This window comes from Flavobacterium sp. WG21 (assembly GCF_000335775.1).
GTDB lineage: Bacteria > Bacteroidota > Bacteroidia > Flavobacteriales > Flavobacteriaceae > Flavobacterium > Flavobacterium tructae.
Map to the genome: position 1 here is coordinate 1 of NZ_AMYW01000036.1, position 47,698 is coordinate 47,698.

Annotated in this window: 49 protein-coding genes; 27 read left to right on the forward strand and 22 right to left on the reverse strand. The window is 35.2% G+C overall.

All coding sequences use genetic code 11. The features are described 5' to 3' along the window. Positions 1 to 262 precede the first annotated feature (262 nt). From C245_RS0119500 to rlmD, 3 genes are read right to left on the reverse strand one after another with little or no spacing between them, the layout of a single operon-like run. On the reverse strand, positions 263 to 1,078 hold the full coding sequence (locus tag C245_RS0119500; protein WP_017498298.1) for a DUF6048 family protein: 816 nt from the start codon (positions 1,076 to 1,078) through the stop codon (positions 263 to 265). Further along, on the reverse strand, positions 1,050 to 1,595 hold the full coding sequence (locus C245_RS0119505; RefSeq protein ID WP_017498299.1) for a DUF6452 family protein: 546 nt from the start codon (positions 1,593 to 1,595) through the stop codon (positions 1,050 to 1,052). Before C245_RS0119505 ends, C245_RS0119500 begins: the two co-directional genes overlap by 29 nt. Positions 1,596 to 1,607: 12 nt before the next feature. Beyond that, positions 1,608 to 3,020 (reverse strand): 23S rRNA (uracil(1939)-C(5))-methyltransferase RlmD, encoded by a 1,413-nt coding sequence (rlmD, locus tag C245_RS0119510; protein WP_017498300.1) that lies wholly within the window; start codon positions 3,018 to 3,020, stop codon positions 1,608 to 1,610. A gap of 339 nt (positions 3,021 to 3,359) precedes the next feature. Here rlmD and C245_RS0119515 point away from each other — a divergent pair, with 339 nt between their 5' ends. Further along, entirely contained in the window at positions 3,360 to 4,235 is an 876-nt protein-coding gene (locus C245_RS0119515) for a sensor histidine kinase KdpD (protein ID WP_232424389.1), read from the forward strand. A 305-nt stretch (positions 4,236 to 4,540) separates the two neighbouring features. Here the strand turns inward: C245_RS0119515 and cysM are convergent, their stop codons facing one another. Beyond that, positions 4,541 to 5,428, reverse strand: a complete 888-nt coding sequence (cysM, locus tag C245_RS0119520; RefSeq protein ID WP_017498302.1) for a cysteine synthase CysM — start codon at positions 5,426 to 5,428, stop codon at positions 4,541 to 4,543. A 1-nt stretch (position 5,429) separates the two neighbouring features. Next, complete coding sequence (locus tag C245_RS0119525) at positions 5,430 to 6,221, reverse strand: serine O-acetyltransferase (protein WP_017498303.1); 792 nt, start codon at positions 6,219 to 6,221, stop codon at positions 5,430 to 5,432. A 190-nt stretch (positions 6,222 to 6,411) separates the two neighbouring features. Here C245_RS0119525 and C245_RS0119530 point away from each other — a divergent pair, with 190 nt between their 5' ends. From C245_RS0119530 to C245_RS0119540, 3 genes are all read left to right on the forward strand, one after another. Further along, positions 6,412 to 7,113, forward strand: coding sequence for a DUF1003 domain-containing protein (locus C245_RS0119530; RefSeq protein ID WP_017498304.1), 702 nt, complete (start codon positions 6,412 to 6,414; stop codon positions 7,111 to 7,113). Positions 7,114 to 7,505: 392 nt separating this feature from the next. After that, complete coding sequence (locus tag C245_RS0119535) at positions 7,506 to 7,691, forward strand: hypothetical protein (RefSeq protein ID WP_017498305.1); 186 nt, start codon at positions 7,506 to 7,508, stop codon at positions 7,689 to 7,691. Beyond that, positions 7,681 to 8,232 carry a Smr/MutS family protein gene (locus C245_RS0119540; RefSeq protein WP_017498306.1) on the forward strand — a complete coding sequence of 184 codons (552 nt, stop codon included), beginning with the start codon at positions 7,681 to 7,683 and terminating at the stop codon, positions 8,230 to 8,232. Before C245_RS0119535 ends, C245_RS0119540 begins: the two co-directional genes overlap by 11 nt. A 146-nt stretch (positions 8,233 to 8,378) precedes the next feature. On the opposite strand, the gene C245_RS0119545 is transcribed toward C245_RS0119540, so the two are convergent. Continuing rightward, the gene (locus tag C245_RS0119545) at positions 8,379 to 9,359 is read right to left on the reverse strand and encodes a hypothetical protein (protein WP_017498307.1); all 981 of its coding nucleotides are present in this window, start codon (positions 9,357 to 9,359) and stop codon (positions 8,379 to 8,381) included. 87 nt (positions 9,360 to 9,446) lie between these two features. Here C245_RS0119545 and C245_RS0119550 point away from each other — a divergent pair, with 87 nt between their 5' ends. Next, positions 9,447 to 10,571 carry a cysteine desulfurase family protein gene (locus C245_RS0119550; RefSeq protein WP_017498308.1) on the forward strand — a complete coding sequence of 375 codons (1,125 nt, stop codon included), beginning with the start codon at positions 9,447 to 9,449 and terminating at the stop codon, positions 10,569 to 10,571. Between the two features lie 50 nt (positions 10,572 to 10,621). Here C245_RS0119550 and C245_RS0119555 read toward each other — a convergent pair whose 3' ends face one another. From C245_RS0119555 to glf, 3 genes are read right to left on the reverse strand one after another with little or no spacing between them, the layout of a single operon-like run. Beyond that, positions 10,622 to 11,182: an L-threonylcarbamoyladenylate synthase gene (locus C245_RS0119555; RefSeq protein ID WP_017498309.1), complete on the reverse strand. Its 561-nt coding sequence runs from the start codon at positions 11,180 to 11,182 to the stop codon at positions 10,622 to 10,624. A gap of 1 nt (position 11,183) precedes the next feature. Then, positions 11,184 to 11,948 (reverse strand): DUF4422 domain-containing protein, encoded by a 765-nt coding sequence (locus C245_RS23325; RefSeq protein WP_017498310.1) that lies wholly within the window; start codon positions 11,946 to 11,948, stop codon positions 11,184 to 11,186. After that, the gene (glf, locus tag C245_RS0119565) at positions 11,941 to 13,053 is read right to left on the reverse strand and encodes a UDP-galactopyranose mutase (RefSeq protein ID WP_017498311.1); all 1,113 of its coding nucleotides are present in this window, start codon (positions 13,051 to 13,053) and stop codon (positions 11,941 to 11,943) included. Before glf ends, C245_RS23325 begins: the two co-directional genes overlap by 8 nt. 52 nt (positions 13,054 to 13,105) lie before the next feature. Here glf and C245_RS0119570 point away from each other — a divergent pair, with 52 nt between their 5' ends. Together C245_RS0119570 and C245_RS0119575 are read left to right on the forward strand one after the other, a co-directional pair. After that, the gene (locus tag C245_RS0119570; protein ID WP_035746998.1) at positions 13,106 to 13,984 is read left to right on the forward strand and encodes a hypothetical protein; all 879 of its coding nucleotides are present in this window, start codon (positions 13,106 to 13,108) and stop codon (positions 13,982 to 13,984) included. Between the two features lie 185 nt (positions 13,985 to 14,169). Then, a complete protein-coding gene (locus C245_RS0119575; RefSeq protein WP_017498313.1) occupies positions 14,170 to 14,940 on the forward strand; it encodes a hypothetical protein in 771 nt (256 codons plus the stop codon). On the opposite strand, the gene C245_RS0119580 is transcribed toward C245_RS0119575, so the two are convergent. Together C245_RS0119580 and C245_RS0119585 are read right to left on the reverse strand one after the other, a co-directional pair. Further along, positions 14,921 to 15,709, reverse strand: coding sequence for a glycosyltransferase family 2 protein (locus tag C245_RS0119580; RefSeq protein WP_017498314.1), 789 nt, complete (start codon positions 15,707 to 15,709; stop codon positions 14,921 to 14,923). The genes C245_RS0119575 and C245_RS0119580 overlap by 20 nt on opposite strands. A gap of 2 nt (positions 15,710 to 15,711) precedes the next feature. Continuing rightward, entirely contained in the window at positions 15,712 to 16,776 is a 1,065-nt protein-coding gene (locus C245_RS0119585; RefSeq protein ID WP_017498315.1) for a glycosyltransferase family 9 protein, read from the reverse strand. A gap of 126 nt (positions 16,777 to 16,902) precedes the next feature. Here C245_RS0119585 and C245_RS0119590 point away from each other — a divergent pair, with 126 nt between their 5' ends. From C245_RS0119590 to C245_RS0119600, 3 genes are all read left to right on the forward strand, one after another. Beyond that, complete coding sequence (locus C245_RS0119590; RefSeq protein ID WP_017498316.1) at positions 16,903 to 17,652, forward strand: glycosyltransferase family 2 protein; 750 nt, start codon at positions 16,903 to 16,905, stop codon at positions 17,650 to 17,652. A 314-nt stretch (positions 17,653 to 17,966) separates the two neighbouring features. Then, the gene (locus C245_RS0119595) at positions 17,967 to 18,680 is read left to right on the forward strand and encodes a polysaccharide deacetylase family protein (RefSeq protein WP_026110173.1); all 714 of its coding nucleotides are present in this window, start codon (positions 17,967 to 17,969) and stop codon (positions 18,678 to 18,680) included. Positions 18,681 to 18,688: 8 nt separating this feature from the next. Further along, entirely contained in the window at positions 18,689 to 19,438 is a 750-nt protein-coding gene (locus C245_RS0119600) for a glycosyltransferase family 2 protein (protein ID WP_017498318.1), read from the forward strand. A gap of 68 nt (positions 19,439 to 19,506) precedes the next feature. Here the strand turns inward: C245_RS0119600 and C245_RS0119605 are convergent, their stop codons facing one another. After that, positions 19,507 to 20,322: a 2,3,4,5-tetrahydropyridine-2,6-dicarboxylate N-succinyltransferase gene (locus tag C245_RS0119605; protein ID WP_017498319.1), complete on the reverse strand. Its 816-nt coding sequence runs from the start codon at positions 20,320 to 20,322 to the stop codon at positions 19,507 to 19,509. Between the two features lie 289 nt (positions 20,323 to 20,611). Here C245_RS0119605 and C245_RS0119610 point away from each other — a divergent pair, with 289 nt between their 5' ends. The 5 genes from C245_RS0119610 to C245_RS0119630 all read left to right on the forward strand — a co-directional run bounded on the left by C245_RS0119610 (position 20,612) and on the right by C245_RS0119630 (position 24,005). Continuing rightward, positions 20,612 to 21,241, forward strand: a complete 630-nt coding sequence (locus C245_RS0119610) for a PAS domain-containing protein (protein WP_017498320.1) — start codon at positions 20,612 to 20,614, stop codon at positions 21,239 to 21,241. A 155-nt stretch (positions 21,242 to 21,396) separates the two neighbouring features. Beyond that, the gene (locus tag C245_RS0119615) at positions 21,397 to 21,678 is read left to right on the forward strand and encodes a hypothetical protein (protein ID WP_017498321.1); all 282 of its coding nucleotides are present in this window, start codon (positions 21,397 to 21,399) and stop codon (positions 21,676 to 21,678) included. After that, a complete protein-coding gene (locus tag C245_RS0119620; protein WP_017498322.1) occupies positions 21,668 to 21,949 on the forward strand; it encodes a type II toxin-antitoxin system RelE/ParE family toxin in 282 nt (93 codons plus the stop codon). Before C245_RS0119615 ends, C245_RS0119620 begins: the two co-directional genes overlap by 11 nt. A 27-nt stretch (positions 21,950 to 21,976) precedes the next feature. Beyond that, positions 21,977 to 22,393 carry a Holliday junction resolvase RuvX gene (gene ruvX / locus C245_RS0119625; RefSeq protein WP_017498323.1) on the forward strand — a complete coding sequence of 139 codons (417 nt, stop codon included), beginning with the start codon at positions 21,977 to 21,979 and terminating at the stop codon, positions 22,391 to 22,393. Between the two features lie 112 nt (positions 22,394 to 22,505). Next, positions 22,506 to 24,005: a malate:quinone oxidoreductase gene (locus C245_RS0119630; protein WP_017498324.1), complete on the forward strand. Its 1,500-nt coding sequence runs from the start codon at positions 22,506 to 22,508 to the stop codon at positions 24,003 to 24,005. 36 nt (positions 24,006 to 24,041) lie between these two features. Here the strand turns inward: C245_RS0119630 and C245_RS0119635 are convergent, their stop codons facing one another. After that, the gene (locus C245_RS0119635; RefSeq protein WP_017498325.1) at positions 24,042 to 26,264 is read right to left on the reverse strand and encodes an FUSC family membrane protein; all 2,223 of its coding nucleotides are present in this window, start codon (positions 26,262 to 26,264) and stop codon (positions 24,042 to 24,044) included. A gap of 201 nt (positions 26,265 to 26,465) precedes the next feature. Here C245_RS0119635 and def point away from each other — a divergent pair, with 201 nt between their 5' ends. The 3 genes from def to mazG all read left to right on the forward strand — a co-directional run bounded on the left by def (position 26,466) and on the right by mazG (position 28,579). Beyond that, complete coding sequence (gene def, locus C245_RS0119640; protein ID WP_017498326.1) at positions 26,466 to 27,056, forward strand: peptide deformylase; 591 nt, start codon at positions 26,466 to 26,468, stop codon at positions 27,054 to 27,056. A gap of 70 nt (positions 27,057 to 27,126) precedes the next feature. Continuing rightward, complete coding sequence (locus C245_RS0119645) at positions 27,127 to 27,585, forward strand: DUF5606 domain-containing protein (protein ID WP_017498327.1); 459 nt, start codon at positions 27,127 to 27,129, stop codon at positions 27,583 to 27,585. 223 nt (positions 27,586 to 27,808) lie between these two features. Then, the gene (gene mazG, locus C245_RS0119650; protein WP_017498328.1) at positions 27,809 to 28,579 is read left to right on the forward strand and encodes a nucleoside triphosphate pyrophosphohydrolase; all 771 of its coding nucleotides are present in this window, start codon (positions 27,809 to 27,811) and stop codon (positions 28,577 to 28,579) included. Here mazG and C245_RS0119655 read toward each other — a convergent pair whose 3' ends face one another. Then, positions 28,580 to 29,260, reverse strand: coding sequence for a Crp/Fnr family transcriptional regulator (locus C245_RS0119655; RefSeq protein ID WP_017498329.1), 681 nt, complete (start codon positions 29,258 to 29,260; stop codon positions 28,580 to 28,582). A 202-nt stretch (positions 29,261 to 29,462) separates the two neighbouring features. On the opposite strand from C245_RS0119655, the gene C245_RS0119660 reads away from it, so the two are divergent. The 8 genes from C245_RS0119660 to C245_RS0119695 all read left to right on the forward strand — a co-directional run bounded on the left by C245_RS0119660 (position 29,463) and on the right by C245_RS0119695 (position 38,190). Beyond that, the gene (locus C245_RS0119660; RefSeq protein ID WP_017498330.1) at positions 29,463 to 31,856 is read left to right on the forward strand and encodes a heavy metal translocating P-type ATPase metal-binding domain-containing protein; all 2,394 of its coding nucleotides are present in this window, start codon (positions 29,463 to 29,465) and stop codon (positions 31,854 to 31,856) included. Positions 31,857 to 31,965: 109 nt separating this feature from the next. Then, complete coding sequence (gene ccoS, locus C245_RS0119665) at positions 31,966 to 32,157, forward strand: cbb3-type cytochrome oxidase assembly protein CcoS (RefSeq protein WP_017498331.1); 192 nt, start codon at positions 31,966 to 31,968, stop codon at positions 32,155 to 32,157. Between the two features lie 2 nt (positions 32,158 to 32,159). Further along, positions 32,160 to 34,346, forward strand: coding sequence for a cytochrome-c oxidase, cbb3-type subunit I (ccoN, locus tag C245_RS0119670; RefSeq protein WP_017498332.1), 2,187 nt, complete (start codon positions 32,160 to 32,162; stop codon positions 34,344 to 34,346). A gap of 7 nt (positions 34,347 to 34,353) precedes the next feature. Continuing rightward, complete coding sequence (locus C245_RS0119675) at positions 34,354 to 34,548, forward strand: CcoQ/FixQ family Cbb3-type cytochrome c oxidase assembly chaperone (RefSeq protein ID WP_026110175.1); 195 nt, start codon at positions 34,354 to 34,356, stop codon at positions 34,546 to 34,548. Between the two features lie 2 nt (positions 34,549 to 34,550). Beyond that, positions 34,551 to 35,492, forward strand: coding sequence for a cbb3-type cytochrome c oxidase N-terminal domain-containing protein (locus C245_RS0119680; RefSeq protein ID WP_026110176.1), 942 nt, complete (start codon positions 34,551 to 34,553; stop codon positions 35,490 to 35,492). Between the two features lie 4 nt (positions 35,493 to 35,496). Continuing rightward, positions 35,497 to 36,915 carry a cytochrome c oxidase accessory protein CcoG gene (ccoG, locus tag C245_RS0119685; protein ID WP_017498335.1) on the forward strand — a complete coding sequence of 473 codons (1,419 nt, stop codon included), beginning with the start codon at positions 35,497 to 35,499 and terminating at the stop codon, positions 36,913 to 36,915. An 11-nt stretch (positions 36,916 to 36,926) separates the two neighbouring features. Further along, the gene (locus C245_RS0119690) at positions 36,927 to 37,376 is read left to right on the forward strand and encodes a FixH family protein (protein WP_017498336.1); all 450 of its coding nucleotides are present in this window, start codon (positions 36,927 to 36,929) and stop codon (positions 37,374 to 37,376) included. 112 nt (positions 37,377 to 37,488) lie between these two features. Next, positions 37,489 to 38,190: a sulfite exporter TauE/SafE family protein gene (locus tag C245_RS0119695; RefSeq protein ID WP_026110177.1), complete on the forward strand. Its 702-nt coding sequence runs from the start codon at positions 37,489 to 37,491 to the stop codon at positions 38,188 to 38,190. 382 nt (positions 38,191 to 38,572) lie between these two features. Here C245_RS0119695 and hemN read toward each other — a convergent pair whose 3' ends face one another. The 8 genes from hemN to prfB form a co-directional block, all read right to left on the reverse strand. Then, the gene (gene hemN, locus C245_RS0119705; RefSeq protein WP_017498339.1) at positions 38,573 to 39,937 is read right to left on the reverse strand and encodes an oxygen-independent coproporphyrinogen III oxidase; all 1,365 of its coding nucleotides are present in this window, start codon (positions 39,935 to 39,937) and stop codon (positions 38,573 to 38,575) included. Positions 39,938 to 40,055: 118 nt separating this feature from the next. After that, positions 40,056 to 40,526, reverse strand: a complete 471-nt coding sequence (locus C245_RS0119710; protein WP_017498340.1) for a hypothetical protein — start codon at positions 40,524 to 40,526, stop codon at positions 40,056 to 40,058. A 111-nt stretch (positions 40,527 to 40,637) separates the two neighbouring features. Further along, complete coding sequence (locus C245_RS0119715; protein WP_017498341.1) at positions 40,638 to 40,985, reverse strand: hypothetical protein; 348 nt, start codon at positions 40,983 to 40,985, stop codon at positions 40,638 to 40,640. A gap of 121 nt (positions 40,986 to 41,106) precedes the next feature. Beyond that, complete coding sequence (locus C245_RS0119720; RefSeq protein ID WP_017498342.1) at positions 41,107 to 41,529, reverse strand: DoxX family protein; 423 nt, start codon at positions 41,527 to 41,529, stop codon at positions 41,107 to 41,109. Positions 41,530 to 41,652: 123 nt separating this feature from the next. Continuing rightward, positions 41,653 to 43,281: an acyl-CoA carboxylase subunit beta gene (locus C245_RS0119725; RefSeq protein WP_017498343.1), complete on the reverse strand. Its 1,629-nt coding sequence runs from the start codon at positions 43,279 to 43,281 to the stop codon at positions 41,653 to 41,655. A gap of 205 nt (positions 43,282 to 43,486) precedes the next feature. Further along, positions 43,487 to 44,485: a UDP-3-O-(3-hydroxymyristoyl)glucosamine N-acyltransferase gene (lpxD, locus tag C245_RS0119730; RefSeq protein ID WP_017498344.1), complete on the reverse strand. Its 999-nt coding sequence runs from the start codon at positions 44,483 to 44,485 to the stop codon at positions 43,487 to 43,489. 348 nt (positions 44,486 to 44,833) lie between these two features. Next, positions 44,834 to 45,277, reverse strand: coding sequence for a peptide-methionine (R)-S-oxide reductase MsrB (gene msrB / locus C245_RS0119735; RefSeq protein WP_017498345.1), 444 nt, complete (start codon positions 45,275 to 45,277; stop codon positions 44,834 to 44,836). A 104-nt stretch (positions 45,278 to 45,381) separates the two neighbouring features. Continuing rightward, positions 45,382 to 46,480, reverse strand: a protein-coding gene (prfB, locus tag C245_RS0119740) for a peptide chain release factor 2 (RefSeq protein WP_123923490.1) whose coding sequence is annotated in 2 segments (ribosomal slippage) — positions 45,382 to 46,416 and positions 46,418 to 46,480 — 1,098 coding nt in all. Because the reading frame shifts where the segments join, the coding sequence is not laid out codon by codon here. 151 nt (positions 46,481 to 46,631) lie between these two features. On the opposite strand from prfB, the gene C245_RS0119745 reads away from it, so the two are divergent. Next, positions 46,632 to 47,651 (forward strand): low specificity L-threonine aldolase, encoded by a 1,020-nt coding sequence (locus C245_RS0119745; RefSeq protein ID WP_017498347.1) that lies wholly within the window; start codon positions 46,632 to 46,634, stop codon positions 47,649 to 47,651. Positions 47,652 to 47,698: the final 47 nt, after the last annotated feature.

Below are 47,698 nucleotides of genomic sequence, written 5' to 3' on the forward strand. Positions count from 1 at the left end.
AAATAGTATTAGTATTTGGAGTTTTTCTTTTTTAGTACTTTTTGTCTTTTAATCCTGTAGTGCCAGTTTGGCCGAAGTCGAAGGTGTTTGCCTGAGTAGAGTTGAAGGTACCAATTTTAACAGAGTCGAAGCTGTCTGCCTGAGCGAAGTCGAAGCTGTCTGTCTGAGCGAAGTCGAAGACAGGTTTTAGGTATAAAAAACAAATTCCAAACAGTACCTATTGCACGGTTTGGAATTTGGAATTTTTAAAATTTGGAATTTATTATTTTCTAATAGTTTCCTTTTTTATGGTTTCAGGAATGATTGTCTTTTTCTTGTAAAGCGGAATGAAATAAGAAACGGTATAGTTAAAACCAATCCCGAAGCTGCCATCATACGTTCTGTTGAAACCCGGAATGTAAAGATTATCAAATCCCGAAGGTTTTTGGTTGGCCGCTAAAAGCTTCAGCTGAACGCCAAAACCAACAAATACATTATTGAAAACTTTTGCTTTTATTCCCAGTGCAACTTCAACCCAGCCGGCTGTAAGACCATTGTATTTCTGACCGGAAACAATTGCAGGCTGCTCTCCCCAGTACGGATTTGGGTTGTAAATTTTATAGGTATTCAATTGCTGGCTAAAAGTACTGAAACCGCCTCGAAGTCCAATGGTGATTAAATTTTCCATATCCAGCCAGTTTTGGTACAAATTGTAATCAAAACCTCCTTTGATGTAAGTTCCGGTAGTGGTAGTATTTAATCGGTCATCGTCAGTAGTTTTGTCTTCAAAACCAAGTTCGGCAGCCAGATAGTATTTTTTGGTCAGACGAAAATCACCTGTAACCTCAATACCTTTATAATTCTTGTCGTAAAATCCACGGGTTAATTTGTACAAATCTACCCCCACACGAAGCCCGTAACGATCCGTTTTGATGCTATCCTGCTTAGTTTCCTTAACAGCAGGTTTAGCCGTCTGGGTTTTCGGTTTTGTTTTAACGATCTCCTTGGGTGCAGCTGTATCCGATGTTTCCTGAGCCTGACCCAGAAATATTGAAAACAGCAGACAAAAACTATAGATATATTTCAATGTGTGTTTCATTTTCAAGTTCGATATTAAACTTTTTTACAAAAATTTGTTTTATCCATAATCCATCACCTCCTGAATCAGTTCGCACAAAAGGACCTATTTCAGGAAGGGTAAAAATGGTTTTGAAACCACAAGCTCTTGATACATAAACATCCTGATGCGTATAATTAAAAGTTATTCTGTCTGTGTTTATTGCAGCAGGATTGGTACTCAAAGAGTTATAAATAAAATCATATGTGGTGGTATTCTGGTCTGTTTTCAAGGGTATCGAGATCGTATTGGAATTGGTTACATATCGTAAAGGATTATCCACGTCTGTTATAGTTTTGTTGAAAACAATTCCTTTAGCTTCCTTCTCTCCAATTACTCTCAGATTTATTACATTTTCTTTTACGGTAGGTTCGGCATCTTTATAAAATGTAATTACCAGTCTCGGAGTTGTTGGTGTACTGGCATCACAAATGTCATCTTTTTCACAACTGGACAAACCAAAGGTGAAAATTAGTAAAAGAGAGATTATTTTTTTCATTTAAATATTTTGTTATCGAAGTTCTAAAAGTACAACATTTTCGACATGGTGCGTTTGCGGAAACATATCGACCGGTCTCACACGGGTTACTTTGTATTTTTCGTCCATTAAAGCCAAATCACGTGCCTGAGTTGCTGAATTACAGCTCACATAAACGACTTTTTTAGGAGCAATCTTCAAAATTTGGTCAACAACCGCAGCATGCATACCGTCTCTTGGCGGATCTGTAATGATCACATCCGGTTTTCCGTGCTGAGCGATAAAGGCTTCGTTGAAAACAACTTTCATGTCACCAACAAAAAACTCACAATTGGTAATATTATTGCGCTCTGCATTTGCTTTAGCGTCTAAAATAGCTTCAGGAACACTTTCAACACCAATTACTTTTTTCGCCTTTTTTGAGACAAATTGCGCAATAGTTCCCGTTCCGGTATACAAGTCATAAACCGTTTCGTTTCCTGTAAGCCCTGCGAAATCACGTGTTATTTTATACAACTCGTAGGCCTGATCTGAATTAGTCTGGTAGAAAGATTTAGCGTTGATACTAAATTTCAAACCTTCCATTTCTTCCAGTATATAGTCTCTTCCTTTGTACAGTTTGATATCCTGATCGTAAATAGTATCGTTTTGCTTAGCATTTATCACGTATTGTAACGAGGTAATCTGCGGAAACTTCTCGTAAAGGTGATCTAAAATCAGTTCACGGTTTTTTTGATCATCCTCAAAAAACTGGATCAAAACCATAATTTCACCAGTAGATACCGTACGAATCATTACCGTTCTCAATAAACCGGAATGCTCTCTTGGATTGAAGAAAGCCATGTTGTGTTCGTTGGCAAAAGCTCTGATCTCATTTCTGATAGCATTTGAAGGATCTTCCTGTAAATGACATTTTTGAATGTCCAGAATTTTGTCCCACATTTTCGGGATATGAAATCCTAAAGCATTTCGGTTTCCTAAATCCTCAGTACTTCCAATTTCTTTCTCGGTTAACCAACGGCTGTTAGAAAATGAAAATTCCATTTTGTTTCTGTAGAAAAACTGTTTTTCAGAACCTAAAATGGTTTCAAATTCAGGAAGTTCTACTTTTCCGATACGTTGTAAGTGATTTTTTACTTCATTTTGTTTGTAATACAGCTGTTGGCTGTATTTCATATTTTGCCATTTGCATCCTCCACAAACACCAAAATGATCGCAGATTGGCTCAATACGATGCTCTGATAATTCGTGAAATTTTACGGCTTTGCCTTCATAATAGGCTTTTCTTTTCTTAAAGGTTTGTACGTCTACTACATCGCCAGGAACGACATTCGGAATAAAGATTACTTTTCCGTCAGGAGCCTTTGCTACTGATACTCCTTTTGCTCCTGCATCAAGAACCTGAATTTGATGAAAGACAATTTTGTCTGTATTTTTTCTTCCCATAGCGCAAAAATAAGAGTTTGTAAACTTTTATAAATTTAATTTTTAAAATATTTTATCAAATTGCCTAATTTAGTGGTTTAATCAAGTTTAAAAGTTAACTTTGTTTATAACAATCGCCCCGAATACTGCATTTTTTATAACCTATTAGTATTGTTGTCCTTTATGAAGTTGTATCATAATCTGTCTCAAATTGGCTTTTTAAAGAAAAGCTATGCTTTCAAATTTTTGTTTGTTGCTTTTATAGGTATACATATCCCTCTGATAGGAATTTTATTTTTTGTGCTATATTATAATAATCACAGTGTTTCGGCTACCTCAATTTTGATTTTTTCTTTGGTTATGACATTATTGGCGACATTAGTGACGCTTTTGGTTTTAAATCATTTAATAAAACCCATTTCAATAGCCTCAAAAGCCTTAGACGATTACAGACACAATAGAAGATTGTCTATTTTGCCTACAGAATATAGTGATGAAGCAGGTTTGCTTTTGTGCAACATTCAGGAATCAATCTATGAATCAGAAAGTTTTATCAATGAAAAACAGGATTTGATTTATATGCTTTCACATGATTTGAAAAACTTTGCAGGAAATCCTCAGGGACTGGCGCGATTGATTATAAGTGAAAATCCATCAGAATCAGTTCGACAATTGGCAGAATTGATTTGTGAATCTACCAATCTACAGTTTCGATATATTGAAAACTTCATTAAATTATTGCAAGAACAAGATCGGGTAGTGAAAGGAAATTTAGAGATCAGAATGATAACTTTTCCTAATATTTTGCCTTTTATCAATGAACAGGTTGAACAACGCCTGATTGATAAGAATATTAAATTAAGTCTGAATTTAGAACTTGTGGAGGCAAAACTGAGAATTGACGAAGGTTTATTGGTTCAGGTTTTAGTGAATTTGATTAGTAATGCGGTTAAATTCTCTTATTTTGACAGTGAGGTTAAAGTGAGAATTTACACCGAAGATTCAAAATTCATTGTAACCGTTACGGATAATGGAATTGGTTTTGATAAAAATCAGATTGATGAGCTCTTTAAAAAATTCACAAAAATGAGCCGATTGGGTACCGCTAATGAATCTTCGACCGGAATTGGTCTGTATCTCTGTAAAAAAATAATTGAGAAGAATAAAGGCAAATTAACCGCAACCAGTGAGGGCAGAAATAAAGGTGCTGAATTTAGAATTGAGTTTGAATTGTAGTTTTTGGTTTGTTGTTTATTGTTAAGATTCTATGATACGGATTGATATGTAACGCTACTCCGGAGCTGTTTTGTCACAGGGGAAAATTGTCTATAGTTATTTCGTTCCTTCTGAGCTCAATTTTAAAAACTTCTTTATAAAATTCATAAAAAATAAATCCGTGTCAATTTGCGTTTTCACTTTAGCGAATTCGTTTTATCCGCGTGAAAATTTGAGACGTTGTTATGCCGAATTTATAATTTATGGTTCTGAACGAATCTTATTTTCGAATAAAAGTATTTCAATTCAGAACCATAAAGTTGTTTTTAGTCAAATAAATCAGAAGACAAATAACGATCACCACGATCACAAATCACGGCAACAATAACTCCCGATTCCAGTTGCTCGGCAATTTTTAAAGCAACAGCTACAGATCCTCCGCTACTCATTCCGGCAAAGACACCTTCTTCAAGAGCAAGTCTTTTAGTCATCTTTCTGGCTTCTTCTTCGCTTACATCGATAACAGTATCTACTTTCGAGGCATCAAAAATTTTCGGTAAATATTCCTGCGGCCATTTTCTAATTCCCGGAATTTGAGATCCGTCACTAGGTTGGGCCCCGATGATTTGAATGTTGGTGTTTTTCTCTTTTAAATAGGTCGAAGTCCCAATAATAGTTCCCGTAGTTCCCATTGCTGAAACAAAATGGGTTACCGTTCCTTCTGTATCGTTCCAGATTTCCGGACCTGTGGTTTTGTAATGTGCTTTCCAGTTGTCATCATTTGCAAACTGATTTAGCATCAAATAACCGCCCTGAGCGACCTTTTTGTCGGCATAGTCCCTCGAACCAATAATTCCTTCACTAGCGGGCGTTAAAATAACTGTGGCGCCATAAGCACGCATGGTTTGAGTTCGTTCTTTTGTAGAATCTTCAGGTAAAACCAATTCGATTTCAATTTGAAACAATTGTGCAATCATTGCCAAAGCAATTCCTGTATTTCCGCTGGTAGCTTCAATTAGTTTGTCGCCTTTTTTAATATCACCTCTTTCAATAGCCGAAGCAATCATGTTGTATGCCGCTCTGTCTTTTACACTTCCTCCGGGATTATTACCTTCAAGTTTCAGTAAAAGTTTTACGTTTTTATTTTTAACCAAATTGACGGTTTCCATTAACGGAGTGTTTCCAATTAGGTTAAGCAATTTCTGTGGACCCATTTTATTTTTTTTCTTTTATTTTAACTTCGGTTGTAGTGGTGTTTAAAACGATTGAATCTTCAGGGATAGATTTGGTGATCCATGCATTTCCGCCTACAATACTGTTTTTTCCAATAATGGTTTCGCCTCCCAAAATAGTAGCATTGGCATAAATGCAAACGTTTGCTTCTACAGTTGGGTGTCTTTTGGCGTTTTTCATTTCTTTACTAACGCTCAGAGCTCCTAAAGTAACACCCTGATAAATTTTTACATGTTTTTTAATTACAGTAGTTTCTCCAATTACAATTCCCGTAGCATGATCGATAAAAAAGGGAGAAGCAATCTCAGCTCCAGCATGAATGTCGGTTCCTGTAATTCGATGGGCATACTCACTCATCAATCTCGAGAAAAGTAATAGATCTAGGCGATACAATTCGTGACTTAGTCGGTAAATGGCGATCGCGTAAAATCCGGGATATCCCAAATAAACTTCATCAATGCTGTTCGATGCCGGATCATTTTCAAGGATGTATTCGGCATCCTGATTTAGTTTTTCCAGAACTCCGGGTAATTTTTCCAAAAAACGATCCCACATTGCATCACACGAATTTTCAGATTTTTTACAGGCCAGAACAGCAATTTCTTTAAAACGAATTTCCAGTTCTTGGATGCTTTTGTCTAAAGCTGCATTGGAATCAAAAAGAGTATAAAAAAGCTTCTCGGTAAAATCTTCTGTTTTGGTTTTGATGCCGTAATTTATGCTTGAATGACTTTTTAAAGCTTTTATGTTTTGTATGATAGAATCTTTTGTCAAAATGGTAAAATTGAATGAATACTAAGAAACGCTAAAAGTAAGGTGTTTTTTGTAAATAAAGGCATGAATTCTACAAAGAAATTTTCTTTTGAAAGCGCTATTTGTGATAAATAAAAGAAATGTAAACCGCTGTTTTTTATGTAATTCTTAAGCAGTTAAATGTGTAAATTAGCAGTTAAAAATTGTAAAAATGAAAAACAACTCCACTTTTAAAAGCGCTATTTCTGATATTTCCTTTCCTGAAAGCGATAAAATTTATGGAAAATCGATACACGACCCTATTTTAGGATTGATTATTAAAGATCATCCTTCTTTTAGCGATGAGGATTGTATTGCTGTGAAAGAATTAAATGAATACCGTCAGAGGTATATTTCGAACTATTTGTCAACTGAAATTGGAGTGCTTTCGGATCTTGAACAAAGTGTTCTTTCTTCGTTAAAAGAAGATAAGTCGATTGTTAGTATTGCTGAAGATGAGCCGGAAACCAGAAATTTAGGTCAGAGAGTCGCAGATCAGGTGGCAGATTTTGGCGGAAGCTGGACGTTTATCATTTCTTTCCTGATCTTTATTGTAGTTTGGATTGGAGCGAATGTTTTTATTTTGGTCAACAAAGGTTTTGATCCCTATCCGTTTATTTTACTCAATTTGATTCTGTCCTGTATAGCTGCACTGCAGGCACCGGTAATCATGATGAGTCAGAATCGTCAGGAGGAGAAGGATCGAAATCGTGCTAAGAAAGATTATATGATCAATCTTAAATCGGAATTAGAGATCAGAATGATTCATGATAAAATCGATCATTTGATCATGCATCAGCAACAGGAGTTGATCGAAATTCAAAAAGTTCAAATCGAAATGATGAACGATATTTTGGATAAGATTAAGAAATGATTCTTACAAAAATAATCTATTGAAGAGATTCTAAAAAGTTAAAAAGAGTGTTTTTCTTGTGGAAAGAATTTAGGGTTTTCAGAGTAGTTGAATTTTAATTTTTTGATGCAAAGAGGAAAATAGTTTTAGAAAAAAGGGACGACTTCTGAATTGAATTGTGTTTTGAATTTACTGAAAATATAGTGCTGAAAAAGTAAGAATAGAAAAGAGCGAAAATCTTTTGAATCTCATTACAAAAGAAGCAAGATTTAATACATGGCAGCAATACTGTTTTTTCAAATTAGGAGATTTCTTTTTTCTATAATCATACAAGAATTAATAAGGACAGTTGGTGAGGGGTAGTGTTACTATTTTAAAGTTTCCTATTTTTGAACTTTCAATACTTATAAAAAATGAAAGCGTTTAAAATTTTAATAATGATTCTTGCCATTTCGGTTGCGTTATACGAGCAGGTTTCAGCAGAAAAAAACATCTATATTATGGTAATTGCCATTGCGGTTTTCATGTATGGAATGATGCAGTTGAGTGCAAAAACACCGAGTAAAAACCAAGATAAAGAAGAGCAGGATGTTGACTAAAGGAGATAAGGTTTCAGTCTTAGATGAAGCCATAAACGGAACGGTAGTTTCGGTGAAAAACAAGGAGGTTTTGATCGAAACTGAGGATGGATTTATGATGACATTTTTTGTCAATGAATTACTTAAAATTCAGGATTCCAGTAATTTAATGAATTCTATTAAAAGAATTGATTTAGATGAGATTTCAAAAGAAAAAACAGAGCCAAAACCGCGAAGTTTTGTGAAAGAAAAGAAAGATAAACGTGAAATTTCGGCTCCTGAGTTTGATCTGCATATCGAAAAACTGGTTCCTAATAAACGCGGAATGTCTAACTACGATATTTTGACTTTACAGACTGAAACAGCAAAAAGACATATTGAATTTGCGATCAGAAATCGTATCCCTAAAATTGTTTTTATTCATGGTGTTGGTGAAGGAATTCTAAAAGCGGAACTTGATTTTTTATTGGGTCGTTACGACGGAATAGATTTTCAGGATGCTAATTATCAAAAATACGGCTTAGGAGCAACTGAAGTTTATTTTAGACAAAATCAGAAATAAGAGCTTATTTCGATCGTAAAATATTGGATTTAGGGCATAAAAAAAACGTCCGTTTTTCTTTCTGGATTTCTAGTGAAACCGGTTTAGAAAAACGGACGTTTTTTGTAGGAAATAAAACAGCTGTGAACTTGTTTTGAAATTACCTTTTATGGTGTAGTCGATACCTCAAGAATTCCGTAATTGTAAATAGTTGGTAATTTAAAACTACTGTTGGCTCTTGTAAATCTTACGCCTTTAAGAACAATCTTATGGAAATAAGTACTTCCCACAAGTGAAGTAGTAACTTCGATAGTTCCACTTACATTTTGTTCACCATTGTCTGCAATCCATATTTCGTTTACAGTTGGTTTAGTAGGTAAGGGCGAAGCACAAAAATAGTCTTGAGTTAGGGAGCCGTCGTTATAAGTACGCAGTAAAACTTTGTTTAATGTAGTACCAATTAAACCTGTTTTAGGCTGGTTGGAGGGGGTAACTACGTTTTCGAGTAGTTTAGGATCGATACTGTCAATTGTGATGGCAGTTGAGGCGCTAAAATTGTACAGTTGTTTTGAGGTTGAACATTGTCTGACAACTCCCAGAAAAGTAGCATTTGGAGAGTTGTAAGTAGTTTTGAAAGTACCAAAAGGGTATTCTGCTTCTACTTGTGGTCCTGCGGGTTTTAAAAAAGTAATGTTCTGAAAAACGAGATTGTGATTATATCCTGTAATTGTAGAACTTCCATCAGGATTATCTGTGATAGCTGCCGTACTGATATCGACAATTTTTCCGGCAGTAGCCTGCCATTCTTCTGTTACAGCAGGTGTCGTTGGCGGTATTGCGCCACAAATATTGTCAATAGCTACCTGGCCATTATAAGCTCTGTATACTACACGTGTTGTAGTGTTGTTAATGTCGTAAGTCAATGGTTTGCCAGGTACCGTTGCGTCGTTCGTAAGGGTATTAGGCGGTAATTGAATTAACAGCGATTCCTGTTTTTTAAGTTTGTATATAAGACTGTTGGTTGTAGTATTGCAGGTTGCTGCTGTAATACTAGGATCACTAAAGTCAATTGTATCAACCACTAAATCTCCATCATCGCATCCGTTTAATAAAAGCGCAAAGAAGAGAAGGCTTGCATATTTTTTCATCGTAATTTTATTTGAGGTCAAAAATAGTGAAAAATTTGGCAAATGATATTCAAGATTTGACAATTGATATTTCTTAACTTTGCAGGGATGAAAAAAGTATACCTCGATAACGCCTCTACAACCGCTATGCGTCCTGAAGTGATTCAGGAAATGTTGAAAGTAATGACTGAAGATTTTGGAAATCCCTCTTCTACACACAGTTTCGGAAGGAACGGAAAGACCATTTTAGAGCTTTCCAGAAAAAGTATTGCGAAACATTTAAATTGTGCGGCACAGGAGATTATTTTCACCTCAGGAGGAACTGAGGCTGATAATTGGATTCTTCGTTCGGCGGTGGAAGATCTTAAAGTAGAACGCATTATTACAACCAGAATCGAGCATCATGCTGTATTGCATACGGCATTGGTTTTAGAATCTGAATATAATGTTCAGGTGGATTACGTAAATGTAAATCCCGATGGAAGTATTGATTTAACCCATTTGTCCAATTTATTAGCAGAAGACAAAAAGACAATTGTCAGTTTGATGCATGTAAACAACGAAACCGGAGCTATTTTGGATCTGGAAAGAGTTGGTGTAATTTGTAAGCAGTATCATGCTTTGTTTCATTCGGATACTGTTCAGTCTGTTGGAAAAACGGAGATCGATCTGCAAAAAATCCCTGTTGATTTTATCGTAGCAAGTGCGCATAAATTTCACGGTCCAAAAGGAGTTGGGTTTGCATTTGTTCGAAAAAACTCAGGATTACAGCCTTTGATTTTTGGAGGAGAGCAGGAAAAAGGCTTGCGTGCTGGTACAGAAGCCGTGCATCAGATTGCCGGAATGGCGAAAGCATTGTCTCTTTCCTATGAGAATTTAGGTGTTGAAAGAAATTATATTTTAAGCTTGAAAACCTATCTTATTGAGCAATTTGAAGCTCATTTTCCGGGTTTCAGAATCAATGGAAAGAAGGATGATTTTTACAACATCATCAATGTTATTCTGCCTTTCTCAGCAGATAAGACTTCGATGCTTTTGTTTAGTTTAGATATGAAAGGAATAGCTGTTTCCAGAGGCAGTGCCTGTCAGTCGGGGAGTGTGAAACCGTCGCATGTTTTGAAAGAAATGCTTTCGGAAGCTGATTTAAAATTACCAAATCTCCGAATTTCATTTAGTCATTTTAATACCAAAGAAGATATTGACTGGTTGATTGAGAGTTTAAAAGGTGTTTAAAGTTTCAAGTTTCAGGTTTCGTGTAGAATTTGAAACCTGAAACAAAAAGATTATTTACGAATCACTTTTACCTGTGAATCATTAGTGAGCTTTATAATGGTTGATGGTTTTCCGGCAATTCTGTCGTGATACAGATTTACTACATAATCAACGCCTTTTACAATTTCCGGATTGATGTCTTTGAAGCCAATAGGAGTAGGTTGTCCCGAAATATTAGCTGAAGTTGAAACCAGCGGTTTTTTCATTCGTTCCAATAATTTAAAACAGAACGGTTCCTTTACCAGACGAACAGCAAGCGAATTATCGGCAGCTATGATATTTGGAGCGACATTACGGGGCTCATCCAGAATTAAAGTGGTTGGTTTTTCAGATAAATCTAAAATTTGCCAGGCTACTTCAGGGATGTTTTTAAATACATTGTACATCATTTTTTCGCCATTCATCAATACAATCATGCTTTGTGTTTCAGCACGTTGTTTGAGTTTGTATATTTTGGCAACAGCCTCAGGATTTGTTGCGTCACAGCCAATTCCCCATACGGTATCAGTAGGGTAGAGAATGATTCCTCCTTCTTTTATGACTTCGTACGCTTTGATTATTTCTTCGTTCATATTACAAGTCAATTATTTTGTATGATGGAACTCCTTTAATTTTAAACTTATGGTGATACATATAAAGATTGATTAGTCTTTCTGAAATAAAACCAAAAATTCGGGCCTGATAAGCATCTTCCGGGATTGTAACTCTGGATTCAAGTTCAAATAAAATCGAGAAAAGCCAGGCGTAATAGTTGTCGAATTTCTCTTTTGAGCTAACCATCATATTTCCCATGTGAAAAAGGGTTCCTTCGTCCAGAAATGAGGTAATACTGTCTTTATATTCCGGATATTTTTCCAAAATGATTTGTTTGGTTAGGTCCCAATCCTCTTTTCGGTGTTCCTCACAGTAGTTATCGGTCAAAGATCCTTTTTTGAACTTATAAGGTCGGCATAGAATTACATCATATTCCGAAAGAATTGAAGCTATTTTTTTCTCTAGTTTTTTAGAAGAGGCATTGAATAGCTTAGTATTTTTGAAATTTTCAGTTGTGATTTTTTTCTGTGCAGAAGGTTTTAAGTTGTACCAGTCGTTGTAAAAGTTAAGGTATCTTCTGTAATGGCAAATACCCACGTAATCAGCCTTTTTTTCGTTTTTCCAAATCCAGTAAGCAGCTGTCAATTCACAATAGTTGCTGTTTTTGTTTCCGATATTGTCCTGAGTATTGTCTCTTAAGATAGTATCAGTGATTGATGGATTTGTTCCCACCTGAATCGGAACCAGAATATCATTGGATAATACAGGGTTTTCTTTATGAGTTACGATAAAAATCTTAATCATTATTCAGTTCTGTTTTAGATCTTTTTAAAGCTATGGCAATTATCTGATGCATGTCATAATATCTGTATTCGGATAATCTTCCTCCAAATATTACATTCTTTTCTTCTAAAGACAGTTTTTTGTACTCTTCAAACAAGGCTTGATTTTTAGCATCGTTTATAGGGTAAAACGCTTCGTTAGACGGGTTCCATTCGCATGGATATTCTTTTGTAATAACCGTTTTGCTTTGTTTGCCAAATTCAAAATGTTTGTGCTCAATTATTCGGGTAAAAGGATAGCTGGCGTCGTTGTAATTAACAACAGCATTTCCTTGAAAATTATCAGTATCAAGAACTTCGTTGTCAAATTGTAGAGATCTGTATTCCAGAACTCCTAATTTGTAATCGAAATACTCGTCAATCTTTCCGGAATACACAATTTTATCAGCAAGTCCGTCAAATTTTGTTCGGTCTGAAAAGTAATTGGTATTGGTTACCACTTCAATTCCGTCTAATAATTTGTTAATTAATTTATTGTAACCGCCAATAGGGATTCCCTGATAAGTATCATTAAAATAGTTATTGTCAAAAGTGAATCTAACCGGAAGTCTTTTTATGATAAAAGCGGGTAATTCAGTGGCTTTTCTTCCCCACTGTTTTTCAGTATATTCTTTTATAAAATAATCGTAGATGTCTTTACCAACAAGGCTTAGTGCTTGTTCTTCCAGATTTTTAGGGTCTTTTACTCCATAAGCAGCTACTTGCTCCTCTATTTTTGCTTTGGCTTCCTGAGGTGTTTTAGTTCCCCAAAGCTGGTAGAAAGTATTCATGTTAAAAGGTAAATTGTACATCTTACCTTTAGAAAGTGACATTGGAGAATTGGTAAAGTTGTTGAATTCAACAAATTGATTCACATAATCCCATATTGCTTTATCGTTGGTATGAAATATATGTGCACCATATTTATGAACATTAATTCCTTCGATATTTTCGCAATATACATTTCCTCCTATATGGTCTCTTTTGTCAATTACCAGGCATTTTTTACCTGCTTTTTTTGCTTCGTGAGCGAACACGCTGCCATAGAGACCTGATCCAATTATTAAATAGTCATATTGCTTTTTCATGATGCAAAAGTAGAGATTAATTAGTAAATTGCAACAAATTACAAAAGTAAAAATGGCAGGAAAAATACAAGTAGGGTATCTGGTTTCGTATGATTATGAGTTGTTAAAAACATCACTTCCAACAGTGTATAATGATGCAGATGCGGTTTTTGTCGCCATTGATAAAAATAGAAATACCTGGAATGGCGGAAGCTTTACGATCGATGATTCTTTTTTTGAGTGGATTAAGAATTTTGACGTTGATAAAAAGGTGGTGATTTATGAAGATGATTTTTATGTTCCAACCTTAACTACAATGGAATGTGAAATCAGAGAGCGAAAAATGCTCGCTGAAAAAATGGGAATTGGGAACTGGATTGTTCAGGTAGATTGCGACGAGTATTTTGTTGATTTTAAAAAGTTCGTTTCAGATTTAAGACGATACGATTCCTATCTTATCAATCCCGAAAAACATCCTATTCAAATATGTGCTTTCTGGGTTATGCTTTATAAATATACAGATCAGGGTATTTTATATGTAGATAAACCGCTGAAAGCAATTTTTGCGACAAACTATCCTAATTATAAAAGCGGACGCAGAATCAAAGAACGTCAAATTTATACCAATAATATTGTCTTGCATGAATCCTTGTCAAGAACTGAAGCCGATTTACGTTTTAAGCTGGACAATTGGGGGCATAATGTTGATGTAGATAAGGGATTTTTGGATAAATGGCTTGTTGTAAATGAAAACAATTATAAAGAGTACAAAGATTTTTATTATTTACAGCCTAAAAGATGGAAGAAATTGGGATTCTTCTCGACTAAAAGCATCCCTCAGATAAAGGAGATTATTGAGAAAGAAAAAAGACTGAATGTACCTAAGTTCAATCTCTATTTTAAAAATTTCGGACAGTGGCTGAAATATTCACTGAAGAAAAAAAAGGCATAAGGTAATTTTTATTTCGTTTTTGCTCTCATAATCCATTTTTCTTAATTATTAAGGTTATTTTTGCTTCCTTCCATTTACCTCTTAGAATTGCAGACTATTGAACTGCTTTTTGATGCTTTGGTTTGAATAAAATAAACAATTGAGCATTGGAAATGGGTAATAAATTAATATCAAAGTTATAGTTAATGATCTCAAAATTTAGATTTTCAACAGCAGTAAAAAGTTCCAGAGATATTCTGACTTGTATTAAAAATTTTAATACTTCAGGTGAGTTGTTTGGGAATGGAGACCGAAATGTTATTAAGTTGTTTGATCTTGAGGAGAAAAAAATCAACATTAAATCCTTTAAAATTCCGAATTTAATCAACAAAGTTGCTTACCGCTATTTTAGAAAATCAAAGGCAAGACGTTCTTACGAATATGCTACAATTTTGTTAGAAAGAGGTATTGGAACTCCACAACCCATAGCATTTTTAGAGAACTTTAATTTTTTAGGTCTGAGAGACAGTTATTATGCGAGTGAGCATCTGACAACTGATTTAACCTATAGAGAGCTTGTAGAAATTCCGGATTACCCGGATCATGACAATATCTTAAGACAATTTACAAGGTTTAGTTTTGGTCTTCATGAGAAAGGAATTGAATTTTTAGATCACTCCCCGGGAAATACGCTTATTAAGAAGAAACAGGACGGAAATTATGAGTTCTTTTTGGTCGATTTAAACCGAATGGAATTTCATGAATCAATGAGTTTTGAAATGCGTATGAAGAATCTGTGTCGCCTAACCCCTTTAAAAGAGATGGTAGCGGTTATGAGTAACGAGTATGCAAAGTTTTATAAAGAAGAATCGGAACAAAGAATATTTGAAACTTTATGGAAATATACTGCTGATTTTCAGGAGAAGTTTTACAGAAAAAAGCGTTTGAAAAAGAAACTTAAATTCTGGAAGAAGTAATTCGGGCCAGTTCTTTATAGCGGATAAAAACGCTGTAAGCATTTAGATAGCATATCGTGATTCCTTTGGCTCCGTCTAAAAAGCCCAAACGAACTAAAAACTGATACAGAAAAGTATAAACAGGATGGAAAATCATCAGTAAACGAGATGATTTCTGTCCTTTTTTTTGTTTTTCATTGGCCTTTAAAACTCCGTAACTGTACATTTTTGCTTTGTAGTCAGTATAAGAAGTATAAGAGAAATGAATGATTTTGTTTTTTAATGTTGAAATCGGTCCGTTCACGATCAGTTTTTCATGTACCATTCTGTCCTGATTGTATCGACAGTTTGTTTTATTAAAAAGTCTGAAAATTTTATCCGTTTGCCAGCCGCTAAAATGAAGCTTGCGGCTTTTGAACATAAAAGTTCGATAAATGAAATAGGCACTTGCCGCATCTTTTTGATTGATGGTGGCTGCGATTTCCAGTTTTAGTTCCGGAGTTAATCTTTCATCGGCATCGATGAATAAGATCCAGGAGTTTTTTGCCTGATCAATCGCAAAATTACGTTGTGAAGTGTAATTAACGAACGGATTCTGGATTACTTTTACGTTTTTAAAAGATTCAATTATGCTCAGCGTCCGATCGGTACTGTACGAGTCTACTACAATGATTTCATCGGCAAAATCGATATCTCCCAGTAATGATTTTATATGCTGTTCTTCATTAAGCGTAATAATCAAAACGGACAATTTTTCCCTGTCAGCAGTATTCATAAGTTCTTCACTCATTTTCAATTTTTATACTCCTGAAAATAAGTATCCAGTTTTTCAAGCATTAAAGTTAAAGGGTACTCATCGTAATACTCAAAAGTATGATCTTTTATGTATTGTTCGGTGTGTTGCTTGTATATTTCCGGTTTTAAATCTTTTAGGTGAATAGAGAAGTTTTTGGCTTCATTTTCAAATATTTGCCAGGTCTCTTTTCTAACAGATGGTGTAAATATAGAGAAGGTTGGAATTTCAAGTGCTTTGGCCATATTCACGGCTCCTCCTTCATTTCCGATTAACATTTCGCATTGTGAAAGTAAAGCTAGAAAAGGCCTTAGTTCAGTGCAGTACAAATCAAAAACGATGTGCTTTTTAGTTTCGGCACTACAATGGTTGTATACTTCGAGAGCCTGTTCTTTTTGGTCCGGGATATAATTAAAAATGATAGTCGCGTTGGTTTTGGTAACTGTAAAATCGATAATTTTAGCCATTCCTTCTAAAGGATATGTCTTGTAAACTTCGCTTCCTAAAATTCCAAACATGATTAATGGCTTTTCCATATCGACCTGGTAGCTTTTCAGAAGTTTTTTGGCATCATCAATTTCAGATTCTTTCAAAAAGATTTTTGGTTTTACATCTGTAATCTTTTCAGAAATGAACGGCTTTAGAAGCATCAAACGATTTTCAATGGCCAATCCGTGTTCTGATTCTACAGCATCTAAGCGTTCATAAGTGTAATTATAGCATATTTTGGTGTACCATTTACGATATGAAACCTTATATTTTGCACCTGAAAACAACGTAATTAAATTAGTTTCCAACTTAGAATAAACGTCAATAACAGCATCGTATTTATTGCGTCGGATTTGAAAAATAAATTTAAACAGAGAAGGAGTTGATTTTCTAACCTTGTTGGATAAAGGAATAATGTTATCAATATTCTTGTTCTCTTTTAGTACATCGACAGAATTTGGGTAACACATATAATCGATAATCGAATCCGGGTATTTGGTTTTTAGATTATTACAGATTATGGTGCTCGTTAATACATCTCCAATTCTTTTTTGCTGAATGACTAATATTCTCATTTATTTAAAATTCAATTTGTGGGCTAAATTAGTAATAATTTTGTAAAATGTGCAAACGTACGATTAAGATAAGGTAACTAGAATAAAAAGCCGTATTTTTGCAAAAAACAAATTCCCCCCAAGAAAATGCAGATTAGTGGTCTAGTTATTACTTTCAATGAAGAGAAAAATATTGGTAAATGTATAGATGCTTTACTAAAAGTGTGTGATGAAGTAATTGTAGTAGATTCGTTTAGTAAAGATCGTACCGTTGAAATTGCCAAAGAAAAAGGCGCGATAGTTATTGAACAGGCCTTTTTGGGCGACGGCCCGCAACGTACACATGGATTGCCATATTGTAAAAACGACTGGATTTTAAATCTTGATGCCGATGAGTTTCTGGATAAAGATGCTGAAAAATTTATATTAGATAAAAAATATCTTGAAGGAAACTATGATGCTTTTAGTTTTAGAGTAAAAAACTTTCTTGGCGATAAACTTATCGATTTTTCAGGCTGGTATCCGGATCAAAAAGTTCGCTTTTTTAATAAACAAACAGCACATCCTTCTGATTCTAAGGTGCATCAGAAGATAATTACTCAAAACGAGAAAAAAGTTTCCGTACATATCTTGCACTACGGCTGGGACTCTTTAGATCAGATTATTGCAAAGAAAAATCAATATTCCGGTTGGCATGCACAACAATTGTTCGATCAGGGGAAAAGAATAACCGCAATTAAGCCAGTTATTAATGGGGCTGTTGCGTTTATCAGATGCTACTTTTTTAAGAAGGGTATTTTTAATGGTGTAGACGGGTTGTCGATAGCTATGATTCAGAGTTTCTTTTCTTATATGAAATATGCTAAGCTTTTAAAACTTCAAAAGAGGCTAAAATAAAATTTGATAAAAACGGAAGTACAATTTCAATTACAGTACCGTTTTTTAAGATACTAGCACAGTCCTTCACGCTGTGTTGTTGCTTGGTTTTTCGATTGTTGCATGTGTCAGATATATTTTTTGCAATATATCTAGGGGTAAATTTGCTTTAAAAATTGTAATAAGTAGTTTTTTTCTTATATTTACAAGCGGGTAAGATCAGGTTTTATTTAACAATAATAAGGTTTTTTGTTTCATTTCTTTTTTTTTGCTTAAAAGTGTTTTTTTTGTGAAAAATAATACTATTAATGATAGATTTGCTAAAAAAAGAGAGAATGTCAAAGCTACCAATTTTAATGTATCATAATGTTGTAGAAGACGAAGCCAAGTCTGTGGATTTAAGTGTTTCTGTAGCAAAATTAGAATCACAATTTAAATTTTTACACGATAACAATTACACGACATTTCATTTTAAAGATTTAGAAAATTTAAAAGAACTTCCTTCAAAAAGCATTATAATCACTTTTGATGATGTTACCGAGTGCCAGTTGTTGTATGCGGTGCCTTTGCTTGAAAAATACCACTTAAAAGCTTCTTTTTTTATACCATTTTCTTACGTTGGTAATTTTGATTATTGGATCGAAGGAAAAGAAAAAATTATGAGTGTCGAACAGCTAAAAGGGTTGAATCCTGATTGTATTGAGCTGGGATATCACTCTTTTGAACATAAAAGATACAGTTCGTTGTCTAAAGAAGAGTTAGAAGCTGATTTTGCGAAATCTAATGCGTTTATTTTGGACAATCAATTAGATATAAAACCTGTTCTGGCATATCCTTTTGGGAATTATGCCAAGAAACATTCTGAGTTTGCTGTTTTTGAAAATATGATGCGGGATAACGGTATAAAATACGGTTTGAGAATAGGCAACAGAGTAAATAATTTTCCCTTTAAAAATAACTATTTGGTAAAGAGAATAGACATAAAAGGCGAAGATAGTTTGTTTAGATTTAAATTAAAATTGAAAATAGGTAAGCTTAAATTATTTTAAAAAATGCTATGGAAATTAGTGGATTAGTAATAACGTATAATGAAGAAAAAAACATTGGCAAATGTATTGATGCGCTGTTCAGAGTTTGTAACGAAGTAATTGTTGTTGATTCGTTAAGTACAGATAATACAGTAAAAATTGCCGAAGAAAAAGGGGCTAAGGTTGTTTCGCAGAGCTTTTTAGGAGACGGACCTCAGAGAATTCACGGTCTTCCTTATTGTAAAAATGACTGGATTTTAAATTTAGATGCTGATGAGATCTTGGCCGACGATGCCGAAAAATTTATATTATCAGGTCAATATGAAAAACAGAATTTTGATGTGTATGCCTTTTCTCTGTATAATTATATGGGCTGTAAGCTCATTAATTTTGCAGGTTGGTACCCTGATAAAACTTCACGATTTTTTAACAAACAAACGGCTTCTCCTTCAAAAGATAGCGTACATCAAAAAGTTTGTGGTACTAATAAGACCCACTTAAAAGTTCATATACACCATTATGCCTGGGACTGTTTTGGACAATTTATCAGTAAGAAAAATTTATATTCAACCTGGCATGCCCAGCAGCTTTACGATCAGAACAAAAGGGTAAGCAGTTTTAAGCCTATATTAAACGGGACAGTTTCTTTTGTTAGATGTTATTTTTTTAAAAAAGGCTTTTTACATGGATTAGACGGTTTCACATTTTCAATGACTCAGGCTTTCTTCTCTTATATGAAATATGCTAAGCTTTTGAAACTTCAAAAACAGAATAAGTAAAAAAAGTATATAAAATAATAAAGCGGAATGAGTAATCATTCCGCTTTATTATTTATAGAGATTATATGTTAAACAGCAACATCGTACTCACGAAGTGCGTTGTTTAATGAGGTTTTTAAATCTGTTGATGGTTTACGAGTACCAATGATTAATGCACATGGTACTTGAAATTCACCTGCAGCGAATTTTTTAGTGTAACTTCCCGGAATCACAACAGAGCGAGCAGGAACAAAACCTTTCATTTCAACAGGTTCATCACCAGTTACATCGATAATTTTTGTGGAAGCAGTCAAACAAACATTAGCGCCAAGAACAGCTTCTTTTCCTACGTGAACTCCTTCTACTACAATACAACGAGAGCCAATAAAAGCACCATCTTCAATAATAACCGGAGCAGCTTGCAATGGCTCTAAAACACCACCAATACCAACACCACCGCTTAAGTGAACATTTTTACCAATTTGAGCACAGCTTCCAACAGTTGCCCAGGTATCAACCATAGTACCTTCGTCAACATAAGCACCAATGTTTACATAACTTGGCATCAAAATTACACCGCTTGAAATATAAGCTCCGTAACGGGCTACAGCATTAGGTACTACACGAATTCCTTTTTCAGCATAACCTTTTTTTAGCAACATTTTGTCGTGGTATTCGAAAATACCGGATTCCCATGTTTCCATTTTTTGAATCGGGAAATACATTACAACAGCTTTCTTGACCCATTCGTTTACCTGCCACTTGTCACCAACAGGTTCAGCGCAACGTAATTTTCCTGCATCAATCAATTCAATAACCTCTCTGATAGCATCAGTAGTAGCGGTTTCTTGTAATAAAGCTCTGTTTTCCCAAGCTTGTTCTATTATAGTCTGTAAAGAATTCATAAGTTTTAATTTTTGGCAAAGATAAGGTATTTGCGGAAAAGCAGAAAAGTAAAGCTATTGTAAAATGTTACAAGTGTAACTTTTTGTTTGTATTTTGATAAATAAAACAAGGCTTATAGAAAATGCAAAAATGGGATTAATCTATAAACGTTTTTTTTTGATGGTAAAACATGATAAAAATCAGATTTTGCGTTTTTACTTCTCATTAATTTCGCGGTATAATTCCCAAAAGATATAGAGAGGAATTGCAAAATACCATTCCAAAACAAAAATATTTAATCAGTAAGAAATGAATCAAGAAAATCAACTCCGAACGCCTGTTACAGTAATCGATAAAGAAGTCACGTGGGATAAAACGCAAGTGATTATGAGTAAAACAAATGCTTTTGGTATTATTGAGTATGCCAACGAAGTATTTGTGGATGTATGCGGTTATGAAGATTATGAGTTAATGGGGCAGCCACACAATATTATACGTCATCCGGATATGCCAAAGGTTATTTTTAAAGTGCTTTGGGAAAATCTTAAAAACGGAAAGAACTTTCATGCTATTGTTAAGAATTTAGCAAAGTCAGGACGTTACTATTGGGTTATTACCGATTTTGAGATTGCAAAAGACGAGAATGGAGTTATTGTGAATTATTTTGGAAGACGACAGGCAGTCCCGCAAGAGGTAATTGCCTTGCATATTGAGCCGCTATACAAAAAACTGTTACAAATTGAGGCAGCGAGCGGCATGGAGTTTAGCGAGAAATATCTTGTTGGATTTCTGGAGGAAAAGAAGAGGACTTATGTTGAATATATTAAGGAGTTAATTTATGAACATGAGAAATCGCAGGCAAAGTTTGCTCAGTATGAAGTGCAGGAAAATGATGAAGAGGAGGAAAGAGGTTTTTTTAGAAGACTGTTTAACAGATAGAAGTTATTTTTTTTAGATTTTGAATATTTGGAAAAAATCCGTTTTGAACAAAAGCTCAGAACGGATTTTTTATGAGGTAAAATGTATCTTGATTGTTTTAAGAATCTTAAACTAGTTGTTTTGTTTGTTAGGTTTTACAGAAAGTTAAATAGGAAATGATCAGAATAAAAAAAGTTTATCTTTGTATTGTAAATGAAAGCATTATGGAAGCAATTAGATTAGAGTTTCAACCGGAAATAAAAGAAAAAATATTAAAATTGTTAAGTTCGTTTTCTTCAGAGGAACTTAAAATAATTCCGGAAGATTCAGGATTTGAAGAGGATAAGAGGAAATTGAGAGAGAGAGCTGAAAAAATTGCAAACGGAACAGCACAATACAGCACGTTTGAAGAATTAGATGTTTTACTTGAAGAGACTATTAAAAAATATGAAAATTAATTTAACGATTGAGTTTAATTATGATTTGAATGATATCGTGCATTTTATTTCAAAAGATAAACCAATTGCAGCAAGAAATTTTAAAAATGAATTAGTAAAAAAGCTGAAGAAGGATTTGGTGGATCCTTTTCATTTTAAAAAATCTATATATTTTGATGATGAAAATTTTAGAGATTATGTTTTTAAAGGATACACTACAATCGTAAAAATTGACTCTAAGAATGAAATTGTTCATGTTATTGGTATTTTAAAGCATCGAGCACTATTTTAAATTAAGTTTGCAAAAAAATAAAATAAAATGCCAAGAATTCTTTCTATAGACTACGGACAAAAACGTACCGGAATTGCTGTTACGGATGAAATGCAGATCATTGCTTCAGGTTTAACAACAATACCAACCAATACCCTTATTGATTTTCTGAAAGATTATTTTACAAAAGAAAAGGTTGAAGCCGTTTTAATCGGCGAGCCCAAACAAATGAATGGTCAGCCATCAGAGAGTGCTTCAGTTATTAAAGGATTTGTAACTCATTTTACCAATATTTTTCCTGATATGAAAGTAGTTCGTGTCGACGAACGTTTTACGTCTAAAATGGCTTTTCAAACGATGATCGATAGCGGACTCAGTAAAAAACAGCGTCAGAACAAAGGTTTGATCGATGAAATTTCGGCTACAATTATGCTTCAGGACTATCTTTCGTCAAAACGTTTTTAACACCCAATCTTTTAGCTTTTTATTTTTTAGAAAAACATAACTTTTATCATGCAATTTTAGTTTTTTTTTGCAATTATAAAAAGTACCTTTGCACTTTAAAAATAATACTGTTATGTCTGACAAAACAATACGTTCTAATAGTGAAGTAGTGCTTATTGGAGCGGGAATTATGAGTGCCACTCTTGGAGTAATTTTGAAAGAATTACAACCTGATATAAAAATTGAAATTTACGAAAGATTAGATGTTGCTGCCGCAGAAAGTTCAGATGCATGGAATAATGCAGGAACAGGGCACTCTGCCTTTTGCGAATTAAATTACACTCCTGAAAAGGCTGACGGAAGTATTGATCCGAAAAAAGCGATAAGTATTGCGGAATCTTTTGAGATTTCACGCCAGTTCTGGTCCTATTTAGTAGAACAGAAAAAGGTACCATCTCCTGATAATTTTATTAAAAGTGTTCCTCACATGAGTTTTGTTTGGGGAGAAAAAAATGTAGCGTATCTTAAAAAGAGATTTGAAGCATTACAAAACAACCCTATTTTTTCTCAAATGGAATTTAGTTCCGATTTTGAGCAGTTAAATAAATGGATGCCGCTTGTTATGGAAGGCAGAGATGCTAACGAGAAACTGGCAGCTACACATATGGAAATAGGTACCGATGTGAATTTTGGGGCTTTAACCAGAAGCATGTTCAATTATTTAGCGACACTTGATGGTGTTTCTTTGCACTTTAATCATGAAGTTAAAAAACTAAAACAACGTGAAGATAAATCATGGCGTATCAAAATCACCGATCTTGCTACCGGCGATGTAAGAAAAGCTTATACTAAGTTTGTATTTATCGGAGCGGGTGGAGGCTCATTGCCTTTATTAGAGAAAGCAAATGTACCGGAAGGAGATGGCTACGGAGGTTTTCCGGTAAGCGGACAATGGTTAAAATGTACCAATCCGGAGGTAATTGCAAAGCATCAGGCAAAAGTTTATGGAAAAGCAAGCGTTGGAGCGCCTCCAATGTCTGTACCACATATCGACACCCGTGTAATTGATGGCGAAAAAGCATTGCTTTTTGGTCCGTTTGCAGGATTTTCAACACGCTTTTTGAAAAATGGTTCTTACTTAGATTTACCATTATCTATAAAACCGAACAACTTAATTCCAATGTTGTCAGCAGGATATCATAATATTCCTTTGACTAAATATTTGATTGAGCAGGTACGTCAGTCTCCTAAAGACAGAATGAAAGCATTACGTGAGTATTTGCCAACAGCACGTTCTAAAGACTGGAAACTGGAAAGAGCCGGACAACGTGTTCAGGTAATTAAAAAAGATGAAAACGGTGGCGGAGTTTTAGAGTTTGGTACCGAAGTCATTAGTACACATGACGGAAGCCTGGCGGTATTATTAGGAGCTTCTCCGGGAGCGTCAACTGCAGTAGGTATTATGGTTGATTTGATCAGCAGATGTTTTACCAATCAGGTGAAAACACCAGAATGGCAGTCAAAAATGAAAACGATGATTCCGTCCTATGGTCAGACTTTAAATGATAAACCGGAACTTTTAGCCGAGCTTAGAAAACATACTTCTGAAGTTTTAAAACTAAAAAATAGTTAAACTCAGATCCTAGAATAAATAACAAATCCAGATGAATTAATCTGGATTTGTTGCTTTAAATTCCTTTGTAATTTTTAAAATCTTCTCAGCCAGATTGCTCATCCAGATCAATTGTTCTATTACCATTTGAGCTTCTTGCATTTTGGCTTGTCGTGTTTCCTTGTCCAGATCGTCATCTGCGGCAAGACGTTTGAAGTTAACACGTTTGAGTTCTTCAAATTGTAAAGTCACATCTTCCTTATCAAAATAAGTATCATTGATGATCTTTTCATTTCTTAAAGCAGCAATTGCGTGATCCAGATTGGAAAGAATTGTTTTTATGATGTAGTTAAAAGATTCTGAAGCAGAAGTAGTCTGGTGTGACTGGATATAAGTTGATAGCGAAGCCAACGCTGATAATATAGAATGGTTAAGCACCACCAGTTTATTAACCAATGGAAGTGTTTTTTGTTTCGATTTAGGCTCCTGCATCATGCGCTGAAAGGAAGTCATTAGATTCCCAACCTCAACAAAAGCATTTTTTCTGGATAATCGGTATGAAGTAGGAACTTCTCCTTTTTTATTGTAGAAATCGGCAATCTCTTTTAGGTAATTTCGATTAGCGCGAATCGAATTTTCAATATGTATAGGAGTATTGATAAATTCCCAGGCCGGCCATAGAAACTGATTGGCTAAAAAAGCTAAAATGGCTCCCGCGAGTGAATCGAGAATTCTAAACTGAATCACTTCAACCACATTTGGAGCTAAAATTCCATAAATAAAAACCACGTACATCGTAACAAATGTTGCGCTTATTTTGTAGTTAATTTGTGTAAACGAGATACCAAGAAGCATACAAACAATAGAGAAGATACTCAATACAACGTGATTTTGTACCAAAGAAACAATTCCGAATGCTAATAATCCTCCTAAAATAGTACCGAAAATTCGGTTATAGGAGCGCTCTTTCGTTAAGCCGTAACCCGGACGCATGATTACTACAATGGTCAGTAAAATCCAATACACGTTTTGAAACGGAAGAAATTTTCCAATCACAAAACCAATTAAAATAGTGGTTGTCAGTCGTATGGAATGTCTGAAAATAGAAGAAGAGTAGGATAAATTCTCAAGCAAAGTACGCAATGGGTAATATTGAGGCGTTAGGAATTTCTCTAGTTCCTTATCCTTGTCTTTTAATTTATAAGATTGCATCGCAAGTGAAAAAGCACGTTGGATGGTTTTGATTTTTCCCACCTGATTTTTAGCGTACTTCAGCATATTGGTCAACATGAGTACACCTTCGGCAGCTTCTTCTTTCCCTAAAGTTTTTTCATAGTCAAAAATGGCAAACTCCAAAGCATCAAGTTCATTCTTTAAATCATTCTTGTCAACATATACACTAATGTTGTGTACATTTTTAGACAGTTTTTTTAAGGTAGAGGCTAATTTATAAGCTACATTCTGATAGGTTCGAAGCACTTCGGGATGTGCGGCAAATTTTTCATGCAGTTTATCGTGGTCAAAAGAAGTGTATAAGGCCAGTTCCTGAATCTCAACCAGAGTGATAAAAACAAGTAGCATCTTTCGATTCTGACTGGTTGCTCCCGAGGTATTTTGATTGCCAATAAGCATCTTTCTTAAATCCTCATGAATCAGATTGAGTTCTACCTGAACGCTTAATTGTTTCTCAATAATGGCTTTTCTGTTGGCTTCGGGATTCCATAAATCCCCTCTGAGTTTTAAATATTTGGCCGTTAGTTTTATGCCTTCGGCAATTTGAAGTTCAACATATTTGTACGGCTGTACAAAGTGAAAGACCAATGATACAATCAGATATAAAATTCCACCTATAAAAATAAAACCCGAATATTCAAAAGCTTCCCAGCCTTCATGCAAATGGCCAAACGATAAGGAAATTGACAACAAAGCAGAGAACGAAACCAGAGTAGCACGCTGACCATATACTGAAATCATTGAACATAAAAACAGTAGAAAGCCTAAAAAAGGATAAAACAAAAAGGGATACGGATAAGCAAGATTTACCAGCAAGTTTACTCCCGAAACGATAAAGGAAGCCACTATAAGTCCTTTTATTTTATGGCTTAAAGAACTCGGAATATCACTGGGATACGTATAAAAAGCCCCCAAAGCGATAGTAAAACCGATTTCGAAGTGTCCGAGAAAGTTCAGAATTAAGACAGGAACAACCGAAGCAATAGTTACTTTTGAGGCATTTAAAAAAGAAGTACTGTTGGTAAATTTCGAGATACGGTCAAACATATATGGAGGTTTACAAACAAAGGTAAGAATTGTACGAATTAATTTGGCATAATTATGGATGAGTTTTTGGCGAGATTGCAAAAAATGACATATAATAGCCCTTTCGAATTATTCATTGACTATTTTTTACTATTTTTGCCAGCTGAATTAAGAGAATTAAATTCAGTGTTTTTCAGTAGATAATGCATTAAAATATTACAAATGATTTTACCAATTGTAGGATATGGTGATCCTGTTTTAAGAAAAGTGGGTGAGGCAATTACGCCAGATTATCCAAACCTAAAAGAAACAATAGCTAACATGTATGAAACCATGTACAACGCTTTAGGGGTTGGACTTGCTGCGCCTCAGGTAGGTGTTCCTATTCGTTTGTTTGTTATTGATACAACTCCTTTTAGTGATGATGAGGATCTTTCTTCAAGTGAGCAGGAAGATTTAAAAGGTTTCAAAAAAACTTTTATCAATGCTAAGATTTTGAAAGAAGAAGGAGAGGAGTGGAGTTTTAATGAAGGTTGTTTGAGTATTCCGGATGTTCGCGAAGATGTTTACAGAAAACCTACCGTTACAATTGAATATTGTGAAGAAGATTTCGTAATGAAAACCGAAGTTTTTGACGGGTTGGTAGCCAGAGTAATTCAGCACGAATACGATCATATTGAAGGAGTTTTGTTTACAGATAAAATCTCTTCTCTAAAGAAACGTCTGATCCAGAAAAAACTAAAAAACATTACCGAAGGCAAGACATTTCAAGAGTACAGAATGAAATTTTTTGCTGCAAAAAAAGGAAGATAGTATTCTAAAGTATGAATTTAGAATCAAAGAAATATAATAAATCAAATTCTTAATACTAATTTTAATAAACATGAATTTAGAGAAAATTTTAGCCATTTCTGGGAAACCAGGTTTATATGTATTGAAAGTGCAAACTCGTACAGGTTTTGTGGCAGAATCATTAGCAGATGGAAAAAAAATCACAGTAAACTTAAAAAGTAATGTAAGTTTATTATCAGAGATTTCAATTTATACTTACGAAGGCGAAAAACCATTAACAGAAGTAATGCAACGTATTGCTACTAAAGAAAATAAAGGTCAAGCCATTTCTCATAAAGAAGATAATGCTACATTATCCGCTTATTTTAAAGAAATTTTACCTGAATACGACGAAGAGAGAGTTTATCCTTCAGATATTAAAAAAGTATTAAACTGGTACAATACCCTTCAGGCGAAAGGTTTGGTAACAGATTTAGCTCCTGCTGCTGTTGAAGCTGTTGAAGAAGCTCCGGTTGCTGAAGAAAAACCAAAAAAAAGCTCCTGCTGCTAAAAAGGCAAAAGCGAAAAAAGAAGAATAGTAGTTCATAGTATTCTTTTAAGGTACTAAGTTTCTGAGTGACTAAGTTTTTTAGATTGTTAAGAATAGATTAGGCTCAGCATTTTGGAACCTCAGAACCTAAATACTTCAAAATATATTAATCCTGTTGAGATGTTTTCTTGACAGGATTTTTTACTTTTACACCAATCGTTACAACCCGGATAAAACTTCAAAAATGAGCAAAGAACTTCAACTTAAGGCCTTCGAAAGATTATTAATTATTATGGATGAACTTCGTGAGCAATGCCCGTGGGATAAAAAACAAACTTTGCAAACCCTTAGACATCTTACTATCGAAGAAACCTATGAGTTGGGTGATGCTATTTTAGACAATGACTTAAATGAAGTAAAAAAAGAACTGGGTGATTTGCTGTTGCATATTGTTTTTTATGCGAAAATAGGCTCTGAAACCAACGATTTTGACATGGCAGATGTGTGTAACGAAATCTGTGATAAACTCATTCACCGTCATCCTCATATCTACAGTGATACCAAAGTCAAAGACGAAGAAGAAGTAAAACAAAACTGGGAAAAGTTAAAGCTGAAAGAAGGTAAAAAATCAGTTTTAGAAGGAGTTCCGAGAAGTTTGCCGGCATTAGTAAAAGCCAGTCGAATTCAGGACAAAGTAAAAGGAGTTGGTTTTGATTGGGAAGAATCGCATCAGGTTTGGGACAAAGTTCAGGAAGAACTGGAAGAATTGCAAGTGGAAGTAAAAGCAGGGGATCAGGACAAAATAGAGGCCGAATTTGGAGATGTTTTATTCTCTATGATCAATTACGCCCGTTTTTTAAATGTAAATCCCGAAGATGCTTTGGAACGTACTAATAAAAAATTCATTAAGCGTTTTCAGTATTTGGAAAGCAAAGCAGCAGAGATGGGAAAACCTTTGATGGATATGACGTTGGCCGAAATGGATGTTTTTTGGAACGAAGCTAAAAAGCAGTAATTATTCTGCCAGCTTTTTTAAGGCTTTGATGTCCTGAAGTTTGATTTTTTTGCCGACTAATTCAATTAAATTCAGTTTGTTAAAATCCGATAACAATCGAATACAGCTTTCTGTGGCCGTACCTATGATACCCGCCAGCTCTTCTCTTGTAAGCTGAACTTTCAGAGTATTATCCGCATTCTCACCAAAATCGTCATGCAACTGCAGTAAAGTTTCAGCTAAACGCTGTTTCACCGTTTTTTGTACCAATGCAATTTTATCGTTTTCAGATTCTTTTAAATCCTCACAAACTGATTGCATCAAATTCATAGAGAACTGATTGTTGTTATTGAAAAAGTGAAGAATTTCGGCTTTCGGAATAAAACATACTTCCATATCAGCAACGGCTTTGGCAGTTAAGTTAGCAGGTTCATTGCTAATCATAGAACGCTGACCTAAAAGTTCTCCTGATTTTACCAGTTTTACAATTTGATCTTTTCCGTTGGCACTTAATTTAGAAAGTTTTCCAACACCGTCTTTTACACAATAAACTCCATTCGTAACTTCACCTTCTTCAAAAAGCGCATCCCCTTTTTTAATCGTGTAAGTTGTTTTGCTATTCGCCAGTTTCACAACCTCGTCTTTATTGAGTGCTTTTAGAGAAGAAAGCTGTCTTACGATACATTGGTCACATTTATTCATAGCAAAAATATTTATTACAAAATTAACCAATATTCGCTTTCGCAGCTAGTGTTTGGGCTGAAAAAAAACAAAAAAATCTGACATCACTGTTTGAAGGATTTATTTCATTAAATTAGAAACGGATTTCGTTGTAGTATGATAAATGTCATATTTAAAGTCGCCTCTTATTTTGAATATTTGTGGTATCAAAAAAAAACAAATTATGAGTGAACAAAGTTGTTTTCATTGCGGACTTACGATTCCTAAAAATGAAGTAATCAATTTTGATGAAAAGAAATTTTGCTGTGCCGGATGTAAAACGGTTTACGAAATTTTTAGTCTTCATGATTTAACCGGTTATTATGATTTTGAAAATGCACCCGGCGCTACTCCACAGGATATCACAGGTAAATATGACTTTTTAGACAATGAGGCTATTCTTTCGAAAGTATTAGAATTTCAGGAAGGAAATACGGCTATTGTTTCTTTAAATATTCCCTATATTCATTGCAGTTCTTGTATTTGGATTTTGGAGAATTTAAACAAAATGCAGCCCGGGATAAGCCTCTCTCAGGTGAACTTTCCGGAGAAAAGGGTTCGGATTACTTTTAATTCAGATACCGTTTCTTTGAAAACTATCGTTTATATGCTTAGTTCTATAGGCTATGAACCTTATATCAGTCTGGAAAATTATGAAACGGGTAAAAATAATGTCGATAGAAGCTTAACGTATAAATTAGGTGTTGCCTTTTTTTGCTTCGGAAACATTATGTTATTGTCGTTTCCGGAATATTTTGAAATAAAAGAATTCTGGCTGGACAATTACAAACCCTTTTTCAGAATCCTGATTTTTATTTTGGCTTTGCCCAGCTTTTTGTATTCGGCAAGTGGTTATTATGTTTCTGCTTACAAAAGTATCAAATCGGGAATGCTGAATATCGATATTCCAATTGCGTTGGGAATTATTGTAATGTTTGTTCGAAGTACTTTTGATATCGTCATGAATTACGGATCAGGTTTCTTTGATAGCTTGACAGGGCTGGTTTTTTTCATGTTGTTAGGAAAGATGTTTCAGATTAAAACCTATAGCTTTTTAAGTTTCGAAAGAGACTTCAAATCCTATTTTCCAATTGCTGTGACCAGAATTAATTCAGATACTTCAGAAGAAAGTATTCCTGTTTATGATGTTTTAAAAGGAAACAGATTGCTCATTCGAAATCAGGAGCTTATTCCTGTTGATGGAATTCTGATTAGTGAAAAGGCAGAGATCGATTATAGTTTTGTAACGGGAGAAGCGGTTCCGATCACTAAGAAATCAGGAGATAAAGTTTTTGCGGGAGGGAAACATATTGGTAAAGTGATCGAAATGGAAGTGTTGCATTCGGTGTCACAAAGTTATCTGACACAATTATGGAGTAATGAAATCTTCCAGAAAAAAGTGTTTCAAAAGCATAAGACAATAACCGATGCAATTAGTAGGTATTTTACACCATTGTTATTATTAATTGCTTTTGCAGGCTTTGGTTATTGGATTTTTATGGATGCCAATACCGCTTTTAACGTCTTTACTGCGGTCTTGATTGTCGCCTGTCCATGTGCATTGGCACTTACTGCACCTTTTACGTTTGGTAATATACTGCGAATCATGGGCAAACAAAAAATGTATCTCAAAAATGCGTTAGTAATTGAGCAGCTGGCAAAAGTGGATACGATTGTTTTTGACAAAACCGGAACGATCACCACGAATAAGAAATCGAATATTGTGTATGAGGGAAATTCTCTCTCTGAAGAAAATTATATACTTATTAAAAATGTGCTTCGTGCTTCTAATCACCCTTTGAGCCGAATGTTGTATGATTTCCTGCCGGATTCAGATAGAATAAAAATTAATGATTTTCAGGAAATTACCGGAAAAGGAATTCAGGCTTCTACAGAGAATGTTACAATCAAAATTGGATCTGCAGCCTTTGTTGATAGTCCTGTAACGGAACTGTCTGAAATCGAAAAAACAGGTCTTCATATTAGAATCGATGGTACTTATTATGGAAAATTTACATTCCAGAATAAATATAGGGATGGATTAGAAACACTTTTTTCAACATTGAGTCGTGAGTATCAAATAAAGGTGCTTTCGGGAGATAATGATGGAGAACGCGCTACTTTGCAAGCCATTTTGCCTAAAAACACAGAACTGATTTTTAATCAGAAGCCGGAGCAAAAGTTAGAATTTATCAAAAAATTGCAGGACGAAGGTTGTAATGTGATGATGGTTGGAGATGGTTTAAACGATGCAGGTGCTTTGGCGCAAAGTAATGTTGGAATTTCGATCTCTGAAAATGTCAATGTTTTCTCTCCTGCCTGCGATGCTATACTGGATGCAAGTGAATTCTCGAGACTAAATTATTTTTTAAAATTATCACACAAGTCGATTACAATTATTAAAATGAGTTTTGTCTTGTCACTGCTGTATAACGTTGTTGGGCTTTCCTTCGCAATTACAGGAAATCTGTTGCCATTGGTTGCGGCTATTATCATGCCTTTAAGTACGATTACGATTGTAAGTTTTGTTACGATCATGTCTAACTATTTCAGTAACAGAAATTTAAAATCGTTATAAATAATTCTGAAGTTATTTTTTATATTTTTAACATAAGACTTCGCCTATGATAATTATCATATTTTACCAGTCAATAACCAAGTAATTTTGTTAGTATAAAACGTAAGGTATGAGTGTTATTTATCTATTAATTTCAGTAAGTATTTTCGTGGCAATTGGATTCTTTGTTGCTTTTATCGTAGCTGTCAAATCAGGACAATACGATGACGATTATACACCCTCAGTCAGAATGCTTTTTGATGATGAGACCAAAATTACCAGCCAAAAGAACAATTCATCAATAAAAGAAAAACAAGTATAATTATGGAAATGGAACAGTTTTATTACGACAACAAAATTGTTAAAAAGTTCATTTACGCTACTATCTTATTTGGAGTAGTGGGGATGTTAGTCGGGCTTACCCTTGCGGTGATGTACCTTTTTCCCAACATAACAGATGGGATCTCCTGGCTTAGTTATGGTCGACTACGGCCTTTGCACACCAATGCGGTGATTTTTGCCTTCGTTGGAAATGCTTTTTTTGCAGGGATGTATTATTCGCTACAGCGTTTGCTAAAAGCCAGAATGTTCAGCGACTTTTTAAGTAATCTGCATTTTTGGGGCTGGCAGCTTATCATTGTCGCCGCAGCAATCACCTTGCCTTTAGGGTATACTTCTTCAAAAGAATATGCTGAATTAGAATGGCCAATAGATATTGCGATTGCACTTATTTGGGTAGTAATGGGGATTAATATGATTGGTACCATGCTGCGTCGTAGAGAACGCCATTTATATGTAGCCATTTGGTTTTATCTGGCCACATTTGTTACAGTAGCAGTGTTGCACATTTTCAATAATATTGAGATTCCGGTTTCGGCTTTCAAAAGCTACTCCGTTTACGCAGGGGTTCAGGATGCTTTAGTTCAGTGGTGGTATGGTCACAATGCGGTTGCATTTTTCCTTACAACGCCGTTTTTAGGACTGATGTACTACTTTGTTCCAAAAGTAGCCAATCGTCCGGTATATTCTTATAGATTATCAATTATCCATTTCTGGTCGCTGATTTTTATTTATATCTGGGCAGGTCCACACCACTTATTGTATTCGGCTTTGCCAAACTGGGCACAAAATTTAGGAGTTGCATTTTCAGTGATGCTTATTGCACCGTCTTGGGGTGGTATGATCAACGGACTTCTAACATTAAGAGGAGCGTGGGATAAAGTTCGTGAAGAACCGGTTTTAAAATTCTTTGTAGTAGCAATTACCGGTTACGGAATGGCAACATTTGAAGGACCAATGCTTTCTTTAAAAAATGTAAATGCTATCGCGCACTATACAGACTGGATCGTTGCACACGTACACGTAGGGGCTTTAGCCTGGAATGGTTTCATGTCATTTGGTATTATTTATTGGTTGATTCCGAGAATGACCAAATCGGATTTGTTTTCTAAAAAATTGGCCAACTTTCACTTTTGGATAGGAACTTTAGGAATCATTATTTACACAATTCCATTGTATGTAGCAGGTTTTCAACAAGCTTCAATGTGGAAACAATTTAACCCGGATGGAACTTTAGTTTACGGTAATTTCCTTGAAACGGTTACCGCTATTATGCCAATGTATTGGATGAGAGCCATTGGAGGTAGTTTGTATTTAATTGGAATGTTGACATTGGTGTACAATATTATCATGACCGTAAAAGCAGGTCAGACGATTGAAGACGAATTGGCACAAGCTCCGGCTTTACAAAGAATTAGTAGTGGAAGACTTAATGGAGAGAAATTCCATACCTGGTTGGAGAGAAAACCAATTCAGTTAACCATTTTGGCTACAATCGCTATTTTAATCGGAGGTGTTATTCAGATTGTACCCACTATTATGGTCAAATCTAATATTCCGACCATCTCAAGTGTGAAACCATATACACCTTTAGAACTTGAAGGACGTGATTTGTATATCAGAGAAGGTTGTGTGGGATGTCACTCTCAATCTGTTCGTCCTTTCAGAAGTGAAGTAGAGCGTTACGGACCACAATCAAAAGCAGGAGAGTTTGTATACGATCATCCATTTTTATGGGGATCAAAACGTACGGGTCCCGATTTGTTGAGAGTAGGTGGAAAATATAATGACAACTGGCATTTCAACCATATGTGGAATCCGCAAAGTACTTCAGCAGGTTCAATTATGCCGGGTTACAAATGGCTTTTTGATAACGAAGCGATGGATGTTTCCCTGACTCAGAAGAAAATGAAGGCAATGGTTTCACTGGGTGTTCCTTATACCGAAGAAGAAATCGCAAATGCTACTAAAACATTAAGAGCGCAGGCAATGACAATTGAAAAAAGTCTGGAGAACGATCCTGACTACGTAAAAAGTTATGAGGACAGTAAGAAAAAAGCAATTGCTAAAGGTGAAAAATTCATTCCGATGAATGAGAGAGAAATTGTCGCTTTAATTGCTTACATACAAAGACTTGGAACCGATATCAAAGTAAAGCAACCATCTAAATAACAGCATCATGTTTGAGCAAATAAAACACAATATGGAGAACATTTCGGGTATAGAGATTTACCCGATACTTTCCCTACTGATATTCTTTTTCTTCTTTGTAGGCCTGGGTTTTTGGGTGTTCTCCTATAAGAAAGAAAAAATAGAGGAGATGAGTGCGATACCTTTGGATGAAGGGCTTATTATAATTTCAAAAGATAAATAAAAATGAAAAGATTTTTCCCAGTATATGTAAGAGTGCCATTGATTTTTTTCATTGTCTTTGCTCTCATGGAATATTTTATAGATTCCGGTGACAGGCCGGCTTTTATCAAGTATCCAATGGTTTCCATTTTTCTCTTTGTTTTTCTGTTTATTCTGATTGCAATCGAAATAACGTTGAGTGCTGTTAATAGGGTAATGTACCAATTAATGTCACCGGAAGAAAAAGCAAAAGCTGATCATGAAAAGAGTTTAAGTCTGACCGAAAGTACCTGGTACAAAGAGTTGATGCATAAACTAACACAAACAGAACCCATTGAAAGAGAAGGCGATTTGTTGATGGATCATGATTATGATGGTATCAAAGAGTTAGATAACAATTTACCGCCTTGGTGGGTATATCTATTCTACATCTGTATCATATTTGGTGTGATCTATGTAGCTCGTTACGATATTTTTGGAGGAGACGATCAGGAAACTGAGTTGAGAAAAGAAATGGCTCAGGCCAAAATAGATGTTGAGGAATATCTTAAAACAGCTCCTGATTTGATGGATGAAAAAACAGTTGTCTTATTAACCGATGACGCAAGTTTAGCAGCCGGTAAGGAGATCTTCATGACCAATTGTGCAGCCTGTCACAGAGCAGACGGTGGTGGTCAAATTGGACCAAACCTGACCGATGATCACTGGATTTTAGGAGGCGGAATTAAAGAAATTTTCCATACGATTACCAATGGAGGACGTGACGGAAAAGGAATGGTTTCCTGGAAAACCAATGGGATGAAGCCAAAGGAAATTCAAAAAGTAGCGAGTTACATTTTGTCTTTACAAGGCAGTAACCCAAAAGATCCAAAAGAACCGGAAGGAGAAGTTTGGGTAGATAAGAGCGTCCCTAAAAAAGGCGACACAGCAGATAAAACAAAAGATAGTACAGAAGTTAAAAAATAATACCATGTCAAATTTACCAGACGAAGCTTTTAGAGATACCATTGGAACCATTGATGAAGGCGGTAAGAGAAAGTTTATTTTTCCTAAAAAACCGTCTGGTAAGTTTTATGAATACCGGAAAATAGTCAGCTATATTTTGTTGGCGATTTTAATTGCGAATCCGTTTATAAAAATAAATGGAAACCAGTTTATGATGTTCAACATTATGGAACGACGCTTCAATATATTCGGGTTTCCATTCTGGCCACAGGATTTTTATCTCTTCGTGATCTCAATGTTGGTCGGTGTTGTATTTATCATCTTATTTACAGTCGTTTTTGGAAGGATTTTTTGCGGATGGATTTGTCCGCAGACTATTTTTCTTGAGATGGTCTTCAGGCGAATTGAATATTGGATCGATGGAGATCGCGGTGCACAAATACGACTTGCAAAACAGGAATGGAACGCAGAGAAAATCCGAAAAAGAGGTATTAAATGGACGCTCTTTTTCCTAATCTCTTTCGGAATTGCCAATGTGTTTTTAGCCTATTTGGTAGGAAGTGACGAACTTTTTCTGATGGTAGAGCAAGGACCAATTCAGCAAGCCAGTAATTTTATCGCGTTGCTTATTTTTACGGGAGTCTTCTATTTTGTGTTTGTCTGGTTCCGTGAGCAGGTATGTATCATTGCTTGTCCTTACGGGCGTTTGCAGGGAGTACTGCTGGACAATAAGTCAATCAATGTGGCGTATGATTTTGTACGTGGAGAAAAGGAAGAAGGCCGAGCCAAATTCAGTAAAAAAGAAGACAGAGCCTTAACCGGAAAAGGAGATTGTATCGATTGTCATCAATGCGTACACGTTTGTCCGATGGGTATCGACATTAGAAACGGAACACAGCTGGAATGTACAAACTGTACAGCCTGTATTGATGAATGTGACTCCATCATGGAAAATGTTGGTTTACCTAAAGGACTTATTCGTTACGCGTCTGAAGACGAGATCGAGAAAAAAGCTCCTTTTAAGTTCACCACAAGAATGAAAGGATATACAGCCGTTTTGTTTATTCTGTTGAGTGTATTTGTGGGAATGTTGTTTTTAAGAACCGATGTTCAGGCTATTGTTCTGCGTTTACCAGGACAGCTTTTTCAGCACAAAGGAGATAAAATAAGTAATGTGTATACCTACAAAATTGTCAATAAGACAATGAAAGATTATAATGATATTCATTTTGAGCTAATCGATCAAAAAGGTGAAATTAAAAATGTGGGAAAAACGCATTTTAAAATAGTTAAAGAAGGTATTTCGCAAGGAACATTGTTCATAGAAATTGATGAAGTACTTCTGGAGAGCGATAAAACGAAAGTTAAAATAGGGGTTTATAACGGAAAAGAGCTGCTGGAAACCACTACGACTAACTTTTTAGGTCCGCGAAGTTTTAATTAAAAAATACAATTATGAAAATAAATTGGGGTACCGGAATTGTCATTGCATTTGCATTGTTTATGAGTTTTATTTTATATTTTGTTTTTGAAGTACAATCGAATAGTAAATACGACAATGATTTGGTTGTTGAAGAATACTATAAGCATGATTCACATTTTCAGGAAGAAATGGCACGTATTCAAAACGCTCAGGATTTACAGCAAAAACCTTCAATTGCCTATCATAAAGATGGACTTGAAATTGTTTTTCCTGCCGTTTTTGAAAACGATAAAGTAAAAGGTAACATACTGTTGTACCGTCCGTCAAATAAGAAATTTGATTTTAATACCCAAATTGCTTTAACAAACTCAGCGTTGTTAATTCCGAAAAACAAATTAGTGAAAGGACGTTGGGATGTCAATATGGAATGGCAGTATGGAGGAAAAAAATACCTGTCTAAAGAGGTAATCTATGTAAATTAATATTTTAAGGCCGATCAATTGAAAAGATTCCTTTTCAGTTGATTTTGTCTTTATTCGCACAGCATTTTTACTTAGCAATAGTAAAGCAAGCTGTATCAAAAAAACTAAAAAGATGTTGTATTCCGCTTTTATATTTGGATTAATCAGCAGTTTACATTGTATCGGAATGTGCGGTCCAATTGCTATGATGTTGCCTGTGGACCGACAAAATGAAGCTAAAAAGGTAATTCAAATTATTACTTATCATTTAGGCCGATTGACTGCGTACGCAACCATTGGACTTATTTTTGGGTTATTAGGAAGAGGATTCTTTTTGGCCGGACTTCAACAAAAAATGTCCATTTTTATTGGTTTGGCGATGATAGTCGTTGTTCTAATTCCAGAAAAGGCCTTTTCTAAATACAACTTTTCCAAACCAGTCTATAAAATTATCTCCCGGGTAAAGTCAAGCTTAGGGAATCAATTTAAAGACAGGAGCTACAAATCTCTCTTTACCATCGGACTGTTGAATGGCTTTTTGCCTTGCGGAATGGTTTATGTAGCCTTATTTGGAGCTATAGCCATGCAAAGCGCTAGTTTAGGAGTGCTGTATATGCTATTGTTCGGTTTAGGAACGATACCGTTAATGACGGTTGTAGTGTATGTCAATTCATTAATTAAACTCCCATTCCGAAATAAGATTCAGAAAGCAATTCCCTATGTTGCTGTTATTATCGGAGTATTATTTATCCTGAGAGGACTAGGTCTCGGAATTCCTTACATTTCTCCATCCAATATGAGTTTGTTTGTTCAGTCGACTCCTAATTGTCATTAAAAGGGGATCATGCGAAAAATTGTGTAGCATTGAAGGAAATCAGGGATCAGTTGCAAAAGTTAAGAATTAAGCAAAAAGATTGCATAATCTGAATAGAAGAAATCTAGTTGGATTTGCTTTTAAAGAGCTCTGATAATAGCATGGTGTGCAGCGTTATGAATGAGGATGGCAATTATTGGTTACACCTGAAAGGACAAAAGCCTCCTGAGATCATGCTGATTCGAATAAAAACCATACAATTTCTTAGAGGGCTTCATAGAAAAGGGGGATAAATGCTTTTTTGTTAAGATCTATCTTTTATCCTTTTTAAGGGCGCAAACAATTATCCCGATCTTTCGCAGTACTCCGCATGTTTCTATTGTTAACGCTCTTTCAGAGCAATCTAAACCGTCATAGAAAAGAGGTTTGTTTCCGGAGATTTTCTTTTTAAATGTAGATCGAAGGCCATACAAATGTTACGTACAAAAGGTCTTCCTGCATCGGTAATCTTAATTTTATTTTCTTCAATTACAATTAAATGATCGTTTTCCATTTCTTTTAAATCGGATATAACCGCTGGAATTTCTTTGAAATATAAAGATTCATTACCCCAGGAAGTTTCAAATTCACAGGTTAAGTTTAAAATATGTTTTCGGATGATCAGATCTTCATCATCGAGAATATGGCCTTTCACGATTGGTAGTTTGTCTGATTCTAACAACTGGTAATATTCTTCGAGAGTTTTGGTATTTTGAGCAAAACTATACCAACTGTCGCTAATAGAGGAAACCCCTAAGCCTATCATAAGCTGTGTTTTTGAGGCGCTATAGCCCATAAAGTTTCGGTGTAGTTCTTTATTTTGAGTTGCCTTGTATAAACTGTCAGAAGGGAAGGCAAAATGATCCATTCCAATTTCATGATAACCATTTTGTGCCAGTAATTGTTTACCGACTTCATATAGTTTTCTTTTCTCGGCATCTTTCGGAATGTTTTCGTCATTAAATCCACGTTGGCCATTGCCTTTGATCCAGGGCACATGAGCATAACTGTAAAATGCCAGACGATCCGGTTTTAAGGAGTTCGTTTTTTCAACAGTATCAATAACATTTTCTACCGTTTGAAAAGGTAGACCAAATATAATATCATGACCAATTGAAGTATATCCTATTTCTTTGGCCCAAAAGGTCACTTTTGCCACATTGTGAAAAGGCTGAATTCTATGAATCGCTTTTTGAACTTTTTCTGCATAATCCTGAACACCAAAACTTACCCTTCGAAAACCTAAATGATACAACTTTTTAAGCTGTTCGTAAGTGGTATTGTTCGGATGGCCTTCAAAACTAAACTCGTGATTTTCGGCTTTTCGGGCATTTTTAAAAATACCATTGATAAGCTGTTCCAGATTGTTTACAGAGAAGAAAGTTGGAGTTCCGCCACCTAAATGAATCTCTTTTATAATTGGCTTTTCCGGAAGTAGATTACAATATAAGCTCCATTCTTTTAAAAGAGCTTTTATATAAGTTTCTTCAACATTGTGATTTTTAGTAATTCGTTTGTTACAACCGCAAAAGGTACATAAACTTTCACAGAATGGCAGGTGAATATACAAACTGATTCCGTTTTGCGAATTGCTCTCTGAAAAAGACCTCTGGAATGATGCAATCCATTTCTGTTCATTAAAATTAGTTTCATTCCAATAAGGAACCGTAGGATAACTGGTATATCTTGGACCGGGAACGTTGTATTTTTGTGTTAATGAAATTTTCATAAAAGTGGATTTTGGATACTCAAAATTAGAGCACTGCTGCCGAAAATAAAATGACAAATATCATGTAAAAAAAAGAGACTCAAAACGAGCCTCTTTTAGTGAATTAAATAACTAACATTTAAATAGAATCCTGAATGATTTTAAGCCATTTTTTCGCAAACACATGATCTTGATAAGCACTTATTTGTTTAATACGGTCATCGTCGAAATCATAGAAAGCAATTGTATTTTTTTTAGAAGTTTCTTTGTCCAGAAATTCAAAATCGATTTTTAGTATGGTATCCGAGTTTCCGTCGGTCGTTAGTGCTAATTTGCAGGAAGAGACATTTTTTAAATCAACATAAGTAGATTCTTCCTGATTGGGATTGAAATTCATCAGAACGAATTTTTTATCCTTTTGATCAATTGTTAGTGTTTTATTGCTTTGAGATTCAGTCAGATCAAAGTTTTCCGGATGTGTCGGATTGAATCTCTTTTTTATGTTTAGGATTTTAGATTTGTTGGCAGCGTTTGAACGTGCTGAAAAATAAATAGGAATGGCTACTATGATGGCGATCACAATACCAATTATGGTTACACTTGTTTCCATTTGTTTTAAAATTTGATAAATTGATATGAAATAGTAAACAGTTTTCAGATTGAAAACGGCTTAATAATTGGGGAAAAGAAAGATCTTTTCGATTAAAAATTCATAAGTAATCTACCAGAAAAAATGGAAGGGGTAGAGCATTAAAAGAACCTTTTTGCTCTGAGTGCTAAATTGATTGGCAAAGTTTGAGGCAGTATTTAAGGCCTGATGCTGAGGAACAGCAACCAATAAAGAGTCAAACCATTTGATTAAACCGGAAGAATTGGTTTTGATATTTCCTACCAGATGATAACCTGTTTGTGGCTGAATAAAAGCCAAAGAGTCGGTATAGTCGATAGAAAAAGTAGTGTCTGTTTTTTTACTTTCACTTTTGTCAACAACAGAATCGTTTGCCTGAATGGCAAAAAAAGTGATGATCAAAAGTGATATAAAAGCAACAGCCTTACGAATCCAATTCATGGTCGCGAATTTAACTCTTAAAAGACAATTAAAGAAATTTTAAAGGATTAATTAACGTTTGGAAAGGGGCTAATTATTTTATCCTCAACTTTTAATTGGTACAGTTGAGGATAAAACAAAGTTATTGTTGCATTTTGAAATAATAGTCAGCTGAGTGTTTTCCGCTTCCATAGAATAAAAAGAACACACAAACTAATAAAACTACAATTGCAAGAATCAAGCTTTCAGAATGCATGTGTCCCATAAAATTAATCAGAACGGCCCCAAAAAGGATGGGTAATTGAGCAGCTATCGCCCAACGGGTAAGCAGCCCGAAAACAATCATGATACCTCCAATCATGTGGGCTGGTGCGATGTAATGTAACAGAAACATTCCGCCGCCAAATTTATCAATAGGAGAAATTAAATCATGCAGATACTGAACATTCGTTACAAATGAAACTCCTTTCATAAATAAAAAAACACCCAATACAATACGTACTAAATCTACAGGTAAATAAGTGTGCGAATTGGCCCATTTATTTAAGCTTTTTACATTTTCCATGATATTACGTGATTAAAAATTACTCACTAAAGTTACTCATTTTTAATGATATATTTATTTTTAAGTAACTGAAAATAAGTTTTTTACTTTTTATTTAACGCATTTATGGGAATGTCTTAAAACTTAAACCTGAATCACTCCCAAATTAAAGGGTTTTTGAATTGGAGCGTGGTTGGCGGCTTCAATTCCCATAGAAATCCAGGTACGAGTGTCAAGCGGATCAATAATTGCATCTGTCCACAATCTTGAAGCAGCATAGTAGGGTGAAGTTTGCGCATCATAACGTGCTTTTATTTTGTTAAACAGCTCCGTTTCTTTTTCTTCGTCTACGATTTCTCCTTTTGCTTTTAGTGAAGAAGCTTCGATTTGAGCTAGTACTTTCGCAGCCTGAGTTCCACCCATAACCGCAAGTTCGGCACTTGGCCAGGCAAAAATTAATCTTGGATCATATGCTTTTCCGCACATTGCGTAGTTTCCGGCACCGTAAGAGTTTCCAACGATAACGGTAAATTTTGGCACAACTGAGTTGCTTACCGCATTTACCATTTTAGCACCGTCTTTTATAATTCCGCCATGTTCTGACTTTGATCCGACCATAAAACCGGTAACGTCCTGTAAAAAAACTAAAGGTATTTTCTTCTGATTACAATTGGCAATAAAACGGGTCGCTTTATCGGCACTATCAGAGTAGATAACCCCTCCAAATTGCATTTCTCCTTTTTTAGTTTTCACTACTTTTCTCTGGTTGGCTATAATTCCAACAGCCCAGCCGTCAATTCTGGCATATCCGGTAATTAGAGACTGACCGTAGCCTTCTTTGTAAGCTTCAAATTCGGAATTATCAACCAGACGATTGATGATTTCCATCATATCATACTGCTCGTTTCTTGCCTTTGGCAGGATTCCGTAAATATCTTTAGGTTCCAGAGCAGGTTTTTCAGCTTTGATACGGCTATAGCCGGCCTTGTCAAAATCACCGATTTTGTCTACGATGTTTTTTATCTTTTCGAGGGCATCTTTATCATCTTTGGCTTTGTAATCGGTAACACCTGAGATTTCGCAGTGCGTTGTGGCACCACCCAAAGTTTCATTGTCGATGGTTTCTCCAATGGCTGCTTTAACCAAATAGCTTCCCGCAAGGAAAATACTTCCTGTTTTGTCTACAATTAAGGCCTCGTCACTCATAATAGGCAAGTAAGCACCTCCGGCGACGCAGCTGCCCATTACAGCAGCAATTTGGGTGATTCCCATACTGCTCATTTGTGCATTGTTTCTAAAGATTCTTCCGAAGTGTTCTTTATCAGGGAAAATTTCATCTTGTAAGGGCAGATAAACACCGGCACTGTCTACCAGATAAATGATTGGCAATCGGTTTTCCATGGCAATTTCCTGTGCACGCAGGTTTTTCTTTCCGGTAATCGGAAACCAAGCACCGGCTTTTACGGTGGCATCATTAGCTACCACTATGCATTGCTTTCCTCTGATGTATCCTATTTTAATGACAACGCCTCCAGACGGACAGCCGCCGTGTTCGGCATACATTCCTTCGCCAACAAAAGCTCCGATTTCAATACTTTTAGAATTTTCGTCTAACAAGTAATCAATACGTTCGCGTGCGGTCATTTTACCTTCAGCATGTAGTTTTTCAATACGTTTTTCGCCTCCTCCTAATTTTACTTTAGCAAATTTTTGTTTTAGTTCAGAAAGTAGTAATTTATTGTGATCTTCGTTTTTATTGAAGTTTAAATCCATAATATTTTAATGTTTTAACAAAATAGTGTTGGCTAATTTACAAAATCAATTGAAACCCACATAATAAATGTTGTGCTGTTATGAAATTAAATTAAGGTTCTGATAGTTAAATTTTCAGTATCTTTTGGAAGAAGTAAAGCGCCTGTTTAAGACATAAAAAAAACCGGAAGCGAACTTCCGGTTTTTTATATCATCAATTTTTCTATTATTTTTTAATATCACAAACCATTCGTTTTAGAAGGGCCCATTGTTTTAAAGCATCTCGGGCTTCTACGGCGGGATAACCTAACATGGTTTTTCCGGCAGCAACATCACAAATAACTCCTGAGCCTGCTCCAACTACAGCACCATCACCAATTGTGGTATGGTCTTTAATGGAAGCGCTTCCACCAATGATAACACCATTTCCTAAAGTTACAGAACCGGCTAAACCACTGTTTCCTGCCATGATGCAAAACTTACCTAGTTTACTGTTGTGTCCTATTTGTACCAGATTGTCAATTTTGCAGCCATCACCAAGAATAGTAGAGCTGAATTTTCCGCGGTCTACACAAGTATTCGCGCCAATCTCAACTCCGTTTCCTATAATTACGTTTCCAATTTGTGGAATTTTCACCAATCCTTTTTCGCTGCATGGACGAAATCCAAAACCATCAGCGCCAATTGTTGCATTAGGGTGAATGATACAATCGTTGCCAATATGACAACGTTCCCTTACAACCGTTCCGGACCAGATAACCGTATTATTACCAACGGTTGATTCGTCAAGAATAGTTACGTTTGGATAGATAGTAGTATTGGAGCCAATCTCTACTTTTGGTCCAATGTAGCAGCCGGCACCAATTTTGGCACCTTCACCAATAATGGCTGTTTCGTCTACAGTAGCAGTTTTGTGAATATTAGTATGGAATATTGGGGCAGGTGGGGCAAAAAGGGCCAGAATTTGAGACATGGCCAGATCGGCATTTTTTACTTTGATAAAGGCACGATTTTCCCCTGGCTCTATTGAAATATCTTCGTTAACTACTGCAATGGATGCATTTGAAGTTGACCAGTATTTTTCATATTTTTTGTTTCCTATAAATGAAATTTCTGAAGTTGTCGCTTTTTCTAGTTGCTCTGTGGCTGTAATGCTTTGTGAAGTAGTGCCGTAAATTACGCCATTGATTACTTCGTTAATTTCTTGAATTGAATAGGATTTCATTTAATGAATGTAATAGATTATAGGGTTAATTTTTCCCAAATAAAATCAATTAGATTTTAATTACCTAATATTATTTATGGGTTTGTTGAAATATGTTTAGAATAATAGCTTAAATATTACAATATTAACATTTTAAAGGTTTATTTGTTAATAGTTTTTTAGTTTGTATTTAAGTTAGTATCGCTGGTTTCTTGATACGAATGAAGGGGATTCGATTTGAATTGAAATGGAAAATCAATAATTAATTTATTGATAAGTAGTGGCTTACAAATATAATACAAATCATTTGAAAAAAAGCATGGAATAAAAAAAATCGATTCACTTTGTTAGAAGGAATCGATTTTTAATTTATTTAATTTTAGAAAGAGAAACTGCATTAATACAATATCGCAGACCACTAGGTTCGGGACCGTCAGGAAAAACATGTCCTAAATGGGCATCACAGGTATTGCAAACGACTTCAACTCTAATCATTCCGTATGATTTGTCGGCATGGTATGCAATGGCATTTTCTTTTAAAGGCTGAGTAAATGAGGGCCATCCCGTTCCTGACTCAAACTTCTCAGAAGCATCAAATAATAAAGTTCCGCAGCATTTACATTCATAAATTCCGGGATCAAACAAACTGCAAAGTTCAGAACTGAAGGATCTTTCGGTACCTTTTAATCGGGTTACCTGAAATTCTTCAGGAGTTAAAAGCTGTTTCCATTCTTCTTCCGTTTTTTCTACTCTTTTTTCCGGTATCGGATTTCCTTTATTTGTAAAATGAATTACATCTGCCCATTTTATCATAACTTTTTCTTTTAAGTTTTCAGTTGTCAGTCTCAGTCCTAGTATTAGGTCTCAGTTGTCAGTCTCAGTGAACTGCAAACTGCGACCGGATACTGATCACTAATTTATTCTTCCTCTTTCTGTCCCATCATCATTAAGTAGGCTTTTAGGAACGGATCTATATTTCCATTCATAACCCCATCAACATCGCTGGTTTCGTAGCCTGTACGAACGTCTTTTACTAGTTTATAGGGCTGCATTACGTAGTTACGTATTTGTGAACCCCATTCGATTTTCATTTTTCCGGCTTCGATATCGGCACGTTGTGCTTGTTGTTTCTTTAACTCAATTTCATACAATTGAGAACGCAACATCTGCATAGCACGTTGTCTGTTGTCCTGTTGAGATCTTGTTTCAGAACATTGAATCTGAATTCCGGTTGGCTTGTGTACTAATTGCACTTTGGTTTCGACCTTATTTACGTTTTGCCCTCCGGCACCACTGGAACGGGAAGTTGTAATTTCGATATCGGCAGGATTAATGTCAATTTCGATACTATCATCAACAAGCGGATACACATAAACAGATACGAACGAAGTATGACGTTTGGCATTACTGTCAAAAGGAGAGATTCGCACCAAACGATGTACTCCGTTTTCACCCTTTAGATAACCAAAAGAATAATCTCCTTCGAATTCTAAAGTTACGGTTTTAATTCCGGCTACATCACCTTCCTGAAAGTTAAGTTCTTTGATTTTGTAACCGTAACTTTCTCCCCACATCATATACATGCGCATTAGCATTCCGGCCCAGTCACAACTTTCAGTTCCTCCGGCTCCGGCTGTAATTTGTACTACGGCACTTAAACTGTCTCCTTCATCTGAAAGCATGTTTTTAAATTCGATGTTTTCAATATGAGCTTGAGTAGTGTTGTAATGCTCGTCTAACTCTGCTGCAGAAAGTTCGCCTTCTTTATAAAAATCATGCGCAAGTTGCAATTCATCAGTAAGTTCGATTGCTTTGTTGTAATCTTCGATCCATTTTTTCTTGTTTCGAAGGTTTTTTACAATAGCTTCAGCTTCTTTTGCATTGTTCCAAAAATCAGGTGCAAAAGTTTTTTCTTCCTCGTTTGCAATTTCGATTAGTTTGGCATCAACGTCAAAGATACCTCCTCAACGCACCAAGGCGCTCCACAATACCTTTTATTTGTTCGGTCGTTGTCATAAATTAATAGTAGTTTTATATGTTTTTTACAAATATTACGTTAATTTGGTTCTATCGTTATCGGGAAGTTAAAATTTACTGAAACTTACCAAAATTAACTAACAGTAATACGTAATTTTGCTGTACAAAAATAAGATATAGTTTTTAGAATATGGAAATAAATTTAATTAGCGATACCATTACTAAACCAACATATGAAATGTTGCAGTATATGTTTAATGCTCATGTTGGGGATGACGTATACAGGCAAGATCCTACAGTTATCGAATTAGAGACTAGAGTTGCTGAGTTTTTTGGTATGGAAGCCGGGCTTTTTTTTCCGTCTGGAACTATGGCAAATCAAACCGCAATTAAATTACATACACAGCCCGGAGAACAATTGATTGCAGATAAATATGCTCATGTTTATCATTATGAAGGAGGAGGAGTTTCGTTCAACAGCGGTGTATCCTGTTGTTTGTTAGACGGACATAGAGGGATGATAAATGCCAGTCAGGTTGCGGCAGCAATTAATGATCCTGAGTTTTATCACAGTCCGTTAACCAGTTTAGTTTGTGTAGAGAATACCACCAATAAAGGAGGTGGGGCTTGTTATGAATTAGAAGATTTAAGAGAGATAAAAAAAGTTTGCGATGCTAATAATCTGAAATTCCATTTGGATGGAGCCAGAATTTGGAATGCATTAGTGGCTAAAAGACAAAACCCAAAAGAATTTGGAGCAATTTTCGATACAATATCGGTTTGTTTGTCTAAAGGATTAGGCGCTCCAATAGGTTCTGTACTGCTTGGAACGAAAGAAGATATTCGTAGAGCATTGAGAATCAGGAAAATACTTGGTGGAGGAATGCGTCAGGTAGGATATTTGGCCGCAGCGGGATTGTTCGCTTTGGCACATAATATTGAAAGACTGGCAGAAGATCACAGAAGAGCTAAAGAAATTGCGGCTGTATTAAGTACAAAATCTTGGGTTTCAGCAATAGAGCCTGTAGAAACGAATATTTTGATTTTTTCTTTGGCAGAAGGATATAGTGATCAGCTTTTGATTGAAAAGTTAAAACAAAAAAATATCTTAATAAGCTCGATGGGACATAATAAGCTCAGAATTGTCACACATTTAGATTACAAAGAAGTAATGCATACTTATGTAATTGAAACGTTGCAGAAATTCTGATGGAAGGGACTAAGGTTCTGAGGCTCTAAGATTCTGAGTCAAAAAGT

Bases quoted from the DNA above. Each gene is read 5' to 3' on its own strand.
- C245_RS0119530 (WP_017498304.1), top strand. From the start codon at position 6,412: ATGAAAAACAACTCCACTTTTAAAAGCGCTATTTCTGATATTTCCTTT.
- rlmD (WP_017498300.1), bottom strand. From the start codon at position 3,020: ATGGGAAGAAAAAATACAGACAAAATTGTCTTTCATCAAATTCAGGTT.
- ccoN (WP_017498332.1), top strand. From the start codon at position 32,160: ATGGAAATGGAACAGTTTTATTACGACAACAAAATTGTTAAAAAGTTC.
- mazG (WP_017498328.1), top strand. From the start codon at position 27,809: ATGAGCAAAGAACTTCAACTTAAGGCCTTCGAAAGATTATTAATTATT.
- C245_RS0119545 (WP_017498307.1), bottom strand. From the start codon at position 9,359: ATGAAAAAATATGCAAGCCTTCTCTTCTTTGCGCTTTTATTAAACGGA.
- C245_RS0119710 (WP_017498340.1), bottom strand. From the start codon at position 40,526: ATGGAAACAAGTGTAACCATAATTGGTATTGTGATCGCCATCATAGTA.
- def (WP_017498326.1), top strand. From the start codon at position 26,466: ATGATTTTACCAATTGTAGGATATGGTGATCCTGTTTTAAGAAAAGTG.
- C245_RS0119540 (WP_017498306.1), top strand. From the start codon at position 7,681: ATGTTGACTAAAGGAGATAAGGTTTCAGTCTTAGATGAAGCCATAAAC.
- C245_RS0119515 (WP_232424389.1), top strand. From the start codon at position 3,360: ATGACATTATTGGCGACATTAGTGACGCTTTTGGTTTTAAATCATTTA.
- C245_RS0119660 (WP_017498330.1), top strand. From the start codon at position 29,463: ATGAGTGAACAAAGTTGTTTTCATTGCGGACTTACGATTCCTAAAAAT.
- ccoG (WP_017498335.1), top strand. From the start codon at position 35,497: ATGTCAAATTTACCAGACGAAGCTTTTAGAGATACCATTGGAACCATT.
- C245_RS0119690 (WP_017498336.1), top strand. From the start codon at position 36,927: ATGAAAATAAATTGGGGTACCGGAATTGTCATTGCATTTGCATTGTTT.
- C245_RS0119675 (WP_026110175.1), top strand. From the start codon at position 34,354: ATGTTTGAGCAAATAAAACACAATATGGAGAACATTTCGGGTATAGAG.
- C245_RS0119610 (WP_017498320.1), top strand. From the start codon at position 20,612: ATGAATCAAGAAAATCAACTCCGAACGCCTGTTACAGTAATCGATAAA.
- C245_RS0119645 (WP_017498327.1), top strand. From the start codon at position 27,127: ATGAATTTAGAGAAAATTTTAGCCATTTCTGGGAAACCAGGTTTATAT.
- C245_RS0119620 (WP_017498322.1), top strand. From the start codon at position 21,668: ATGAAAATTAATTTAACGATTGAGTTTAATTATGATTTGAATGATATC.
- C245_RS0119615 (WP_017498321.1), top strand. From the start codon at position 21,397: ATGATCAGAATAAAAAAAGTTTATCTTTGTATTGTAAATGAAAGCATT.
- lpxD (WP_017498344.1), bottom strand. From the start codon at position 44,485: ATGAAATCCTATTCAATTCAAGAAATTAACGAAGTAATCAATGGCGTA.
- C245_RS0119715 (WP_017498341.1), bottom strand. From the start codon at position 40,985: ATGAATTGGATTCGTAAGGCTGTTGCTTTTATATCACTTTTGATCATC.
- C245_RS0119575 (WP_017498313.1), top strand. From the start codon at position 14,170: ATGATCTCAAAATTTAGATTTTCAACAGCAGTAAAAAGTTCCAGAGAT.
- C245_RS0119585 (WP_017498315.1), bottom strand. From the start codon at position 16,776: ATGAGAATATTAGTCATTCAGCAAAAAAGAATTGGAGATGTATTAACG.
- glf (WP_017498311.1), bottom strand. From the start codon at position 13,053: ATGAAAAAGCAATATGACTATTTAATAATTGGATCAGGTCTCTATGGC.
- C245_RS0119505 (WP_017498299.1), bottom strand. From the start codon at position 1,595: ATGAAAAAAATAATCTCTCTTTTACTAATTTTCACCTTTGGTTTGTCC.
- C245_RS0119680 (WP_026110176.1), top strand. From the start codon at position 34,551: ATGAAAAGATTTTTCCCAGTATATGTAAGAGTGCCATTGATTTTTTTC.
- C245_RS0119695 (WP_026110177.1), top strand. From the start codon at position 37,489: ATGTTGTATTCCGCTTTTATATTTGGATTAATCAGCAGTTTACATTGT.
- C245_RS0119590 (WP_017498316.1), top strand. From the start codon at position 16,903: ATGCAGATTAGTGGTCTAGTTATTACTTTCAATGAAGAGAAAAATATT.
- C245_RS0119580 (WP_017498314.1), bottom strand. From the start codon at position 15,709: ATGAGTGAAGAACTTATGAATACTGCTGACAGGGAAAAATTGTCCGTT.
- msrB (WP_017498345.1), bottom strand. From the start codon at position 45,277: ATGATAAAATGGGCAGATGTAATTCATTTTACAAATAAAGGAAATCCG.
- ruvX (WP_017498323.1), top strand. From the start codon at position 21,977: ATGCCAAGAATTCTTTCTATAGACTACGGACAAAAACGTACCGGAATT.
- cysM (WP_017498302.1), bottom strand. From the start codon at position 5,428: ATGGGTCCACAGAAATTGCTTAACCTAATTGGAAACACTCCGTTAATG.
- C245_RS0119745 (WP_017498347.1), top strand. From the start codon at position 46,632: ATGGAAATAAATTTAATTAGCGATACCATTACTAAACCAACATATGAA.
- C245_RS0119635 (WP_017498325.1), bottom strand. From the start codon at position 26,264: ATGTTTGACCGTATCTCGAAATTTACCAACAGTACTTCTTTTTTAAAT.
- hemN (WP_017498339.1), bottom strand. From the start codon at position 39,937: ATGAAAATTTCATTAACACAAAAATACAACGTTCCCGGTCCAAGATAT.
- C245_RS0119720 (WP_017498342.1), bottom strand. From the start codon at position 41,529: ATGGAAAATGTAAAAAGCTTAAATAAATGGGCCAATTCGCACACTTAT.
- C245_RS0119725 (WP_017498343.1), bottom strand. From the start codon at position 43,281: ATGGATTTAAACTTCAATAAAAACGAAGATCACAATAAATTACTACTT.
- ccoS (WP_017498331.1), top strand. From the start codon at position 31,966: ATGAGTGTTATTTATCTATTAATTTCAGTAAGTATTTTCGTGGCAATT.
- C245_RS0119535 (WP_017498305.1), top strand. From the start codon at position 7,506: ATGAAAGCGTTTAAAATTTTAATAATGATTCTTGCCATTTCGGTTGCG.
- C245_RS23325 (WP_017498310.1), bottom strand. From the start codon at position 11,948: ATGATTAAGATTTTTATCGTAACTCATAAAGAAAACCCTGTATTATCC.
- C245_RS0119600 (WP_017498318.1), top strand. From the start codon at position 18,689: ATGGAAATTAGTGGATTAGTAATAACGTATAATGAAGAAAAAAACATT.
- C245_RS0119570 (WP_035746998.1), top strand. From the start codon at position 13,106: ATGGCAGGAAAAATACAAGTAGGGTATCTGGTTTCGTATGATTATGAG.
- C245_RS0119605 (WP_017498319.1), bottom strand. From the start codon at position 20,322: ATGAATTCTTTACAGACTATAATAGAACAAGCTTGGGAAAACAGAGCT.
- C245_RS0119550 (WP_017498308.1), top strand. From the start codon at position 9,447: ATGAAAAAAGTATACCTCGATAACGCCTCTACAACCGCTATGCGTCCT.
- C245_RS0119500 (WP_017498298.1), bottom strand. From the start codon at position 1,078: ATGAAACACACATTGAAATATATCTATAGTTTTTGTCTGCTGTTTTCA.
- C245_RS0119630 (WP_017498324.1), top strand. From the start codon at position 22,506: ATGTCTGACAAAACAATACGTTCTAATAGTGAAGTAGTGCTTATTGGA.
- C245_RS0119595 (WP_026110173.1), top strand. From the start codon at position 17,967: ATGTCAAAGCTACCAATTTTAATGTATCATAATGTTGTAGAAGACGAA.
- C245_RS0119655 (WP_017498329.1), bottom strand. From the start codon at position 29,260: ATGAATAAATGTGACCAATGTATCGTAAGACAGCTTTCTTCTCTAAAA.
- C245_RS0119555 (WP_017498309.1), bottom strand. From the start codon at position 11,182: ATGAACGAAGAAATAATCAAAGCGTACGAAGTCATAAAAGAAGGAGGA.